The sequence below is a fragment of the Enterococcus aquimarinus genome (assembly GCF_001885765.1).
GTDB lineage: Bacteria > Bacillota > Bacilli > Lactobacillales > Enterococcaceae > Enterococcus_I > Enterococcus_I aquimarinus.
Window position 1 is genome coordinate 1 of record NZ_JXKD01000017.1, and the last position, 52,694, is coordinate 52,694.

Annotated in this window: 51 protein-coding genes; 35 read left to right on the forward strand and 16 right to left on the reverse strand. The window is 38.1% G+C overall.

What is annotated here, in order from left to right; translation table 11 throughout:
• The first annotated feature begins 22 nt into the window (after nt 1–22).
• The 8 genes from RU93_RS10115 (at nt 23) to groL (ending at nt 8,305) form a co-directional block, all read left to right on the forward strand.
• A complete protein-coding gene (locus tag RU93_RS10115; RefSeq protein WP_071875508.1) occupies nt 23–277 on the forward strand; it encodes a hypothetical protein in 255 nt (84 codons plus the stop codon).
• Between the two features lie 354 nt (nt 278–631).
• Complete coding sequence (locus RU93_RS10120) at nt 632–2,137, forward strand: glycoside hydrolase family 32 protein (protein ID WP_071875509.1); 1,506 nt, start codon at nt 632–634, stop codon at nt 2,135–2,137.
• A gap of 60 nt (nt 2,138–2,197) precedes the next feature.
• Nucleotides 2,198–3,175 (forward strand): LacI family DNA-binding transcriptional regulator, encoded by a 978-nt coding sequence (locus RU93_RS10125; RefSeq protein ID WP_071875510.1) that lies wholly within the window; start codon nt 2,198–2,200, stop codon nt 3,173–3,175.
• 315 nt (nt 3,176–3,490) lie between these two features.
• The gene (locus RU93_RS10130) at nt 3,491–4,492 is read left to right on the forward strand and encodes a hypothetical protein (protein WP_071875511.1); all 1,002 of its coding nucleotides are present in this window, start codon (nt 3,491–3,493) and stop codon (nt 4,490–4,492) included.
• 73 nt (nt 4,493–4,565) lie between these two features.
• Nucleotides 4,566–5,210 (forward strand): CPBP family intramembrane glutamic endopeptidase, encoded by a 645-nt coding sequence (locus RU93_RS10135; protein WP_071875512.1) that lies wholly within the window; start codon nt 4,566–4,568, stop codon nt 5,208–5,210.
• Nucleotides 5,211–5,365: 155 nt separating this feature from the next.
• Nucleotides 5,366–6,157 (forward strand): tryptophan-rich sensory protein, encoded by a 792-nt coding sequence (locus RU93_RS10140; RefSeq protein WP_071875513.1) that lies wholly within the window; start codon nt 5,366–5,368, stop codon nt 6,155–6,157.
• Between the two features lie 210 nt (nt 6,158–6,367).
• Entirely contained in the window at nt 6,368–6,652 is a 285-nt protein-coding gene (groES, locus tag RU93_RS10145; protein WP_071875514.1) for a co-chaperone GroES, read from the forward strand.
• A gap of 27 nt (nt 6,653–6,679) precedes the next feature.
• Nucleotides 6,680–8,305, forward strand: coding sequence for a chaperonin GroEL (gene groL / locus RU93_RS10150; RefSeq protein ID WP_071875515.1), 1,626 nt, complete (start codon nt 6,680–6,682; stop codon nt 8,303–8,305).
• Nucleotides 8,306–8,412: 107 nt separating this feature from the next.
• Here the strand turns inward: groL and RU93_RS10155 are convergent, their stop codons facing one another.
• Nucleotides 8,413–8,781: a hypothetical protein gene (locus RU93_RS10155; protein WP_071875516.1), complete on the reverse strand. Its 369-nt coding sequence runs from the start codon at nt 8,779–8,781 to the stop codon at nt 8,413–8,415.
• Nucleotides 8,782–8,939: 158 nt separating this feature from the next.
• The gene (locus tag RU93_RS10160; RefSeq protein WP_071875517.1) at nt 8,940–10,109 is read right to left on the reverse strand and encodes an IS256 family transposase; all 1,170 of its coding nucleotides are present in this window, start codon (nt 10,107–10,109) and stop codon (nt 8,940–8,942) included.
• A 223-nt stretch (nt 10,110–10,332) separates the two neighbouring features.
• Between RU93_RS10160 and RU93_RS10165 the strand changes: the two genes are divergently transcribed.
• The 5 genes from RU93_RS10165 (at nt 10,333) to RU93_RS10185 (ending at nt 15,159) form a co-directional block, all read left to right on the forward strand.
• Nucleotides 10,333–11,265: a HamA C-terminal domain-containing protein gene (locus RU93_RS10165; protein ID WP_071875518.1), complete on the forward strand. Its 933-nt coding sequence runs from the start codon at nt 10,333–10,335 to the stop codon at nt 11,263–11,265.
• The gene (locus tag RU93_RS10170) at nt 11,265–13,445 is read left to right on the forward strand and encodes a DEAD/DEAH box helicase (protein WP_071875519.1); all 2,181 of its coding nucleotides are present in this window, start codon (nt 11,265–11,267) and stop codon (nt 13,443–13,445) included. The genes RU93_RS10165 and RU93_RS10170 overlap by 1 nt, the downstream gene beginning before the upstream one ends.
• A 167-nt stretch (nt 13,446–13,612) precedes the next feature.
• On the forward strand, nt 13,613–14,287 hold the full coding sequence (locus tag RU93_RS10175) for a DNA-methyltransferase (RefSeq protein ID WP_281246338.1): 675 nt from the start codon (nt 13,613–13,615) through the stop codon (nt 14,285–14,287).
• A 164-nt stretch (nt 14,288–14,451) separates the two neighbouring features.
• Nucleotides 14,452–14,760 (forward strand): hypothetical protein, encoded by a 309-nt coding sequence (locus tag RU93_RS10180; protein WP_071875521.1) that lies wholly within the window; start codon nt 14,452–14,454, stop codon nt 14,758–14,760.
• Between the two features lie 33 nt (nt 14,761–14,793).
• Complete coding sequence (locus RU93_RS10185) at nt 14,794–15,159, forward strand: hypothetical protein (RefSeq protein ID WP_071875522.1); 366 nt, start codon at nt 14,794–14,796, stop codon at nt 15,157–15,159.
• A gap of 18 nt (nt 15,160–15,177) precedes the next feature.
• Here RU93_RS10185 and istB read toward each other — a convergent pair whose 3' ends face one another.
• The 4 genes from istB to RU93_RS10200 all read right to left on the reverse strand — a co-directional run bounded on the left by istB (nt 15,178) and on the right by RU93_RS10200 (nt 19,314).
• Nucleotides 15,178–15,912: an IS21-like element helper ATPase IstB gene (gene istB / locus RU93_RS10190; protein ID WP_071875523.1), complete on the reverse strand. Its 735-nt coding sequence runs from the start codon at nt 15,910–15,912 to the stop codon at nt 15,178–15,180.
• Nucleotides 15,909–16,679 (reverse strand): Mu transposase domain-containing protein, encoded by a 771-nt coding sequence (locus RU93_RS11925; protein ID WP_169818116.1) that lies wholly within the window; start codon nt 16,677–16,679, stop codon nt 15,909–15,911. Before RU93_RS11925 ends, istB begins: the two co-directional genes overlap by 4 nt.
• Nucleotides 16,624–17,466 (reverse strand): IS21 family transposase, encoded by an 843-nt coding sequence (gene istA / locus RU93_RS11930; protein ID WP_084131407.1) that lies wholly within the window; start codon nt 17,464–17,466, stop codon nt 16,624–16,626. Before istA ends, RU93_RS11925 begins: the two co-directional genes overlap by 56 nt.
• Nucleotides 17,467–18,105: 639 nt before the next feature.
• Complete coding sequence (locus RU93_RS10200) at nt 18,106–19,314, reverse strand: ROK family transcriptional regulator (protein ID WP_071875524.1); 1,209 nt, start codon at nt 19,312–19,314, stop codon at nt 18,106–18,108.
• 157 nt (nt 19,315–19,471) lie between these two features.
• Between RU93_RS10200 and RU93_RS10205 the strand changes: the two genes are divergently transcribed.
• The 5 genes from RU93_RS10205 to RU93_RS10225 are packed head-to-tail and all read left to right on the forward strand — an operon-like array spanning nt 19,472 to nt 25,826.
• The gene (locus RU93_RS10205; RefSeq protein WP_071875525.1) at nt 19,472–20,758 is read left to right on the forward strand and encodes a PTS sugar transporter subunit IIC; all 1,287 of its coding nucleotides are present in this window, start codon (nt 19,472–19,474) and stop codon (nt 20,756–20,758) included.
• Between the two features lie 2 nt (nt 20,759–20,760).
• On the forward strand, nt 20,761–22,650 hold the full coding sequence (locus tag RU93_RS10210; RefSeq protein ID WP_071875526.1) for a DUF4838 domain-containing protein: 1,890 nt from the start codon (nt 20,761–20,763) through the stop codon (nt 22,648–22,650).
• Between the two features lie 29 nt (nt 22,651–22,679).
• The gene (locus RU93_RS10215) at nt 22,680–23,576 is read left to right on the forward strand and encodes a carbohydrate ABC transporter permease (RefSeq protein ID WP_071875527.1); all 897 of its coding nucleotides are present in this window, start codon (nt 22,680–22,682) and stop codon (nt 23,574–23,576) included.
• Complete coding sequence (locus RU93_RS10220) at nt 23,573–24,373, forward strand: carbohydrate ABC transporter permease (protein WP_071875528.1); 801 nt, start codon at nt 23,573–23,575, stop codon at nt 24,371–24,373. The genes RU93_RS10215 and RU93_RS10220 overlap by 4 nt, the downstream gene beginning before the upstream one ends.
• 4 nt (nt 24,374–24,377) lie before the next feature.
• Complete coding sequence (locus RU93_RS10225) at nt 24,378–25,826, forward strand: ABC transporter substrate-binding protein (protein ID WP_071875529.1); 1,449 nt, start codon at nt 24,378–24,380, stop codon at nt 25,824–25,826.
• A gap of 93 nt (nt 25,827–25,919) precedes the next feature.
• Here RU93_RS10225 and RU93_RS10230 read toward each other — a convergent pair whose 3' ends face one another.
• A complete protein-coding gene (locus tag RU93_RS10230; protein ID WP_071875530.1) occupies nt 25,920–26,774 on the reverse strand; it encodes an acyltransferase in 855 nt (284 codons plus the stop codon).
• Nucleotides 26,775–26,988: 214 nt separating this feature from the next.
• Between RU93_RS10230 and RU93_RS10235 the strand changes: the two genes are divergently transcribed.
• From RU93_RS10235 to melA, 5 genes are all read left to right on the forward strand, one after another.
• Nucleotides 26,989–27,531 carry an HdeD family acid-resistance protein gene (locus tag RU93_RS10235; protein WP_071875531.1) on the forward strand — a complete coding sequence of 181 codons (543 nt, stop codon included), beginning with the start codon at nt 26,989–26,991 and terminating at the stop codon, nt 27,529–27,531.
• A 197-nt stretch (nt 27,532–27,728) separates the two neighbouring features.
• Nucleotides 27,729–29,195, forward strand: coding sequence for a nicotinate phosphoribosyltransferase (locus tag RU93_RS10240; RefSeq protein ID WP_071875532.1), 1,467 nt, complete (start codon nt 27,729–27,731; stop codon nt 29,193–29,195).
• An 11-nt stretch (nt 29,196–29,206) separates the two neighbouring features.
• Nucleotides 29,207–30,031, forward strand: a complete 825-nt coding sequence (nadE, locus tag RU93_RS10245) for an ammonia-dependent NAD(+) synthetase (RefSeq protein WP_071875533.1) — start codon at nt 29,207–29,209, stop codon at nt 30,029–30,031.
• A 501-nt stretch (nt 30,032–30,532) separates the two neighbouring features.
• Nucleotides 30,533–31,393 (forward strand): AraC family transcriptional regulator, encoded by an 861-nt coding sequence (locus tag RU93_RS10250; RefSeq protein ID WP_071875534.1) that lies wholly within the window; start codon nt 30,533–30,535, stop codon nt 31,391–31,393.
• A gap of 74 nt (nt 31,394–31,467) precedes the next feature.
• A complete protein-coding gene (gene melA / locus RU93_RS10255; protein WP_071875535.1) occupies nt 31,468–32,778 on the forward strand; it encodes an alpha-glucosidase/alpha-galactosidase in 1,311 nt (436 codons plus the stop codon).
• A gap of 66 nt (nt 32,779–32,844) precedes the next feature.
• Here the strand turns inward: melA and RU93_RS10260 are convergent, their stop codons facing one another.
• Together RU93_RS10260 and RU93_RS10265 are read right to left on the reverse strand one after the other, a co-directional pair.
• Nucleotides 32,845–33,060, reverse strand: a complete 216-nt coding sequence (locus RU93_RS10260; protein WP_379952632.1) for a 2-hydroxymuconate tautomerase — start codon at nt 33,058–33,060, stop codon at nt 32,845–32,847.
• Nucleotides 33,061–33,168: 108 nt separating this feature from the next.
• Nucleotides 33,169–33,903: an IclR family transcriptional regulator gene (locus tag RU93_RS10265; protein ID WP_071875537.1), complete on the reverse strand. Its 735-nt coding sequence runs from the start codon at nt 33,901–33,903 to the stop codon at nt 33,169–33,171.
• A 261-nt stretch (nt 33,904–34,164) separates the two neighbouring features.
• On the opposite strand from RU93_RS10265, the gene RU93_RS12320 reads away from it, so the two are divergent.
• Both RU93_RS12320 and RU93_RS10275 read left to right on the forward strand, forming a co-directional pair.
• Nucleotides 34,165–35,499, forward strand: coding sequence for a YjiH family protein (locus RU93_RS12320; RefSeq protein WP_071875538.1), 1,335 nt, complete (start codon nt 34,165–34,167; stop codon nt 35,497–35,499).
• Between the two features lie 49 nt (nt 35,500–35,548).
• A complete protein-coding gene (locus RU93_RS10275) occupies nt 35,549–36,535 on the forward strand; it encodes a C-terminal binding protein (RefSeq protein WP_071875539.1) in 987 nt (328 codons plus the stop codon).
• A gap of 88 nt (nt 36,536–36,623) precedes the next feature.
• Here the strand turns inward: RU93_RS10275 and RU93_RS10280 are convergent, their stop codons facing one another.
• Nucleotides 36,624–37,451, reverse strand: a complete 828-nt coding sequence (locus RU93_RS10280) for a LysR family transcriptional regulator (RefSeq protein WP_071875540.1) — start codon at nt 37,449–37,451, stop codon at nt 36,624–36,626.
• Nucleotides 37,452–37,462: 11 nt separating this feature from the next.
• Nucleotides 37,463–37,927: a class Ib ribonucleoside-diphosphate reductase assembly flavoprotein NrdI gene (gene nrdI, locus RU93_RS10285; RefSeq protein ID WP_071875555.1), complete on the reverse strand. Its 465-nt coding sequence runs from the start codon at nt 37,925–37,927 to the stop codon at nt 37,463–37,465.
• Between the two features lie 85 nt (nt 37,928–38,012).
• Here nrdI and RU93_RS10290 point away from each other — a divergent pair, with 85 nt between their 5' ends.
• Nucleotides 38,013–38,573, forward strand: coding sequence for a GNAT family N-acetyltransferase (locus RU93_RS10290; protein WP_071875541.1), 561 nt, complete (start codon nt 38,013–38,015; stop codon nt 38,571–38,573).
• A 68-nt stretch (nt 38,574–38,641) separates the two neighbouring features.
• On the opposite strand, the gene RU93_RS10295 is transcribed toward RU93_RS10290, so the two are convergent.
• Complete coding sequence (locus RU93_RS10295) at nt 38,642–39,157, reverse strand: LURP-one-related/scramblase family protein (RefSeq protein WP_071875542.1); 516 nt, start codon at nt 39,155–39,157, stop codon at nt 38,642–38,644.
• Nucleotides 39,158–39,190: 33 nt separating this feature from the next.
• Nucleotides 39,191–40,060 carry a Cof-type HAD-IIB family hydrolase gene (locus tag RU93_RS10300; protein WP_071875543.1) on the reverse strand — a complete coding sequence of 290 codons (870 nt, stop codon included), beginning with the start codon at nt 40,058–40,060 and terminating at the stop codon, nt 39,191–39,193.
• Between the two features lie 134 nt (nt 40,061–40,194).
• On the opposite strand from RU93_RS10300, the gene RU93_RS10305 reads away from it, so the two are divergent.
• The 4 genes from RU93_RS10305 to RU93_RS10320 all read left to right on the forward strand — a co-directional run bounded on the left by RU93_RS10305 (nt 40,195) and on the right by RU93_RS10320 (nt 43,250).
• Nucleotides 40,195–40,875 (forward strand): uracil-DNA glycosylase, encoded by a 681-nt coding sequence (locus tag RU93_RS10305; protein WP_071875544.1) that lies wholly within the window; start codon nt 40,195–40,197, stop codon nt 40,873–40,875.
• Between the two features lie 152 nt (nt 40,876–41,027).
• Nucleotides 41,028–42,008, forward strand: coding sequence for a phosphate acetyltransferase (gene pta / locus RU93_RS10310; RefSeq protein WP_071875545.1), 981 nt, complete (start codon nt 41,028–41,030; stop codon nt 42,006–42,008).
• 250 nt (nt 42,009–42,258) lie between these two features.
• Nucleotides 42,259–42,726, forward strand: a complete 468-nt coding sequence (tsaE, locus tag RU93_RS10315; RefSeq protein ID WP_143139447.1) for a tRNA (adenosine(37)-N6)-threonylcarbamoyltransferase complex ATPase subunit type 1 TsaE — start codon at nt 42,259–42,261, stop codon at nt 42,724–42,726.
• Nucleotides 42,723–43,250, forward strand: a complete 528-nt coding sequence (locus RU93_RS10320) for a GNAT family N-acetyltransferase (RefSeq protein ID WP_071875547.1) — start codon at nt 42,723–42,725, stop codon at nt 43,248–43,250. Before tsaE ends, RU93_RS10320 begins: the two co-directional genes overlap by 4 nt.
• A gap of 112 nt (nt 43,251–43,362) precedes the next feature.
• On the opposite strand, the gene RU93_RS10325 is transcribed toward RU93_RS10320, so the two are convergent.
• Nucleotides 43,363–44,241, reverse strand: a complete 879-nt coding sequence (locus RU93_RS10325) for a LysR family transcriptional regulator (RefSeq protein WP_071875548.1) — start codon at nt 44,239–44,241, stop codon at nt 43,363–43,365.
• A 232-nt stretch (nt 44,242–44,473) separates the two neighbouring features.
• On the opposite strand from RU93_RS10325, the gene RU93_RS10330 reads away from it, so the two are divergent.
• The 4 genes from RU93_RS10330 (at nt 44,474) to murB (ending at nt 48,715) form a co-directional block, all read left to right on the forward strand.
• Nucleotides 44,474–45,064, forward strand: coding sequence for an ankyrin repeat domain-containing protein (locus RU93_RS10330; protein WP_071875549.1), 591 nt, complete (start codon nt 44,474–44,476; stop codon nt 45,062–45,064).
• A 39-nt stretch (nt 45,065–45,103) separates the two neighbouring features.
• Nucleotides 45,104–46,339 (forward strand): amidohydrolase, encoded by a 1,236-nt coding sequence (locus tag RU93_RS10335; protein ID WP_245785411.1) that lies wholly within the window; start codon nt 45,104–45,106, stop codon nt 46,337–46,339.
• Nucleotides 46,336–47,577 (forward strand): amidohydrolase, encoded by a 1,242-nt coding sequence (locus RU93_RS10340; protein WP_071875551.1) that lies wholly within the window; start codon nt 46,336–46,338, stop codon nt 47,575–47,577. The genes RU93_RS10335 and RU93_RS10340 overlap by 4 nt, the downstream gene beginning before the upstream one ends.
• Before the next feature lie 274 nt (nt 47,578–47,851).
• Nucleotides 47,852–48,715: a UDP-N-acetylmuramate dehydrogenase gene (gene murB, locus RU93_RS10345; RefSeq protein ID WP_071875556.1), complete on the forward strand. Its 864-nt coding sequence runs from the start codon at nt 47,852–47,854 to the stop codon at nt 48,713–48,715.
• 96 nt (nt 48,716–48,811) lie between these two features.
• On the opposite strand, the gene RU93_RS10350 is transcribed toward murB, so the two are convergent.
• Both RU93_RS10350 and celB read right to left on the reverse strand, forming a co-directional pair.
• Nucleotides 48,812–49,522 (reverse strand): GntR family transcriptional regulator, encoded by a 711-nt coding sequence (locus RU93_RS10350; protein ID WP_211272589.1) that lies wholly within the window; start codon nt 49,520–49,522, stop codon nt 48,812–48,814.
• Between the two features lie 50 nt (nt 49,523–49,572).
• Nucleotides 49,573–50,844 carry a PTS cellobiose transporter subunit IIC gene (gene celB / locus RU93_RS10355; RefSeq protein WP_071875553.1) on the reverse strand — a complete coding sequence of 424 codons (1,272 nt, stop codon included), beginning with the start codon at nt 50,842–50,844 and terminating at the stop codon, nt 49,573–49,575.
• A gap of 274 nt (nt 50,845–51,118) precedes the next feature.
• Between celB and RU93_RS10360 the strand changes: the two genes are divergently transcribed.
• Entirely contained in the window at nt 51,119–52,516 is a 1,398-nt protein-coding gene (locus tag RU93_RS10360; protein WP_071875554.1) for a glycoside hydrolase family 1 protein, read from the forward strand.
• Nucleotides 52,517–52,694 lie beyond the last annotated feature (178 nt).

Genomic DNA, 52,694 nt, shown 5'->3' on the forward strand with positions numbered 1-52,694 from the left:
CCGACGACTTTAGTCGTGTGGAGTGTCAACAGTCGGTGATCAAAATCATGTCGTTCTCGATTTCAACCAACAGACGATGGCTTATTACTACGATCATTTTGATAATCTTGAGAACAGTGAAAGTAAAACAGCGATTCAATTTGAAGAAAGTGATTCTTATTCGTTACAGATTGTAAAAGAAAAAGATATTTTGGTCGTATATATAGGTGGTAAAGCCTTATCGAATCGCATCTATGCAGGCGCAAAAGAAGGAATCGCGATTCGAATCATCGATTGATCATGAATAGGAAAAATGAATAGGTAACAGGATTTAGGCAGTAGGAAATTTTTTAGTGAAGTCATGTTTCTCGTTTTAATAATAGAATTTAGCGAACAAATTATGGCCTATATAATCGATAACATGAATGAAATCAATTGTTTTGCACGTATTTAACCTTCAAGGGATGATGGTTTTTCTCAGCGATGATTGACACAAAATTAGGAACGTGCTATTCTCATTTTTAAACGGAAACGTTTCCGAAATAATTGGAAAGGTTACCAAGAGCGAAACTTTTTGTTTAAGTAGTATTAAAAGAGTAGCGAGAAATCAAAAATAAGGATGATGATTGTCTTTAACAAAGGAGTAAATAAGATGTATGTTGAAGGAAGAATGACCGTTGAACGAGCAAATGACTACATTCAAGAAAATCGGGAGAAGGTCAATCCACGTTATCGACCCGCTTTTCACGTGGCGCCACCAGTTGGTTGGATGAATGATCCAAATGGGTTTATTTATTATCAAGGAGAGTATCATTTGTTTTACCAATTTTATCCTTACAACAGTCAGTGGGGTCCGATGCATTGGGGCCATGCGAAATCCAAAGATTTAATTCATTGGGAAGAATTACCCGTCGCACTGGCACCAGATGAGTGGTATGACAAAGATGGTTGTTTCTCTGGTAGTGCGATTGAAAAAGATGGTCGCCTCTATTTAATGTATACCGGGCATGTGGTTGAAAATGATGTTGTCACGCAAACGCAATGTATTGCGGTTTCCGATGATGGAATTACCTTTGAAAAGTTAGCGAGTAATCCAGTGATTGGAGTGGAATTGTTAGGCGATGAAGGAAGCATTCATGATTGTCGTGATCCAAAAGTCATTCAACATGACGGTCGCTACTATAGTGTCTTAGCGACGAAAACACCGGATAATCGTGGCAAAATTTTATTGTTTGCTTCAGATGATTTAATCCAGTGGTCGTTCTTTTCGGTTCTTTTAGAAGGGACTGCGACACAAGGCGTGATGTGGGAATGTCCGGATTTATTTCATTTGGATGGGAAAGACGTGTTGATTATGTCACCGATTCAGATTCAGCGTGACGCGCATGAATACCATAATACAAGTTCAACAATGGCTTGGATTGGTGAAATGGATTGGGAAAGTGGGACGTTTCTTGTGGAGAATTCTCATGAGATGGACTACGGAATGGACTATTACGCGCCTCAAACGTTACTGGATGAACAGGGTCGCCGGATTTTAATTGCCTGGATGCAAATGTGGGAGCGGACGTATCCAACGCATGAATTAGGTCACAATTGGACCGGTGAAATGTGTTTGCCGCGTGAATTAAGCATCAATCATAATCGTTTAGTCCAACTTCCTGTTTCTGAAATCTATGACTATTTGACTGATCAACAAGTTGTAGAAAATATCGAAGTAATAAAGGAACCGGTTTCGTTTCCAGATGTGGTGACGGAGAACGTCTATCTAAAAATTGTTGCTGATTTATCTCAAGCACAGAAACTGACAATGGCGTTTGCTAAAAAAGAACATCAGTCATTATTCATGACGTACGACAAGGAAACAGCGCTCTTTTCATTTAGTCGTGAGAACTTTGGTTATGCGATTACTGGAATCGAAAAAGAACAAGTGCATACTCGAGAATTTCCGGTCGCACTCATTCACGACCAACTAACAATCGAGATTTTCCGTGATACAAACGCCATCGAAATTTTTGTCAATGGACAAGAGACAAGTACGTCGACCTTCTATGAAATTGAAGCAAGTAGCGAACTTGTTTTTGAATCACAAGGGAAAGCCTTGATTACTTCGTTTAAATCAGCACAAGTCAACACCGCTTGTGAAAGAAAGCGATAGCATTTTTAAGCCTTCTCGATTATACTAAATAGTAGATATTCTTTAGAAGGAGACGATTACATGAGTGCCACAATGAAAGATGTCGCCAAAATGGCAGGTGTAAGGATTGAAACTGTTTCTCGAATATTAAATAACGGTCCAGCTAAACCTTCCACTCGCAAAAAAGTAGAGGCTGCGATTGAAGCATTGAATTACAAACCCAATGATTACACTCGTGGTTTAAAACTCGATCGTACATTTTATGTCGCGTTAATCATTCCAAGTGTCTGGCAACCTTTTTTTGCTGAATTTGCTTTCCATGTTGAAAATGCACTCGAAAAAAATTTTTACAAAATGCATCTCTGTAATTCCAACGGGACCGTCGATAAAGAAAGAGAATATTTACAAATGGTCATGCAACATCGCGTAGATGGAATTATTGGGATTACCTATTCAGATATTGATGAATATATCTCAAGGAATTTCCCGTTTGTCAGTATTGACCGTTATTTTACCGAAGACGTGATTTATGTCACGGCTGATAATAGTAGTGGCGGACGGCTAGCTGCGCAAAAACTACATGAACTCGGCTGTCAACATGTGGCCTATATTGGTGGCTATCAAGATACGCCAAGTGAGATTACGAACCGTCGAAAATATTTTGAACTTGAATGCCAAGAATTGGGGAAAGAATGTCTGATCCTAGAGATGCTCGAACCGATTGAAGATTTAAAAAAAGAAGTTCGTCACTTTTTGACAGCACATCCCGAAATTGATGGGATTTTTGCTATCAGTGACACGGTAGCAATCGATGTCTGTGAAGTCTTAGACCAAATGGGACGCGCGGTGCCAGATGAAGTCCAAGTTATTGGTTTTGATGGCCAACGCATCCATAAAGATGCACCGTATCTCGTCTCAACGATTGTTCAACCGATTCAAGAAATGGCAGAAGTTGCCGTTGATCGTTTACTTCATGTCATGAAAGGCGAATCTGTTCCACAACGAACGATTCTTCCGGTCCACTATGGGCAAGGAAAAACGACGAAAAAACTGAAATGATGAAAAATCGTTCCCTGTATAGGGTGGCGATCCCTAAAAGTTAGATTTATTACTCTAACTTTCGGGGGTCGTCACCTTGATAGTGGACGGTTTTTTTAGTGTGCGAGGGAATGGGGAGAGAAAGAAGAATTAGTTTTTTTTTGTTATTTTTCAATTTGATTTGATTATTTTATGAAGTAATTAGAAAGAAATGGCATGAAAAAAACTTCCAAAATTTCACGCAACAGTTAGCATAAGGGAAGTTTTTTCTCCTTGTTTATGCTATGCTTTATACAAGAATAACTTTTCAGTTGATAAGGAAGAGGAGGATCAGTCATGAGAGATTTTAAGTTCATTAAGCGAGTGGAGCAGTTAGTCAAGCCCATCGACATTGCGACGCTACAAGTCTTAGCACCAACGACCAAGTTTATTCCTAGGAAAATCCAAAATAAATTAATGGCTAGTTCGGCACAAAAAAATCCTTATATGGGGTTTGTAGTCGAACCATATAGTGTCTTTTTATGTTATGAATTAAAAGACTTGGAATGGGCGAGAAGATTAATACCAGATGGTTTCGAACTGATCAAAACGAAGATTTTTGATGATGGCGAACCGAAATATTATGCCATTTTTGGTTCATTTAATGTGCATACTAGTGCTTTTTGGGGAACGCGGTTAGAAGTTAATATTATCGCGCGAAACAAACGTAATAACTTGTTAAGCTGGGTTATCGTGGATTATGATACGAACACGTTGAGTCATGACGTGTCAAAAGGCGTTGTTGGTTCGACGACGGAACAAGCGTTATTAACGACGGACTTTGATGGCAACTTAATTGTGGACATCCAAAATGAAGGCAAAAATCGTCATTTAGTCTTTGATGCAAAAACAGATCAAGCCCAAACGAAAATCATGGGTCATCAGTTGTGGTTAGAAGGGAATTTATCGGTCGGTTACGGACGTGAGCTTTCGCAAAATTCTGACGCGGTCTTTTCACTGACGTTTGATCCAAAAGAAGTGGAAAAAGGGCGACGCATTCCGCTAGAAGATGTTCATGTGACGAAAAATACGTGGTTTAGTGGTTTGTTCCATGACGAACCGGATGAAGTCGTCTATTTCCCGTATGCGCAACATTATTTATCCGATAGTCCGGGTCACTTTAGTCAAATTAAAGATGAGGCAGATTTAAGGAACAAATACGAGTCATTAGATTTAGCCAGTATCCCAGATTACTCGGCGGATTCACACCGTAAAATGATGAAAATCGGGATGATTTTTAACATTGTATTGGTGACGGTCTTATTGGTATTGTTGTTTACTTTGTTACAACAGCGGTAACGCAACAAGCACTTGGTGGCAGTCTGAGCCAGGTATTGCTTGAAGCGTTCCATTTGTTAGATAGGAGATTATGATGTCTGAAAAAAAATATACGACGCTCACGTTACTCACGTATTTCATTGCGTTTTTAGCACCAGCGTTTGGTCCAACGTTAGAAATTCGCATTATTTTGACGATCTTAACGTATTTGATCGGTTCAATCGTGATGATACGTCTCTACAAAAAAACGTCCCAACCGCTTTCTTTTGAAGCGAATCCTATGAGTAGGGGACGTATTATAACGCTCGGGATTATCGGGATTTTTCTCGCGATTTTATTACAAAATGTGATGATTACGATTGAACTTTATTTTGGTGGTCAAGTGGATTCCGCCAATACCCAAGGGATCTTGGAATTAATTTTCCAAAATCCGTTAATGATTTTAGCCGTGATGATTGGTGGTCCAATTATGGAAGAATTTGTCTTTCGCCGGGCGATTATGGGGATGGTGACGCGTCGTTCGAATCTTTGGCTAGGCGTTCTCGTGAGCGCGGTACTGTTTGCGCTGATGCATCAAGATGGTCACTGGTTACTTTATTCCGCATTAGGTGCCTTTTTTAGTTTGCAATACATCATTACCGGCAGTATTTGGACCTCGGTTATCACGCATGTCGGGATGAACACGTTGGTTATTTTAGCGAATGTGATTGTCGAAGTGTATAATTTACCCGTGCAATAAGTGTCAGTTATCGAATTTGGTGCATGAGCGATGAGTGTCAGCTAGCCCTTTTTATTATGGGGTTCCTAAGGCCTATGTTAAAATAAGATTAGAATATTTTGTTGCTGTCAAAAGAATAAAATGAAAAAATAGTATTTTTACAAGGAGGAATTGAGGTGGATTATGTTAAAAAAGCATGGTTAAATGGATTATTTTTTATTGTCGCCTTAGTCGTCAATGCGCTAGGTGCCTTTGGTCTCATCAATGGTAGTTCACAAAAGGAAGTATCCGATAAGTATTTAACGTTGATTACCCCGGATCCATCGACCTTTAGTATCTGGAGTGTTATCTATCTTTTCTTAACGCTTTCGATTGTCTTCATGATTTGGAAAAAAGAGGATGCCTATTACCAAGCTGCTATTAATAAAATATCGTATTTATTCATCTTTTCTTCTATTTTAAATATGGCTTGGATTATCGCCTTTTCTTTTGAACAATTAGTGTTATCCACGATCTTTATTTTAGTATTTGCCGTAACGTTGACCTTAATTTGTTTAGAGTTACTGAAAATTCAAACGGGTCAACATTTCTTATTACCACTCACGTTTGGGTTATATACAGGTTGGTTATTCATCGCTTCTGTGGTGAATGTCGCGGCGACGTTAGTCAAAAATGAGTGGAACGGTTTTGGGTTACCAACAGAAGTCTTAGCATCCGCGACGTTAATTGTGGCGATCGTTTTAGTCTTTGGTGTGCTATTACGGGTCAAAAATGCGGTTTTCCCGATTCCAATTGCGTGGGCCTTCTTTGGAATTTATCGTTTCTTAATTTCTCCAGAAGGATTTAATGATGCCTATCCAATGTTAAAAGTGGTCTCACTTGTTGGGATGGCCGTGCTTTTAATGATGAGTGGTTTACAACTATACAAAAACCATTATTGGGTAATTCCAAAAAATCACAAAGCGTAATCAAACACAAAAATCCCTCTGCCCTGTGTGGGTTAGAGGGATTTTCGTGTCTTAATCGGACAAAGTCTAACCAATTTTGACTTTTCTAAGAAGATTTGTTCAAAAGACTTGCAAAACGAAGCAAAAGTGAGTAATATAAAACATGTAAGTTAGCACTTGGCAATGTCGAGTGCTAATGAAAAAAACGAAAAAATATCGGAGGGATTTATTGTGTTAAAACCATTAGGTGATCGTGTACTCGTTGAAGTAACACAAGCAGAAGAACAAACAGTTAGCGGATTCGTTTTAGCTTCAGCCGCAAAAGAAAAACCTCAAACTGGTACAGTTGTAGCAGTTGGTGAAGGTCGCCTACTCGATAGTGGCGATTTGGCACCCGTTCCTGTAAAAGTTGGCGAAACAGTTTTATTTGAAAAATATGCTGGTTCAGAAGTGAAATACGAAGGCCAAGAATACATGATTTTCGCAGTAAAAGATATTATTGCAGTTGTAGAATAAAAAAATAATTAATGAGGTGAAGGAATAATGGCAAAAGAAATTAAATTTGCAGAAGACGCACGTAGCGCAATGTTACGTGGAGTAGATAAATTAGCAGATACTGTAAAAGTAACTTTAGGTCCAAAAGGTCGTAACGTTGTTTTAGAAAAATCATTTGGTTCACCACTCATTACAAACGATGGCGTAACCATTGCAAAAGAAATTGAATTAGAAGATCACTTTGAAAATATGGGTGCGAAACTTGTTTCAGAAGTTGCTTCTAAAACAAATGATATTGCTGGAGATGGAACAACTACTGCAACCGTCTTAACACAAGCAATCGTTCGTGAAGGGATGAAGAACGTGACTGCTGGGGCAAATCCATTAGGCGTTCGTCGCGGAATTGAACTTGCAACTCAAGTAGCTGTTGAAGAATTACATGCAATTTCTGTCAAAGTGGATTCAAAAGATGCGATTGCACAAGTTGGTTCTGTCTCTTCAGGTAGCGAACAAGTCGGCCAATACATTGCAGATGCAATGGAAAAAGTGGGCAACGACGGCGTGATCACCATTGAAGAATCAAAAGGAATCGAAACAGAATTAGACGTGGTTGAAGGAATGCAATTTGACCGTGGTTACTTATCACAATACATGGTCACAAACAACGATAAAATGGAAGCTGAACTTGAAGCACCATACATCTTAATTACGGATAAGAAAATCTCAAACATCCAAGATATCTTGCCGTTATTAGAACAAATTTTACAAGCTTCTAAACCATTATTAATCATTGCAGATGATGTTGATGGTGAAGCATTACCAACCTTAGTATTAAACAAAATCCGTGGAACATTCAACGTGGTTGCAGTTAAAGCACCAGGATTCGGTGATCGTCGTAAAGCGATGTTAGAAGATATCGCGATTTTAACAGGAGCGACAGTCATTACAGAAGACCTTGGTTTAGAATTAAAAGACGCAACGATTGATATGTTAGGACAAGCAAGCAAAGTGGTTGTCGATAAAGACAATACTACAATCGTTGAAGGTGCAGGTTCATCTGACGCTATCGCTGCTCGCGTACACTTAATCAAAAATCAAATCGTAGATACAACGTCTGAATTTGATCGTGAAAAATTACAAGAACGCCTAGCGAAACTTTCTGGCGGAGTTGCAGTCATCAAAGTCGGCGCACCAACTGAAACAGAATTAAAAGAATTAAAATTACGTATTGAAGATGCGTTAAACGCAACACGTGCAGCCGTTGAAGAAGGCATGGTTTCCGGTGGGGGAACTGCTTTAGTCAACGTAATCGAAAAAGTTGCAGCCATTGAAGCAACTGGCGATGTGGCAACAGGTGTGAAAATTGTCTTACGTGCTTTAGAAGAACCAGTACGCCAAATCGCAGAAAATGCTGGCTACGAAGGCTCTGTAATCGTGGATCAATTAAAACGTGCAGAACTAGGCACAGGATTCAACGCAGCAACTGGTGAGTGGGTAAACATGCTTGAAGCAGGAATCGTTGACCCAACGAAAGTAACCCGTTCTGCTTTACAAAACGCAGCATCCATCTCTGCTTTACTCTTAACAACAGAAGCAGTTGTGGCATCAAAACCAGAATCAGCTGGACCAGCAATGCCTCCAATGGACCCATCAATGATGGGCGGCATGATGTAGATTTGAGTCACGACTCAAATTAGATAGGTATTGATATAAGTAAACCCCTTTGAGACTAACGTTTCAAAGGGTTTTTTACGATGTGGAATGTGATGTTGAGCTAAAGGTTATTTTAAACGTTCCAGCACCTCTATTAACTGAGTTAATTTGAAGTTATCAATTTTATCGATTTTACTTTTATCAAAGTTTTTCAATTCTGTTAAAACTCTGTTAATATCACTTGAAAGATTCGAATAATGAGAGCGTTTTCCTTTGACATGCGACATTAAATATTCAGCTTTATTTTTATTAGTGAGAAGATATTTATAAATTATTATGTTATCTAGGAATCTAAAGAGAAAATTTGAGTCACTTAAATCTTCATATAAAATAATGTTTTCATAATTATTTTCTAGAATAGCTATTAACAGATTTTTACAGTTCGAGGCTTCGAGTTCTAACTTTAATCGTTTTAGATTAATCTCTATCTTTTCCATGTCTTTGAAACCAGAATCTCTAGCAATTGTAAAGTAACTTGGTATTATATTGTCTTTTGAAGAAATAAAACTATTATAAATTTCTTTTTCTACTATTGAAATTGCATCGGTTGCGTCAAGAATTATGTGTAAATGGAAAATCCATTCTATAAATTAAATTAAAACATTGATTCTAATGTATCCTGTATTTCTTTAAAACCTTTATGAACTCTGCATAAAAATTTTTGATTATAGTTGTTAAATTGACTGACTAGGAATCTCTCTAGTGATTCTTCGTTAGGAAATTGCTCTTTTCTTTTTGTATATTTCTTTAATTGCTTGTTAAAGCCTTCAATCAGATTAGTTGAATAAATAGTTCTTCTAATTGATGGAGGAAAATTATAGAAAGTTAATATAGCAGGATTCATGAGTAATTTAATCACTCGTGGATACTGTTTCTTCCATTTCTCCATCATAAAGCTGATTTGATCCATTGCTTCTTCTTTTGATCTTGATTGATATACTGATTTGAAATCATTACAAATCTCTCGTCGATCACTAACACGAACCTTGTGAGCAATATTTCTGGAAACATGAACACAGCATTGCTGAAATTGAGCATTTGGATAAACATTATAAATACTATCGTTAATGCCACTTAAACCATCAGTTACGACTAATAAAACCTTTTCTAAACCACGTTTTTTTAGGTCTTGAAGTATCTCTTTCCAAACATATGCAGATTCGGTTGGAGCAATACTAAATCCAAGAACCTCTTTGGTTCCGTCTAATCTAATGCCAATCACAATATAAACAGCTTCTTTTGAGACAGTTTGTCTTTTCAATGGAATATGAGTAGCATCCATGAAAATAACTGAATATTTTGACTCTAGAGTTCTTTCTTTAAAAGCATTAACCTCTTCAGATACAATTTGAGTGATATTAGAAATAGTTTGTGGTGTATAGTGATGTCCATACATTTTTTCAATCAATTCAGAGATTTCAGACATAGTAATCCCTTTTTGAAATAACTGAATAATAGTGGTCTCTAAAGAGTCGTCGGTTCTTTTATTGGCAGGTAAAGTTTGTTGAGAAAACTCACCATTTCTATCTCTAGGAATCACTAAATTTAATTCTCCATACTCTGTTTTGAATGAACAGGAATAATTCCCATTGCGGGAATTACCTGAATTAAATCCAATACGATCATATTTTTCATAATCAAGAAAAGCAGTTAATTCTGCTTGTAATAATGTATTAATAGGCAATTCTAGATGACGACGAAATAAATCATCTAAGTCACCTTTATTGATTAGTGTTTCCATAATTTCTGTAGTAAAATTAGTTATGAGAAAGTCCTCCTATAAAATTTCGGTGTCGTAACTTTAATTTTACAGAATGGACTTTCTTTTTTTCTACTTAAATTTCTATTTACACAAAATATTTTACGCTATCGATTTATTATTCTTGACATTTTTCACAATCCCTACTTAAACATAAAATTAGCGTTATTGTAATAAGACTATATGTTGATATAATAAAAGTATATAGTCTTATTTTGGGAGGGTAATAATGCATAAAATTGTTAAAGAACAAATCAGAGAGGTGGATGTTGTTGCATATTCTGTAGGGTATGACTTCAATGATGCCGGTCAATTAGAATATCGCTTACAGGATTTTGTTAAACTATTAGTTAATTTAATTCCAGAATTTGCATTTGGTGCTCATGAGGGAGAGACAACTGCAAATAAAGATGTTGTTTCTAAAGTAAGTAGAGCTGCTAAAGCAATATATAAGATAAAAGAATTTCAAGAAGTCAAAGAAATCTACGCTATGGGCAATGAAATAGCGGATGATTCTGTTGAAAAAAAGTATCTTAAAAGGGGAGAGTTTGGAGAATTAATATTGTTTTATTTATTAAAAGAGTTTCATAATACAGTACCTTTAGTATCGAAAATATATTTCAAAGATTCTGCAGGTGTAGCTGTCCATGGCTTTGATGCAGTTCATGTTAATGAAGATACCAAATCATTATGGCTTGGTGAATCTAAAATGTATGTTGATGGGAAAAGTGGATTGAAGGAATTAATTAAAGATTTATATGACCATTTTAATACAAGTTATATGGAAGATGAATTTGCAGTTATATCTAAATGGGTAGACCTAGGCGTAAAACGAGATGAAAAATCACAATATTGGTTAGACTTATTGAATGAGACTACATCTTTAAGAGACCAGTTAGATTCAATAGTAGTTCCGTTGATTTGTACATATACTTGTGATATATATAGCAAAGAAAATATCGATGATACCAGTGAAAGTTTTTTGGGAGAATTTGAAAAAGAAATAAAAAGTATGAAAGAATATTTTGATGCAAGAAACACTCATCCGTTAAAAGATAAGTTGAAAATTTTGGTTATATTGTTTCCAGTAAAATCCAAAAATGAACTAGTAAAAAAACTTCATAACAATCTAAATATGATGCAAATGATAGGAGAGCTGTAATGGAACCTAAAAATATATATGGATATGATGTCACTGATTTTAATAGTTCTTTTTTATTGTTAAAAGAGTTTGGCCGAATTAGAGAAACGGATGAATTAAAAGCAAATGAAATTGTTATTGAAGTGTTAGATGCATGGGAAGTAGTTTCTGAAAGCACAAAAGAAATCTGGCTTGATGCTATAGATTCAGTTGGTTTTTATCCCTACTTGTACCGTGAAGATACAGAAAAGTTAGACACATCAACAATGATTAGAATGAATTATCATTCTTCAGACTATTTAACAAATATTATGCTTCATAGGGAGCAGAAAGCTTTGTCTGAATTACTACTTACTGGAAAAAACTTAGTGGTGAGTGCCCCAACAAGTTTTGGAAAAAGCTTATTGATTGAAGAAATAATTGCTAGTGTTCGATATAAAAATATTGTAATAATACAGCCTACGTTGGCTTTACTAAATGAAACAAGAAAAAAATTACAAAAATATGCAGTTGTATATAATATAATAATAAAAACGACACAAAAAGTATCGCCTGATGAGAATAACTTATTCCTGCTTACTGCAGAAAGAGTGATGGAATATTATAAATTACCTAAGATAGATTTTGTTGTTTTGGATGAGTTTTATAAAATTAGTGCTAAAAGAGATGATGAACGAGCCGATGTTTTAAATAATGCTATTAATCTTTTGCTTAATACACATAAAAGTTCGTTTTATTTCTTAGGCCCCAATATTAGTGGCATATCTGATGGTTTTGCAGAAGAGTATAATGCCATTTTTTATAAAACAGACTATTCGTTAGTCAAAAATGAATCTATAGATTTATACGAGCAGCATGAGATTGGATTAACTAAGAGTGGTAAAACAAAATATAAGAATGAGTTATTATTTCGTACCTTGATTGAGAATATTAATCAGCAAAATATTGTATATTGTTCCTCTCCGGATAGAGCAACGAAGTTGGCATATGAGTTTTATGAGTATGGTATACAATCAGGAGTGAAATTTAATAACACCGATTTGCCAGTTATTGAGTGGATAAATGAAAATATTAGTAGGAAATGGTTTTTTACGAAATTGATAAATGCAGGGATAGGAGTACACAATGGTATACTCCCAAAACATGTTAATAATAGTGTAATAGATTATTTTAATAGTGGAGAAATATCAATTCTATTCTGCACTTCTACGATAATAGAAGGTGTCAATACTACTGCAAAAAATGTTCTTTGGTTTGACTCAACTAAAGGAAGTCAACATCAAATTGACTATTTTGATTTCTCCAACATCAAAGGGAGAGCAGGCCGGTTAATGCAGCATTATAAAGGGAATTTTTACATGTTTAATAAACAGCCACCAAAAAATGAAGTGATGATAGATATACCATTCTATGACCAAGAAAATATGAATGATGAAATACTTATAAATATACCAACAGATAAGGTAAAGCAGAAACATGTTGAAAGGTATTTGGAACTTCAAAATATTCCGGAAGCATATTATGAAACAGTTAGGAAAAATGGTGTTTCTATAAAGAATCAATTGGAGATAATATCACTGTTTGAAAAATTATTAATAAAAAATCCTGAAAATAAATGTTTAATTTGGAACGGATACCCTACATATGACCAACTCAAAGTTGTTATTAACTTGGGATGGGAATATTTTATTAAGGAAGGAGAAACCACAAAGCCAATGAATCCAAATTGGCTCACATATTTAACTTTTAATTCTAATAAGCCGTTAAATAAATTAATAAATGAGAGATACCAAAAGTTATTAGAAGATAAATCAAAGAATACAAAAAAAACAGATGAGGATTTCTTGAATGAGGCTATATTAATGATTTATAAAGTACAACGTCACTGGATTCAATATAAAGTTCCAAAATGGCTAGACACAATCAACAGTCTTCAGATAGCAGTAACACAAAAGTTAAATATAGCTTCTGGCGATTATTCATTTTATTCTTCAATGTTGGAAAATGATTTTATTAAGAATGAATATTCCATTTTGGTGGAGATGGGAGTTCCCTCAACAGCAATAGAAAAAATCCAAAATAATATACCTAAAAATATCGGTGAAGATGATGTAATCAGATTCATAAGGGATAATAGTCTTTATGCCAATGATAACTTGTTAGAGTATGAAAAACAAAAATTATTAGAATTGCTAAATTAATTTAGCCATATTGAAATTATATAATATAGTTTCGTACTTAAAGAATAACAAATAAATTAATTTAAATAATTATGATGGGTATAAATAAAGGAGAAGATAATTGTTATATATTGGGGTAGAACTTAATAAAATCGAACAAATGGATTGCTACAAGCATCGATACAGTTATTAGCGATGTACCTTATAACATTAGTGGCGATGATGAAACAAAGGACGGAAAGATTGTTAAAAAGGGCAATCCATACATGAAGGGAAAAGTCGGATTAGACTTTGGTGATTGGGATAAAGGCAATTTTATTGTAGATGATTGGATAAGAGCAGTTACACCAAAAGTAAAAGATAATGGGCAAATAATAATTTTTAATTCTTTTAAAAATATAAGTAAAATGGCCATAACATTGTTTGAAGAAGGTTGGATGGTAAAAGGAACGTACTATTGGCACAAACCTAATCCAATGCCACATATGCCCGAAATATTTCCTTTAAGTGCGACAGAACAGTACATTTTGGTAGTAAAAGACCTTGATAATTATACGGTTAATACTAGAAAAGGTAATGAGAAGATGGTTGAAACTGGGAGGTTGGATGCCAGTTCCCACGAAGACCAGAAAAAAAGATTCCATACAACACAAAAACCATTAAGCATGTGGAAATCATTAGTAGAAATACATAGCAACGAGGGAGATATTGTCTTAGATAGTTTTAGTGGAAGTGCTGTTAATGCCGTAGCATGTATTGAGTTGGGAAGGAACTTTATTGGAACAGAGCTAGATGATGATTACTTTCAAAAAGGCAATGACCGGATCGAAAAGGCTCTTAAATTAACGCCACCGCTATTTTAAAGGAGAAATTATGGTGTATTCTATTACAATCCAGCAAAGCTTGTGACAGGCCTTGAATTTAGCAGAAAAAAATTAATTTAACTAGCAATAAACCAATTTATAAGTTTGAGAAGAATCCTTATATAAAAAATCATCAAATATATGGAAAGATATTAGCTGATTTAATGTTTTTAGAAAATGTTTTTAGAGATTCATACGTTAAAGAGGTCTTTTTTATTAACAATGAAGAAGGCCTAGATAGTAGGCAAGAAAAAAGAAACCAAAATATTTTAACTAAAATAGAGTCTCTATATTATTACTACTTTATTTACCAGTTATATGCTGATTATCGCTATTGGCTAGATGATAAAGATGCTTACAGTAACGAGCTTAAACGCTTTAACGCTAGCACATCAGATAATCATTACGGTTATTTCAGTATGTTAAAAAGGTGTTTTATCCAAGCCTTTGGTAGTATAAAACAATTTAATTAAACAAATTATAATGCTTTTTTAGATATTGAAAAAATGGAAAAAGGAATAGGTATCACTAAGGAGCATGCTATTCAGAGTGTGGAAGGTGAAGATAGGTATATGCTTTATTATCTACAGCCGAGTGGTTTTACAGGGAAATCACGTTCAGTTCGTGTCACCAGAAGGGACGGAGAAAACTCTGGAGATGTGGTTGATAAAAAAGGATATAAACTGAAAAGAAGAAACAGCTCAAAGAAGCAGGCCAGAATAATTATTAATAAGTATAAGGAGCAATTAGAGATAGCGAATAAAGTGAATGTGACAAAGTTTGCAAAAGAAAATGATATTTCCAGAACGATGTTTTACAATTATTTGAAAAAGTGTATTTGTCAATTCAAAAGTGAGCCACTTATCAATTGAAAACTGAGCCACCTCGCATTACATTTTTGTTAGTTCTAACGTTTCTTTCAGCCGATATGAATCACCCACCATATTCAATAAATAGGCTCTGTGTGTTAACCGATCGGTTAAGGCTGCCGTTAATACGGGATCATGAAAGACCTCATTCCAACGATCGAATGACAGATTCGTCGTGATAATGGTGGACAGGCCGTTTGAACGTAGGGATAAGTGCGAGAATAAAAGTTCAGCCCCCTCCTTATCGAACGAAATATAACCAAGTTCATCTAAAATGACTAAATCATATTTTTGGAATTTCAATTCAAAGCTTCTCAACGTCCGTTCGGAACGAAATTCCTTTAACTGGTTGATCAGAGAGGGAACGCTGGTAAACCAGACCTTGTAACCTGCCATACAAGCCTCTATACCCAGGCCGATGGCACAATGCGTTTTGCCGGTTCCTGGGCTGCCGGAAAAAATGACATTTCTACCCTCTTTAATAAAAGAGAGGGTAGAAAGCTCGCGGATGTGTTTTTGGCCATCCGGTGGGAGATAGGCGACCGTTAAGTCTTCCAGTGTCTTTTGATAAGGAAATTGGGCGGTTTTTATGCTCCGGTGTTCGGAACGCCGTTCGCGTTCTTCGACCTCTACCATGAATAGTTCATATAACAGAGTGTGCATCTCTCCAGTCATCGTTTCTTCCTTCAGTTTCCTGTGGATGCCCGGCAGCCGTAATCCCAGGAGGAGCTTGTCTAATTCCGTTCGTTGGCTCATGAGATTTGTTTCTCCTTTTCCTTATTGAGTAAATTCGCGTAATCACTGAGGTTTTCAAGTGATTTGTCAATTATCGCTTGATTGCCCGCCGGACGGGTGGGAGCCTCCGGTTTTTGTTGGGATAGGAAAATTAGCTTTTCGGTTGAAAAATCAAAGAAAGGCTTCTTTTCTAACGCTTTGATAAGGGTAATGATTTCGCTTAGGTTGTTTTTTTCCTTGATAAAATGTAATAGCGCTATAAAATCCTTTTGATTATTGGTATAATAATTTTCGTAGATAAATTTAATTTGTTTTGGCGCTTGCTTGAATCCTTGGCTGTTTTCAAGTGCGCCTTTTTTATACCCTAAAGTAGTCAGATAGTGATAAAGATCAATCCGCCATTCATGGACGCCCCACGTCCGTGTGTGTTCCGCCAGTAATGCGTGGTTGTCAAAAATACGAATGCTGTTTGCTCCATTTTTTACCCTGACCGTCTTGCCGACGTAGGCATCCGGAACTGAGTAGTGGTTCTGTTTCACCGTGACGGTACTGTACTTATCAACCTTCAGATTCATGATTTCGCTGGCGTCAAAATCACCCATGGGTGTCGTCATGACTGCCTGTTCTTCCAGTATAAGGATGCTCGGCGTTTTGTTGCTTCTGGTTCTTTGATTTAGTTTGTTGAGTTTAGTTTGTAGATGCTCATTCGCTTGCTCAATGGAATCAAAGGAATCATGCAGACTGAATGCCTTTCGCCGGACCACCTCCACTGATCGTTCGTTCCACATGACCTTTTTCGTTTCCCTTGCGTGGGTTGCAAAGCCGCACTTGAAAGCCATAAAAGGCCGCTATACTCATGGTGATTGGGGACAATTCCCGCTCCGTCCCAATGAATTTCTTCACGACCGTCCGCATGTTGTCGTACACCACTTGAACCGGCACCCGGGCCAAATGCTTAAAGAATTCGACATGGGAATCTTGGAAACAAACGGCTTGCTGCGAATGATACAGCTTGGCGAAGCGGTAATTACTGTAGGCCATTGTAAAGACCGCCAGTTGGTAAGTTTTCAGCCTTCCTCCGATTTCCAACTTTACCTCTCCCCAGTCGAATTCACAGACGACCCCGGGTTCATAGATGGCCCGTATGAAGGCTTCTTTTCTAGTTTTTTCCTTTTCCCGAACGTAGTTCTGCACTGTTGTATAACCGATGTCAAACCCTTGCTCCAACAGGGCTTCATGCATGTCGATGATTTTCATCTGCTGCTTTCTCCGACCATCAGTTCTCTTTTGGACGTTTTGTTTGATATAGAAGTCCAGGCGATCCATCATACCCTCGGTCAGCTTTCGTTTTGCACGCTTCTCAGTGTTGTAAGAAGGCTTCTCCAAGATGGCTTCCGTAAGTGCGAAATTTTCTACTGAAAGGTCGGTAAATTTCTCCCGCGCATTGCGATATTCTTGGATATATTTTTTAACCGTGTTTCTTGAAATTCCCAGTTTTGTTGCCACCGATCGCTGGGACAACCCTTCCACTTCAACTTTTAAAATAACATCTTGCTTCGTCACCAAATCAATCAAAACCTTTCCTCCCTACATTACTAAATATAGGGTTTATTATAGCGTAGGTGGCTCACTTTTGAATTAACAGGGTGGCTCACTTTTAAGTTAACAGAAACAAAAAAGTTTAATTTTGATAAACCGTAGCATTCGAACAACTGTAAAATAGCTCAAACATAGAAAGTTAGTTAAATACTATGTTGGTGTGGAATGTTTATTACATTGAAAAGAAACACTTAAAAACGAACTAATAAGTGTTTTTTAATGATAAATAACCTCTTTTTGTTAACTATCTATTGTTTAATATATAGATATATGGTGAAAGACGGACAATTCCGCCAATGATGGGCGGCATGATGTAAACTCGCTTTTAAAACAAAGCTTGATACGAAAGAACCACATGAGACGTTTGTGCTCATGTGGTTTTTTTGTTTGTTATGATGAAAGAACGGTTCGTCATGGGTATTTAGGTGTCGGATTGGTTCATCTTTAGTGGAGAACTCTAAAAAATTATGACGAATAAATGTATCCGAGAGTGCGATTAATGCGTGTTAAGATCTAACAATATATAGGAGTAAGCTCTTTTTTATAAAGTGTTTTTTTCGCTGCTAGGGCAATGACTTAGGAGAAATCGATTGTGAAACAATAGGGATTAGCTTCTTAATTTTCAATTGAAAAATTTGGATGTTTAATGAAAAAAGAAAGTGCTGCTAATGCGGCGGCACCCCTAGCTCCGCGATAGAAATTATAAGGGATAATCTCGATTTCCAAATCCGTTTTCGTTGGAATAAAACTTAATTGATCACGAATAAACGTAATGAATGTTTGTTGGAATTGGGGCACGTTTAATAGTTCGCTATTAATATATATTTTTTTTGCATCATGCAAAATTAATGTATTCGCAACCGAAGTTCCTAAAAAAATCAATCCTAAGTCAATTTGGTTGGTTAAAAAAGAATCTCCTAAAATATAGCCATCAATAATCGTTGATAGTTGGATTTCATCTGGATTCGTGACGAGACTTTTTAGTGTCGTATTATTTGAGTGGTCAAATAAAAAGCGTGCATTTTTAAGTAGCCAACTATCAGAAATATACGTTTGTAAACATCCTTTTTTTCCGCATTCACACACGGGTCCTTCAATATTTACGACAGTATGCCCAATTTCACCGATATAATAATTTTTTTTGATTTCTAAACGTTTCGCATCGAAAAAAGAACAAAATAGACCATGTCCAATGTGAAAAAATAAAAAATTATCAGGTGAACTAGAAGCTTCAAATAAATATTCACTTAAAGCCATGCATTCAATATTATTTTCTACTTTAAACGGGATCGAAATATTTTTTTCAATTTCTTTTAAATTAAAGTATTCCCATTTTTTGTTGTTCGTGATAATCGTCTTTTCTTCAGAATCATAATGACCAGGAACGGCAATCCCAATTCCTATAATATTTTTTTCAGATAAAGAATGAATTATTTTTTTGATTTCGTCTGTAATTACTTGATTGATGTCTCTCGTTGAAAATTCCGTGATGAGAATGGAAGATGTGACTAAACTCTCGCCAACTAAATTAGTTAGCATAAAAAATAAACCTTTCATATTGATTTCAATGCCAAGGAAATAGGCGAATTCTTCATTTAATTTGAGTAGTTTTCGATTTCTACCTGATCCTTTTCCGCCTCTTACTTCATCGCCTGTTTCGACTAATAAATTATTTTCAATCATTTCGCTCACAATATGGGTAATTGTTGCCGGTGTTAAGCCGGTGTCATTTGCAATTTCAATCCGGGAGGTTTCTTTATTTCGATAAATAAATTCGAGGACATTCGAATAATTTAATTTATAAGCTTCTGAATTTTTTTTCATCGGATGAATCCTTTCAAAAATAGTAATAATGGTTAATGCTATTGTACCTCACAATGAACAAAAAAACATTTGTTTATTTAAATAAAATAAAACTTTACAATAAAACGCTTTTATAGTATTCTTTGTTTATTAAAAATAAATAAAGGTGGAGAAAAAAATGAAGAGATTTTTAGATTTTCTTGAGAACACGCTGGCACCCTTAGGTGAAAAAATTGGAAAGCAGCGACATTTAAAAGCGTTACGAGAAGGAATTATGATGGCGATGCCGCTTGTTTTAATTGGTTCATTTTTCGTGTTGATTAAAGATTTTCCGATTGTCGCTTGGACGGATTGGTTACGGGAAACGGGAGATTTGTACGGATTGCTTAATACGATGGCGAATAATTCCTTTGGTTTAATGGCGTTAGTGACTTCTTTTGGTATCGCGTATCGATTAGCAGAATCATACGGGACAGATGGCCCTTCAGGTGGGGTTTTAGCAATGGGCGCGTTTTTATTAATGACCCCGTCAATTGTTACAGCTGAAGGAGCAGTTGGGATTCCATATGGTGCACTCGGCGGAAAAGGGATTTTCTCAGCAATCTTAGTTGCAATGGTTGCGGCAGAAATTTATCGTTTTTGTATTCAAAAAAACATTACAATCAAAATGCCTGATAGTGTACCGGATGTGGTAAGTAAATCTTTTTCTGCTTTAATTCCTGGTATTATTATCTTAATTTTATTCGCAGGTATTTTAAAAACACTTCAAATTTTAGGTTTAGGTAGCTTAAATGATTTACTTGCCATTATTATTGGGAAGCCATTAGGTCTAATTGCTGGAACATTGCCTGGAACATTTGTTGCGGTTTTACTCAATTCGTTATTCTGGTTCTGCGGCGTTAATGGTGGTCAAGTTGTTGGTTCCGTGATGAATCCATTATGGATCCAATATGCCGACAATAACCGCATTGCGTTAGCAGCTGGAGAAGCATTACCTCACATTGTCACTGCACCGTTCATGGATTTATTTGTCTATATTGGTGGTGGTGGTGCCACAATTGGGTTAGCGCTTTGCTTAATGTTCTTTAGTAAGAGTAAAGAGTATCGTACACTTGGAAAAGTCTCTGGTATTCCAGCGCTGTTTAATATTAATACGGCGATTTTGTTCACTTTCCCAACCGTGCTGAATCCGATTATGTTAATTCCTTTTGTCATTGCTCCTGTTGTAAATGCCGTGATTACGTATGTTTCAATGGCAATTAATCTTGTACCTTATACAACCGGTGTGACATTGCCTTGGACGACACCACCAATTATCGGAGGATTTTTAGCGACAGGTAGTTGGCAAGGAGCAGTCTTACAAGTCGTGTTAGTAGCTGTTTCATTCCTGATTTATTATCCATTCTTTAAGGCAGCGGACCGCAATAATGTATTAGAAGAAATGACAGAAAGTAAAGGTGAATAAGCATGAGCATCAAATTTTATTTCGAAGGTACTATCCACAATACTTCGTTCTTAATGGAAGAATTGAGCTATTACTTTGGGAAAATGTATCAAATCAAGATAGAAGAAGCGACTCAGATTGAGGAAGCCGCAATTGTATTACAAGTAACACCTAATCAACAAGAGTTAGATCAAATTCATATTGAATTGGTAGATGGCAAAGGAATAATCGAATCAAATACGCCAGTCGGATTATTGATTGCACTTTATCGATTATTTAAAGAAATGGGTGTTAGATACTTACGTCCCGGTAAGGAAAATGAATGGATACCAACACTGTCAAAAGATGCATTCACACAATTTGAGATGCATCTTACGGAAGAAGCAAGCTACAAACATCGAGGTGTTTGTATCGAAGGTGCCGATTCATTTGAGAATACCCAAAACTTTATCGATTGGCTTCCTAAAATCGGGATGAATAGTTTCTTTATTCAATTTGAAAATCCATATTCTTTTTTCAAACGTTGGTATGAACATGAATTTAATCCGTATTTAGAAAAAGAGTCATTCTCAAACGAAATCGCTCAAGAAATGAGTGATTTAATTGATGAAGAAATGTTAAAACGTGGCCTCGTGCATCATCGTGTCGGGCATGGTTGGACGAGTGAAGTGTTAGGTTATTCCTCAAAATATGGCTGGGAATCAAATCTCATTTTACCGGAAGAAAAAAAACCACTTGTTGCGGAATTAAATGGGGAGCGAGAACTTTATGCAACAGCGCCAATTTTAACAAGTTTAGACTTTGCTAATCCTGAAGTTGCAGAAAAAATGATCCGATTAATTGTTGATTACGCGAAAAATCGTCAGGATGTGGACTATTTACATGTCTGGTTGTCTGATGCACGAAATAATATTTGTGAATGTGCAGACTGCCAAAAAGAAATTCCATCCGATCAATATGTAAAAATTCTCAATCAATTAGATGAAGCATTGACGCAAGAAGGCTTAGCGACTAAAATTTGTTTCTTATTGTATCATGAGCTATTGTTTGCGCCTGAAACGCAGAAGCTCATCAATCCTGAGCGTTTTACTCTGATGTTTGCGCCGATCACACGAACATTTGAAATGAGTTATGCAGATGTCGATTATGAAAATAATATTCCAGCAGCTAAAAAGTATGTACGAAATAAAATTGATTTACCAAATTCTTTAGAAGAAAACTTGTCATATTTATTTGAATGGCAAAAAGATTTTAAAGGGGATAGTTTCGTCTATGATTATCCACTTGGACGTGCCCACTATGGTGACTTAGGTTATATGAAAATTAGTAAAGTGATTTATCGCGATATAAAATATCTAGACCAATTACATTTGAATGGGTATATTAGTTGTCAGGAGTTACGTGCTGGCTTCCCGCATAACTTCCCTAACTATGTGATGGGGCAAATGCTTTGGGATAATACACTCGATTATGCTGTATTAGAAGAAGAGTATTTTGCTAGTCTTTATGGAAAAGAATGGCAACAAGTTGTTCAGTATTTGACAGCATTATCGAATTATTCTTCTTGTGATTACTTTAATGCGATTGGCGAGCGCTTAAATCCCGTCTTATCTGCTCGCTACGCAACAGCTGTTCATCTTGCAAATGAGCGCTTAACGCTGATTGCTGAAAATACAGCTCAAGCTGCAGCTTTCCACAAACAGCAGTGGTTACAATTAGGCTACCATCGTGAATTTGTCATGAAATTAGGAAAAGCGTTAGAATTACTTAGTCAAGGACAAGAAGAACGGGCTCAAAACCAGTGGAAAGATTTTTTAGATTATATTCGTCGTCATGAATTGCAGATTCAAGAAAATCTAGACGTTTATCGTATCATTGAAGTCGCAAAAAATTATGCTGGATTCAAACTCTAGAATATTTAGGGTAGTTAGGAGTAAACGGAATGGTAAAAAAGGAAAAAAGAGTGATTATTTGGTGGTTTTTAATCCCAATGTTAGTCATGTATAGCATATTTTTTATCTATCCTTTATTATTGAATATTTTGTATTCATTCTTGAATTGGAATGGTTTTACGAAAAGTGCGAATTGGATAGGGTTCGAAAATTATCGAGAATTATTGTTTGATGGCTTATTTTGGAATGCTGTAAAAAATAGTAGCTTATTTGCTTTGTTGGGAACGATTTCCCAGGTGGTTGTCTCTTTTTTTCTTGCTTATCTCGTTGAGTTCCATTTTCATCGTCGTAAAAAATGGTATCGAACGATTTTTATTTTACCAATCGTAGCGACAACTGCTACGATTGGGATGTTAATGAAGAGTCTTTTTAGTTATGAAGGTTTAGTCAATTATGTTGTTACCATACTAGGCGGAGATCCAGTTCCTTGGCTGAGTGATCCGAGATGGGCATTTTTTACCGTTATTCTCGTCTCAACTTGGAAAGAAACAGGAACGTTATTCATTTATTGGATTGCAGGTTTTCAGATGATTTCTCCAGCAGTTTTGGAAGCAGCGGAGATTGATGGTGCAACGGGTAGAACCTTGCTGACCCGAATTATTCTTCCTATGATTCAACCAGTAGTTGTGGTCGTGTCAACGGTCACGTTCTTAAATGCTTTAAAAGTTTTTGATTTAATCCAAACATTGACAGCAGGAGGTCCATACTTCTCGACAGATATGGTTGGAACATTTATTTATCGAACAGCATTTTCAAGCTCCTTTGGTTCCCCGAGACTAAGTTATGCTAGTTCTGTGGCTGTTTTATGTGTTTTTTTCTTAGTCTTTTGTTCTTTGATCGTAAAGGTTATCAAGAAAATAATTGCTAGAAAGGACGTTTTCGAATGAAACGAATGATTCTGTTTTTTAGTTTGTTAATTTGGTTACTACCGTTTGCGATTATGATTTTGATTGCTTTTAGTAGTCAGAATACGAATTCTTTTTTTGAACTTTTCGATGTGACTCGTTTTACGTTTAATCACTTTAAGACAGCTTGGGTGACAGCTGATTTTGGCAGGTACTTTTTTAACACCGTCATTGTAACCGTTACCTCTGTTATTTTAATTTTAGGCATTACCTCGCTCGCTGGTTATATTATGGGTAGATTTGATTTTAGGGCTAAAAAATATCTCTATTTCCTACTGATTTTGTCCATGGGGATTCCGACAATCTTTTTTTCGATTCCCATTTATCAAATCCTTAAAATGTTACAAGTCGACCAATCGTTAATCGGATTGATTTTAGCTGAAGTTGGCGGCGGGCATTTTATTTTTATTCTTTTATTTGCTCAATTTTTTAAAACACTTCCGAATGAGTTAGAAGAAGCAGCTGTAATCGATGGTGCAAATGATTTTGATATTTTTTTCCGAGTGATGTTTCCCTTATCAAAACCCATGATTGGAACAGTCGTCATTACTCAAACCATTTGGACTTGGAACTCATTTTTGTATCCATTGATTTTATCCCTAAATAATCCAGCCATTCGAACGTTGTCGGTAGGCTTGTATTCATTCCAAGGAGAAAATATCGTGGAATGGGGGAATATTGCAGCGGGTGCTTGTATTACTATTTTTCCAATGGCGCTCCTTTTTTTCCTGTTTCAGCGTTATTTTATTCAAGGAATTTCTGGCGCGATTAAGGAGTGAAGAAATGAAAAAAAAGAGTAACATCCTATTTTGGGGAATCCTATTTCTTAGTTTATTGAGTGGTTGTGGTGTCACGATTCTTTCGCAAGATGAATTTGCTATCAACAATGAGAGTCAAGTCGAAATCATTCAAACAAGTCCTAATGAAAAGGTGACATTGAATATTGTCGATTGGAGCGATAGTACGAAAAAACAGCGTGAAGTATTGAATCAGGAGTTTATGAAAGATTATCCGAATGTAACCATTAATTACACAACCTTAACGCAAGCGCAATTTAATGAGACGGTTGTATCAGGTATTCGTACGGGAAATGCACCTGATTTATTTCCTTTACCAAATACAATGAACTTCTCAACAGCCATCGATGAAGGTTGGTATCTGCCTCTAAATGATTATCTAAATGAAGCGTATTTTCAAAATTTTCAATCTGAATTATTCCAACAAAATGTAACAAACAAAGGAAAAGATATCTATTTACTACCGGAAGCGCAAGAAATACCAACGACTTTATTTTTCTATAATAAAGATCTGCTAAAAGAGTCAGGAATTATCCTCTCTGAAAAAGAAACATTATCTTGGGATCAATTTATCGAAATCTGTCAAAAGATTACAGAAAAAGGACAAGGGAATTATTTTGGTCTTGTTGCAAGTGGGGCACAGAAAAATCGGATTGATCTAGAATTACGGGCTTTCTCAGAGTTAGCTGGAACGAACTTAGGTCAGGGAGATCAAATTTACTTACAGGATTTAAAAACGCAATATGACTCGCCAGGAGTCCTATCTGCTTTTGACTTTTATCGACAGTTATTTAAGCAGGGGAGTTTTCATCCAGATTCAGCTTCTCTAACAGCGCCAGAAGCGCGAAAACTATTTGGTGAAGGAAAAGCTGCGTTCATTATCCAAGGTGCTTGGTCTATTCCCACATGGAATGAACAAAATCCTGACTTAGACTATGGAATTATGAAAATGCCCATGCCAAGTCACAACATGAAAGGTAAGATTAGTCGGCCTTTTACCAAAGGTTGGATGGGGATTTCTTCTTCGAGTAAATATCCTGATATTGCAGCGAAATACTTAGAATATCTTTATTCTTACGATTATCAAAAAGAACTAGTTGATGCGGGCGGTTTTGTTTCGATTAGGAAAGATTTAACAAAAGAGGCGATTGATGAATCCCATATGAAATCTTATTATCAACTAGCGATGGCGCAAAGTAATGAAGTAGAAAATCCTTTAGTAAAAAAACCGAATAATCAGCTCGTTTATCGTATTATCCAACCGATTCAACCCGATTTTGGTGATATCGCGACAAGTGTTTTTTCAGGTGAGCATAATTATCAAAAAAAATTAACGACTTACTCGATTCAACAACAAAAAAATCTGAATCAAGCGATAAATGTCTTAAAAAAACAAAGGGATATTCAACTGAATGATTTTGAGTTTTCTAAATAAGGTTGAAAAATATTTCTCGATAAAAATTATTATGATAGCAAAAAAAGAAGTACAGTAGCGATTGCTCACTTGTACTTCTTTTTTTTTGGCCGATTATTTGAGTAATGAATAGAATTTATCCCGCCAAGTTCTTTTGGGCACGGCAATGATTAAAGGGTTTTGCTGAAACCATTGTAGGTGTTCTTCTTTATCCGCTATATTTACCTGTCTTAAACGTTCACTTTGTACTTGATAATCGCTTAAATTGTCTTCACTACTATACCAAAAGGCATCTGCTTTTTCGAAAGAATCAATCGAGTTTTCTGTTTGCTCTGGCGTATAGCTATGACTACTCGTACGATCCCAAGTAATTTCTTTATTCCCAGTGATTGCGGGACTGCCTGAGAGAACGCGATTGGAGGGATACGCTTTTGTCGCTAATGCGCCAAAACCTACTACAGAACCAGAACCGATGGCTGCTCCTTTTAAAAGTGAGGATCCCTGCGAAAGCCAAACGTGGTCGCCGATAAAAACATCTTGTGGCAAGTTGATTCTTTTGTGACTTGTATGATCATAGATCAAATGAACATCACACGTTCGAATCCAAATACCAAACGAAAACATGACATCATTTCCGATAATTAAATGACGAGATTCTGAAACAATCGCGTTAAGGACGCCATTACAGCTACAGTTTTCTCCCATATAAAAGAGCGATTGTCGATGGATACCTAAATTCAATGATATTTTTTTGTGTTTAGTCGCTTGAATATAGGCATAACCTTTGTCGCCATGAAATATAATTTTTGAATGCTGAAACATGTCAGGTGTTGGAATGAAGAGGTGGTTGTCTTTCCCATGAAAAATAACGTTAAGTTGTTTCTCATTGATTTCACTTACAACTGGAGAGGCGGTAAAATAGATTTTGTTATTATTTCCAAAGTCGATGACTGGATAATTGGTTGGCATAGAGAACTCCTTTTATTTGCTATAAGTTTTAGTATATTTTATGAATGAAGTCATTTCAAGTTTCGATTTTTTAAGGGAAGATTGAGAAATTCCTACTTAAAAAGAGGGAGCATTTAGCCATATTATCATCGATTATCCTAAAAATCGCAATAGCTATTTATCTGGAAATATGCTAAATTAAAGGCGTAATATAAAAAAATAGGAGGTTGGTAAAATGGTTGAAGCAATTAAAAAAGTAACAAGTCATATTATTGTTAATGGATTATTAAATATTGCATTAGGGTTAGCAGTATTGATTGATCCACAAGGAGTATTTCGAGTAAGCGTTGGGATTCTTTCTATTTACTTAGTCATTATTGGATTCATTAACATCTTTGAAGGATTACGTGAGAAAAAACGCAGTGGCGGATTTGGAATGTTTTTAGCATATGGACTGTTTTATATCATAAGTGCTGCCATTATTTACTACTTCGCCGCAGATATTTTACGTGCCTTTCCATTCATTCTCGGTCTAGTCATCCTATTCTCAGGATTCTCACAACTATTCCGTGCCATTAATTTCCGGAATGTGCCAAACATTAACACGATTCCAATGTTTATCTACAGTGCCGTTTTAATCGGATTATCTTTATTCTTTATTTTCAATACTTCAACTAGTTTGGTATTATTCTTCCAAACATACGGTGTGATTTTAATTATTATGGGAGTACTCGATTTATTCTTTGTCTTCTACTTAAATAAAAAAGCAAAACAATAACATGATCAAAGACCTTGAGGAATCAGGGTCTTTTTTTTATGGGAGGATTGATGCAACGAGCGAAGGAATTCGATGTGTTAAAAGCGATTCTTTTGTGTGTTTATTGGTTTTTTCGACTATTTTGACTCCTTTTCACGTTTATTTTTCGATTATTTGTTATAATAGAAAGGTAGATTGAGAAGAGGAGTTATTTTATCATGGATAAATTATATGCAGATGACAGTTTAACTTTACATACCGACTTATATCAAATTAATATGATGTACACTTACTGGGCGTTAGATCGAGCGGATACGCATGCGGTTTTTGAATGTTATTTTCGTGAAATGCCGTTTAAAAATGGCTATGCTATTTTTGCGGGGTTAGAGCGTTTAGTCAAGTATTTAGAAGCGTTAGCGTTTAGCGAAAGCGATTTGGATTATTTGCGCGATTTAGGCGAATATCCGGAAGAGTTTTTAACGTATTTACGTGAGTTTAAATTTGCTTGTACGATTCGTTCGGCTAAAGAAGGGGAGTTGGTCTTTGCCAATGAACCGATTATTCAAGTGGAAGGACCGCTAGCGCAAGCACAGTTAATCGAAACGGCGCTTTTAAATATCGTGAACTTCCAAACGTTGATTGCAACGAAAGCAGCCCGCATTAAATCCGTTATCGGCACAGATCCGCTCTTAGAATTTGGTTCGCGACGGGCGCAAGAGATGGACGCGGCGATTTGGGGAACACGAGCAGCCTTCATTGGGGGTGCTGGGGCGACAAGTAATGTCCGTGCCGGGAAAATTTTTGGGATTCCGGTCAGTGGTACGCATGCGCATTCCCTCGTCCAATCGTATGGGAATGATTATGATGCGTTCAAAGCTTACGCGATGACGCATAAAGATTGTGTCTTCTTAGTCGATACGTATGATACGTTAAAACTCGGTGTGCCCACTGCGATTCGTGTGGCGAAAGAGTTAGGCGATCAAATTAATTTCTTAGGTGTACGGATTGATAGTGGCGATATGGCTTATATTTCTAAAAAAGTTCGTGAACAACTCGATGAAGCGGGATTCACGGAAGCAAAAGTCTATGCGTCAAATGACTTAGATGAAAGTACGATTTTAAGTTTGAAAATGCAAAAAGCCAAAATTGATGTTTGGGGCGTCGGCACAAAACTGATTACGGCCTATGATCAACCCGCGTTAGGGGCTGTTTATAAACTGGTATCGATTGAAGACGAAAATGGGGATATGATTGACACCATCAAGCTTTCGAGTAATGCTGAAAAAGTCTCAACGCCCGGTAAAAAACAAGTGTGGCGCATTACGCGTAAAAAAGATGGCAAATCAGAAGGCGATTATGTCACTCTTTGGAATGAAGATCCGCGCGAAGAAGAAAGTATTTTTATGTTCCATCCGGTGCATACGTATATTAGTAAGACGGTTACAGAGTTTGATGCGCGTCCCGTGTTGCAAGATATTTATCTTGAAGGAAAACAAGTCTACGAATTGCCTTCTTTAGGCGAGATTAAAGCCTATTGTCACGACTGTTTAGATGCGTTATGGGATGAATACAAACGCGATTTAAATCCGCAACCATACCCAGTCGATTTGTCAAAAGAGTGTTGGGATCATAAAATGAAGACTTTTGATGCTGTTCGTCAGCAAGTCAAAGAAATGCAAGAATAGGAGTGAAATCCATGAGTTTGCAACAAGAAATTATTCAAACATTAGCAGTTAAACCGACGATCGATCCAGAAGTTGAGATTCGTCGCAGTATTGAATTCTTGAAAGACTATTTACGGGCACATCCGTTTATCAAAACGTTTGTTCTCGGAATTAGTGGGGGACAAGATTCGACCTTAGTGGGACGACTAGCACAACTCGCGATGGAAGAAATGCGTCATGAAACGAACGATTCGGACTACTATTTTATCGGTGTGCGTTTACCTTATGGGCAACAAAACGATGAAGCTGACGCGCAATTGGCGATGGATTTTGTCAATAGTGATAGTCAAATCATGGTCGATATCAAACCGGCCGTGGATGCTCAAGTCGCTGAATTAAACAAAATCGGCGTCGATATATCCGATTACAACAAGGGCAATATCAAAGCGCGTCAACGAATGGTGACCCAGTACGCGTTAGCTGGCGCCTTCCAAGGAGCTGTTCTTGGAACGGATCATGCGGCGGAAAATCTAACCGGCTTTTTCACAAAATTTGGTGATGGAGCAGCCGATTTAATCCCCATTGCTTCGTTGAATAAACGTCAAGGCCGCGCGTTATTAAAAGCCTTGGGCGCACCTGAAGCCTTGTATTTAAAAACACCCGTAGCGGACCTTGAAGAAAATCGTCCAATGCTACCAGACGAAACCGCACTTGGTGTCACGTATGAAGAAATTGATGATTATCTTGAAGGAAAAACCGTTTCGCACCAAGCGCAAACGACCATTGAAAATTGGTGGAAAAAAGGCCAACATAAACGCCACTTACCCATTTCGATGAAAGACGATTTTTGGAAGTAGGGAATGAAACATCTAAAACAGAGGGAACGATTCTGTTTTAGATGTTTTTGGCTCTTCATCAAATAATGTTGATGACATCTCGCGCTACCCTACGAAAAATCTCCTTGTGTGAGAGGCTGCGAGACCGCTTCGAGCCTAGGTTTCTGAAGCCGTTCGAGCAAAGCGAGTTACGGATACAGTATCAGGCCTCCGCGTGACTCTCAGCTCGAAAGCTTCAAACTCTAGGTAAGTGCTAAAGCACAAACCTAGAGTAATTCACATCTCGTCTTTTGACGCAGCTGACGCAAGGCGTTTTTCTTTGGTCCGCTAGTATTGAATATCTCTTTGATGTATATTTCGTCAAACAATGAAAGAAATGATAAAAGAAAATGTTTAAGCGATGAGTCTATCATCACAAAAAATAATCTATCCGAAAAAAATGTTAAGGAATAATACGAATTTCAGTCATCAACACTAAAAGTTATACAGTCATGTTTTTTTATCGAAAGATTGGAGGAGACTATGCAAGAATATTTCTTTGAAAATCCTTTTTTTGCCGATTTTTATTTATTAACGATAGGGCATCAAAAATGCCCGCCTTCGCATCGCTTTGGCCCGAGTGTTCGGGGGAATTATATTTTACATTTTATTGTTAAAGGCCATGGTTCTTTTTATGTGGATGGTATCAAACATGATTTACAGCAAGGGGATTTCTTTTTGTTACGTCCTTCTGTTGAAACTTATTATGAAGCGAGTGCGACCGATCCTTGGGAATATTATTGGTTGGGATTCGATGGTGAAAAAACAAACGATATTTTGAACTACCTAAAAATTACACCCGAAAATCATGTTGGAAAAGCCGAGAATGCTACCTTAATTACGCAACGATTTGAGTCGATTTTACGGCCGGCTATCTTAGCAGACTCGAATCAGTTGTTGATTCAACAATATCTATATGAAATTTTAGGAGCTTTTCATACGCAAACAACTTCTCGTGAGTTGTTGGAAGAAGAAAAACGGCGCTATAGCTATTCTTTTATTCAGTATGTACACCATTATTATCAAAATCCTGCGTTAACCATTGCGGATATTGCGAAAAATTTTGGGTTGAATCATTCTTATTTCAGTCAAGTCATCAAAAGTGAAATGGGCATGACACCGAATGACTATTTAAGTTTTTTTCGAATGAAAGAAAGCTTTCGTTTACTCGTACGAACAGATAAAAGTGTAAAAGAAATTGCGGTACTTGTGGGGTATGAAAATCCGTTAACCTTTTCACGAGCATTTAAAAATATTCATGGCGTCAGTCCGTTAGCTTATCGTGTCAAAAACCAAACGGCAGTAAAGACTAAAGACCTAAAAAATAGCGATATCAAACAATAAAAGAGTTATCGTTTGTTGCGAATCTTTCCTATATGATGACAGTAGTTCAATTAAAACATTTAGGAGGAACACAGATGGTAAAAATTACGTTTATTGGAGCAGGTAGTACAGTCTTTGCAAAAAATGTTTTGGGTGATGTGCTGTTAACGCCGAGTTTGCACGAGGCACAGATTGCGCTTTATGATATTAATAAAGAACGGCTGAAAGAATCAGAAATGATGTTACGCACCATTAATCAAAACTGTAATCAAAATCGCGCGACGATTCGCTCTTATACTGATCGAAAGGAAGCCTTACGCGACGCAACTTTTGTAGTGAATGCGATTCAAGTTGGGGGATACGCTCCTTCGACCGTTATTGACTTTGAAATCCCTAAAAAGTATGGGTTGCAACAAACAATTGGCGATACAATGGGGATTGGTGGAATCTTCCGTGCATTACGAACGATTCCCGTGATGCTTGAATTTGCTCGTGAAATGGAAGAGGTTTGTCCGGATGCGTGGTTACTAAATTATACGAATCCCATGGCGATGCTGACGATGGCTGTACTGAAAGCGACAAAGATTAAGACAGTGGGACTTTGTCATAGTGTTCAAGTTTGTGTGCCGGATTTATTTAAAGGGTTAGGGATTCAGGATGACTATGATTTGAATGATTTTCAGTGGAAAATCGCGGGAATTAATCATATGGCTTGGTTACTTGAAATCAATTATCAAGGCCAGGATTTTTACCCAGTGATTCGCCAGAAAGCGTTAGAAATGACATTGCCGCATGCCGATGCCGTGCGTTATGAATTGATGCGCAACTTTGGCTATTATGTCACAGAATCGAGTGAACATAATGCGGAATACCATCCATATTTTATTAAATCAAAATATCCTGAATTAATTGAGCGCTTTGCTATTCCGATTGATGAATACTTAAGAAGATGCGTGGCTCAAATTGCTGGCTGGGAAGAGCAACGGGATGCCATTGTCCATAACGGCGAATTGACGCACGTTCGTAGTCTAGAATATGCTTCTTATATTATGGATGCGATTGTGACGGGCAAGCCGACAATGATTGCTGGGAATGTCATGAACAATGGCCTCATTACCAATCTCCCAACAGATAGTTGTGTTGAAGTGCCTTGTCTTGTTGATAAAAATGGTATCCAACCAACTTTTGTAGGCGACTTGCCAACGCAACTCGCTGCGCTGAACCGGACTAATATCAACGTTCAACAATTGACCGTCGAAGCTGCCTTAACGCTCGAACGGGATAAAATCTATCAAGCGGCTTTACTCGATCCTCATACGAATTCAGAATTATCAATTGACGATATTCGTCACTTAGTGGATGATTTGATTGAAGCGCACGGCGATTACTTGCCGGAATATCATTAAGTCAATAAAACAGGACCGCCAATATTTCGTGGCGATCCTGTTTTTTAATGTGCTCGTATGGCACTCTTACTTGATTACTTCGCCGCCATGGCCGTAATCTTCTTTTTTCATATCACTAATAATGATGGTAACTGCTTCTTTTTTCGCTCCGGTAGTGCGAACGACCGCATCCGTTACTTCTTTGATTAAGTTTTCTTTTTGTTCAGGGGTACGGCCTTCAAGCATTTGAATGTTGACAACTGGCATGCAATTTTCGCCTCTTTCTATGATGGTTGTTTCTATTTTATCATAGAGAAACGTATTCGCCTATGGGAGATAAGTTAATAACATACCATTTATGTCTACTAAAAGAAATAAAAAATACTTCTCAAAAAACGCTGAATTTGAGTATTAGGAATTAATTTGCGCAACTTCATTGATTAGTAACTGTTCAATTTCGGCAAAATTTTTGTATTGTAAACGTGTTGTGGGACCAGAAATACCGATTGTCGCAATTGGTTGACCTTGTTGTAAGACAGCAACGGATAAGCAGGTTAAGCCGTATTCGTATTCTTCTCGATCATAAGCGATTCCTTTTGAAAGGATCGTTTCTTTTTCTGGAATAAAGACTTCATATTCCGTAATTGTATGAATCGTTCGAGCGAGAAGAGGGTGGTTAAAATAGTTTTTGAGTTGCTCATCATTCATATAACTAAGGAAAATTTTTCCTGAACTCGAACAGTATAGTTCGGATTCAGGTGCAAGATTAGATTGTAAGGCATAGTATTCTCCGACTTCTGAGTGAATGTTGTACATTTTTCCTAAACGATTCACCGTTAGATTGACCGTTTCACCAGTTTGTTCGGATATTTTCTGAATTGTCGGTAAGCACTTATGAATTAAATTTTGATCCTCATTCACGCCAACTTGATACGTTAAAAATTTATAGCCTAAGTAATACGTTTCCTCATTAGTTTGAATCAATAGACCCGCAACTTCTAATGTTTTTAAGAGTCGAAAGGTACTTGTTTTTGGTAACTGTAATTCTTTTGCGATATCGGAAATACCTAATCCTTCTCTTTGACTAATTAAGTCAATGATACGAGTGGCATTTAACACTGATTTGTTTATTTCTTCACTAATCATCGATTATCCCCTCACTGTTTTTATGTTAAATGCTATTATACCTCTTTTTTAAACAAAGAGAAACAGCGATAAAATGCTGATTTATCCAGCTTTCTTAGTTTAAAATCCCTCTAATTTTTTTATTTTAATCATTTTTATCTAAAAAAATTTGAAATTAATGTGATTTTATTCACATTAGCTATTGTAAAACTATTCTTTTCGTCATATAATAATTCCGGAACGGCATTCCGTTTTTGGTAAAATTAGAAAGGAAGCGAAAAAATGACTACAAGTAACAAAAAATTAATGAACACACTGAAATTTATTTTAGGTACTACTTTTGGAATTTTATTTGTTTTAATCCCATTTAATTTCAGTGGCACAGTTGACACCATTTTATTTTATTATTTAAAGGTGTTCATCCATTCTTTTGATTGGCTATTACAACCAATCTTAGTTCTGTTAATTATTCTAAGTGCACTTTTATCTTTAATCGATCAATTAAAACCTGGTACGTTTATTGGGAAACAACGATTAATGGCGAAATTATTTTCAACTACGCCTTTTTATGTCGTGAATCGTATCTTAGGAGCGATTATCGCAGTGATGGTCTATTTTAAGATGGGACCAGAATTTTTAATCTCTGCGGATACGGGGGGAGCGATGTTATCACTTGCTACCCAATTATCCATTATTGTCCCAATGATGCTTTTATTCCAAACCTTTATTTTAGAATTTGGGGCAATGGAATTTTTAGGAGAGTTCATTGGTGTGATCGTTCGACCGTTATTCAAGACATCTGAAATCTGTGCGACAAGTATTTTAAGTGCTTGGGTAGGCCCGGGTAATGCAGCAATTATGGGTACAAAAGAACTGTTTGAACAAGGCTATTTCACAATGAAAGAAATGGCGATCATCGGGACACAATTTGCCACAGGAAGTATTGGCTGGATTGTCGTTGTTTCGTCGGTCTTAGGAGTTGTCGATCAATTAGGCTGGATTATTTTAGGTCTGGCGATTGTTTCGGTGATTGTGGCTTTCATTGGTGTCCGGATTCCACCGATTTCTAAGTATCCTGATACTTATGTGGAAGGCAAAAAAGTGACACAAGAAGTTGTTAAAGAAGGAAGTGCTTGGAATCGAGCTGTAACCAATGCTTCAAATCGGGCAGGGGAATTAACATTCAAAAACTTCCTCAATAAGATTGATAATATGTCCTTTTATGTTCTTTGGTTAACACCAATTATTGTAAGCTGGGGAACGATTGCTTTAATTGTAGCGTTATTTACGCCAATTTTAGGCTGGATTTCACTACCAGTTCAATGGATTTTACAGTTATTCAATGTTCCAGAAGCATCGCAAGCGGCAAGTGCTATTTTATCTGGATTTGCTGATAACTATTTACCTGTAATTTTAGCTTCAAATATTGCATCAGTTGAAACAAGAATGATTGTCGCAATTATGAGTATTATGCCTATTATTTACTTATCAGAGACAGCGACTTTATTAACATCAACAAAAGCCGTTCCGAAATTCCTGGATGTCCTCATTATTTTCATTCAACGAACAATCATTTCATTGCCATTTGTGATTATTTTCGTGAAATTAGTTCTTTGAAAAAGATAAAAAATGGATAATCTTAAATGAAACATGGAGGAAGATAAGAATGTTAAAAGTGGTACGTTTATTTGAAGATGATACGTTTCAACATGAAGAAAAAATGATTAAGGAATTAGATTTAGCAATTGATTTACAAGTGAGACCGAGTGTGACTGAAGCAGAAGTTATTGAGAATGCGAAGGATGCGGATGTCATTATCACTGTTTATGAACCATTAACGGAAAATGTACTAAAACAATTACCGAATTTAAAAATAGTTCTTTTTCGTTCGATTGGCTTTAATACGATTGATTTAGAATATGCGAACCAAATCAATCTACCAGTTTCTCATATTAGCCGTTATTGTACCGATGAAGTCGCTAATTATGTGATTGCCGCAATTTTAATGCATAATCGTCGTTTGCATGACTTTAACCAAGCAGTGAAACAAGATCATGTGTGGGATTACGAAATGTTTCCTGATATGAGACGTTTATCCTCGTTAACCGTTAGCTTGATTGGATTTGGCAATATCCCACGATTAATTGTGGAACGTTTGAAGTCATTTGGGCCAAAAGTGATTGCCTATGATCCATTCGTGACACAAGAAGCGATGGCTGCCTATGGCGTTGAGAAGGTCAGTCTAGAAGAAGCCTTCCAAAAAGGCGATTATATTTCTTCTCACTTACCATTGAACGCGAAGACTGAAAAGTTATTAGATGAAAAATTATTTAACTTAACAACGAAAGCACCGATCTTTATTAATTCTTCTCGTGGTGGTGTTGTGAGCGAAGATGCCCTATACCATGCTTTAACGAACGGTCAATTAAGCTACGCGATTTTGGATGTGTTAACTTCGGAAGATCCGGATTTAAAAAACGAGAAATTACTCACACTAAGTAACACGATTTTAACACCTCACATTGCCTTTTATTCGCAAGAAGCCTTTATCCAAGGCGCGGAAGACAACTTCAAAAATTTAGCTAACTTCTTAAACGGAAAATATAAAGAAGCAGAAATTGTGAATGCATCGGCGATTGAAAAAAAGATATAATAATAACTAACAGTTAAAAAGAAACAAACCTCTTCCTGGACGACTCGCTTTTCTGTCGTTAAGGAAGAGGTTTCTTCATTTCAGTTCATTACAGATGGACCTCATTTTTTAGCTCGGTTTGAATAAACAACGCGACTTCACCTAGCAACTTCGAAATCACTTCTTCGCGTGTTAAAAAGTAAAAATTACGTAGATTATCGACGTCTAGTGTTTCGTAAGGGACGTGCTTGGCTAGCGCTAGTTTGGAAATAATCGCTCGTCCAACACCTTGGTTGAGTAAGTTTTTAATCATTTCAAAACTGTTGGTTCGAATAAAAATGGGCAGTAAATTATTGTCACGTAAATACTGATCGTTGATTTCTCTGAGTGGATTCAGGGAATCGTTCAGTAGCCAATAAGGTGACAACGGGTCTCCGGCAAGCACCAGTTCATCGCGTGCGACGATATAGCGTTTTAATTGTTCGCTGCGCTCTGCCCATTCAATCAGTCCAAAATCAAATTTAGCTTGCTCCACCCCATGGACAATGTCTTGGTAGCCCATAATCGGGAATTCAAAATCAATCATGGGGAATTTCTCGATTAACTTTGGAACGAAAGTGGGTAGTAGGTACATGCCACAACTTTGAGTACAAGCGAGCACACACGATTCTCGGATGATCTCTTCGGAATGAATGTGCACGGTTAAGTCTGTCCATTCTTCCATAATTTTAATGATGCGTGGATATAAAAAATCTGCTTCCTTAGTGGGAATAATTTCTTGTTTTCCATTGCGAATGAAGAGGGAAACTTGTAGTTGTTCTTCTAATTTTTTGATTTGGGAAGAAACAGTCGGCTGTGATAAATACAATTTGTCTGCCGTACGAGTGAAATTATGTGTTTCGTAAACAGAAACAAAGGTTTTAAATATCTGGAACATGGACGCACCTCTTAGTTTATTTTATGAGTTTCTTGCCAAAGGTCAGCAATCATCAGATAGATTGTTTCAATTTCTTTCGCATTGCCGCGCAATTCAAAATCAGCAAGAAATGGGAGATTAAACCTTTTGGCGTACTGTTTAGCGGTTAAACAATACTGGTGGGCGAAGTTTTTATTCCCGCTTCCAATAATTCCCAAGCACAAGGTTCGATCGGTTTGATCATCGAGGTAGTCCCCCAAACTTTCCGTTAGAATTTCTTGATCGCCACTGTCAATGCCATTGCCACCTTCTAGATACGTCGGAACAACTACGACATAGGGTTCGGTTTCTTGAACAACACTGGAATTGTCATGGATTTCTTTTCCCTGTATAATAGGAAAAGAAGGATTCTCTTGGTGTTTACTTTCTGACAATTGTTGGATCCGTTTAGCGAAGGACCGGACATTACCGGAAATCGAGATATATAGTAAATTGATCGTCATTTTTCGACCTCCTTTTACGCTAGTATAACAAATATCAGGAAGAGATGGGAGTCCATTTTAAGATGAAAGGAACGATGAGATGATTCGTCCAGCAAAAACAAAAGATGCGAAGGAAATTGCCTCGCTTGTACTTGTGGTATTAAAAGATATGGAGCTGCCTTTTGTCAAAGAAGTCGGTGAAGAAAAGACGATAGAGATATTAACGAGAGCGGTTGAATATCCAACGTATCGTTATGGCTACTTGCGAGGAATTGTGAAAGAAATCGACGGTGAAGTTGCCGGGGTTGCTTTTGGGTATAAAGATAGCGAAGAACCGTTGATTGATCAACCGCTAGAAGAAGTACTGGCCTCTTTTGGTCTACCTAATCAATCGTTGTTTCTTGAGTTAGAGACGTATCCAGATGAATGGTATCTGGATACGATCGTCGTAAAAGAGACGTTTCGTGGCCGAGGAGTCGGGGCAGAATTGATTGAAGCCGCGAGTCAACGAGCCAAAGCTGAAGGGGCACCGGCAATTGGGTTATGTGTCGATTTAGCCAATCCTCGTGCGCGCAGTTTGTATGAACGCTCTGGTTTTGAAGTGGTTGGTACGCAAGTATTAAGTGGCCATGATTATTACCATATGCAACGTAAGCTGTAATCGCACGCCTGATTTAGCACTAAAAAAGCAGCAAGTACGCGTTTAAAAAACGGTACGTGCTGCTTTTTTTAATTGAAGGTTAAGACTTCTTTGTAATAAGGTAAAGGGGTTCTTTCACGGTTATACAGCCAATAATCTAAGACGCTCGCAATACAAATGCACTTGGGCGCATCCGCATCATCGTGAACTTGTAAAAGATAATACATCCCATGATGTAGTAGCGTTTTATCCATCGTCATGATTTCTTTATTGAAATGATGAATCTTATATTGATGTTGTTGGATATTGCCATAAACGGTCCAATGGAGTTGTTGCACATAATAAAAATCACTGGGCCAGTTTAAAAAGCGCTGCATCGTTCCGACTTTTTCGCCTGCTTCGTAGATTTCAAAACGGCGAACAAAAGGAAAACTGACTTGTTTGACGGAAGCAGCGACACGCCCATTCATGTGGTAAAGAATCAGTGAGTCACCTTTACTTCCCCAATTCCCTAGAAGCGTGTACAAAGGATGACCATCGGCGTCTTTAACCACGGTTTGTGTTGAATGACCAAACGGCTTTTCTTGGATCAAAAAATCTGACATCCTTCTTCGTCCTTTCCCTGCAAACTTCGGTTCTTACAATTGTTCCTCAATCGCGCGAATGATGGCTTTTCCAACGCCCGCATTCACGTTCTCATCTGTTAAATATTTCGCTTCTTCTTTGAGTTCATTTAACGCATTACCCATTGCAAAACTGACACCCGCAACTTGAATCATGCTTAGATCGTTTAAGTTGTCACCAATCGTCATGACGTGTTCTAAATCAACGCCGCGTTCTTTCGCTACATGGCTGACCGCAATTCCTTTTTGGGCGTATTTGTGGTTGATTTCAATGTTGTTATTCCCAGAGGACGTCACAACACAATCTTCAAATTCGGCAATTTTTTTGCCAGCTGCACCAAGGTGTTTGTTGCCGCGTTTGTCAAAACAAATCACTTTAAGCACTTCGATGTCTTCTTGTGCTGCGAGTTCACGTAAACTCGGAACGACTTTTACTGGGAAAAATTCTAAGCGTGCGACTGTCATCGCAATCGCCATACGGTGCGTTAAATGGGGCAAGGCGTCGGTGACATGTGCCGCGAATTGTTCGATTCTGGCTTCTTTACTAATCGTAAAATTGCCTTCTTGTGTCGCAATTTCGTAGTAAATCCCATGTTGATCTAAAATATCAAACATTTGTAATAATTCATTTTTGTCGATTGGGGTTGTAAATAATGAATTTCCTTCTTTATCAAAGACGTGTGCGCCGTTTAACGTAATCATCGCACATTCGATACCCGCTTCTTTTAAAGGCGGTAAGGCTTCAAAGACATTGCGACCAGTGGCGATTACAAATTCAACTCCTTGCTCTTGGGCGTAACGAATCGCGTCAATATTTTCTTGTGAAATTCGCATTTCAGCATCGAGTAATGTTCCATCCATATCTGAGGCAATTAATTTAATCATGTAGGCAGTCCCTTCCAATCCTTTTTTTTCTATCTTTAGTGTACCATAAAAGATAAGAATTTTCTTATTTTCAAAAAGGATTGGTTGAGGAAAATGGTCACTTGGATTAAGCTAAGGAGGGAGGTGATTGCAACGTGCAAACGATGATAACGAATAGTTGGCAATCCTTATTCACCACTGAATTTGAGCAACCTTATTTTAAAGCGTTAGCGAAATGGGTGGATGAAGAGTATGAACAAGCCACGGTTTTTCCAGCTAAAGAAAATCTTTTTAAGGCGTTTGAACAAACACCTTATGAAAAAGTTAAAGTCGTCATTTTAGGACAAGACCCTTATCATGGCGCGCATCAATCGCATGGCTTGGCTTTTTCAGTTCAAAAAGGCGTCAAGATTCCACCGTCTTTGCGTAATATTTATAAAGAACTTGAAAGTGACTTAGGCATTGCCCCAGCTGCGCATGGTGATTTAAGTTCGTGGGCGCAACAAGGCGTGCTGTTATTAAATACGGTTTTGACCGTCAGAGAAGGCGAAGCAAACTCGCATCGTAAAAAAGGGTGGGAGACGTTTACCGATCATGTGATTGCCTATTTAAATGCACGCTCGACACCGATTGTCTTTATTTTGTGGGGGAAACCAGCCCAAGCAAAAGGTGCGATGATTGATACGAATAAGCATGTGATTATTCAATCATTTCATCCAAGTCCCTTGGCCGCTAGTCGTGGATTTTTTGGGTCGCGACCTTTTTCAAAGGCGAATCAAGCACTCATACAGTTGGGAGAACAGCCGATTGATTGGCAAATCCCACCTCAGCTATAACAAGAGAATTAAGAAATAATACAGTTGTCGGATAATCTATTGAATTGAAAGGTTTAAGAAGGATTTTTTCGATTAATACAGTGAAAAAAACTGTTCTTTTTTTGGTGAATGGTGTATGATGAATAGGAATAAACAAACTGGAGGGTTTTACTGTGGAATTATTTGATCATTTGAAATTTAAAATTGTTCGTCGTGGGATTCGAATTGCGTTTCCAGAAGCAACCGATACACGTATTTTAAGTGCGGTTGCGCGTTTAAAAGGGGAAGAATTAGTCGATCCTGTTTTAATTGGGAAACGTGCAGATATCGAGCAAGCAGCGACAGTACGTGGAATCAATATTGCAAGCTTTACGATTTATGATCCTTATGATTGTGAGCGTTGGGATGAAGTGGTTGATGCTTTTGTAGAAGTTCGTAAAGGCAAGATCACTCGTGAGCAAGCTGAAGTATTATTAAAAGATGAAAACTATTTTGGTACAATGTTAACACACATGGGTATTACAGATGGATTAGTTTCTGGTGCGATTCACTCAACTGGTGATACTGTTCGTCCAGCTTTACAAATCATCAAAACAAAACCAGGAATCTCTCGTACAAGTGGCGCGTTCTTAATGATGCGCGGAAATGAGCAAGAGAAATACTTGTTCGCTGACTGTGCAATCAACGTGAGCCCATCACCACAAGAGTTAGCTGAAATTGCGATTGCTTCTGCTGAAACAGCGAAAATGTTTGGTATCGATCCAAAAGTTGCGATGTTAAGCTTCTCAACTAAAGGTTCTGCGAAAGCACCACAAGCTGACGCAACAATTGAAGCAACTCGTATCGCGCAAGAATTAGCACCTGATTTAGTCATTGATGGCGAATTACAGTTTGATGCAGCTTACAACCAATCTGTTGCACAATTAAAAGCCCCTGAATCAGACGTTGCGGGTAAAGCTAATGTCTATGTCTTCCCAGATTTACAATCAGGAAACATTGGCTACAAATTAGCACAACGTTTAGGAAACTTTGAAGCGATTGGCCCAATCTTACAAGGATTAAATAAACCAATTTCAGATTTATCACGCGGTTGTAATGAAGAAGATGTTTACAAATTATCCATCATTACGGCAGCACAAACATTAAACGACTAAGCATTACACAAAGAGAGCACCTTATATAGTGATTCCAAAAAGTTAGACTTTTTGGGGTCACTATATTTTTTACTTTCTTTTTTTGTTCCACCAAGTCAAAGAAATAGTCCGCGCACTTCGCAACATTTGTGATATGATGTAGGAAGAAAAAATGCCATTCCTTCTTTATAAAAGAGATGGAAGTAGGTAAGGGAATGAATCCTTTGATTTTTATCAATGTTTCAAAAAACGAAAGGAGGTCCATTGATTGATGATGTTAGAAAGTCCAGAAGCAACGATTCTGTTTGCACAAGTGATTGGAACGGTTGCGCAAGCGGGCGACAATCTTGTATTAACAGGTGATCTAGGTGCCGGCAAAACAACGCTGACAAAAGGGATTGCCCAAGGTCTCGGGATTGATCAAATGATTAAAAGTCCGACTTATACAATTATTCGGGAGTACACCCAAGGTCGTCTTCCTTTATACCATATGGATGTTTATCGCACGGGTGAAAGTGCGGGGGATTTAGGCTTAGATGAGTATTTTGAAGGTGAAGGTCTTTGTGTCATTGAGTGGGGCAATTTGCTTGAAACGTATTTGCCGGAAAGCTACTTGGAAATCATTTTAACCAAAGATGCAGATCATGCGGACCGTCGAAGTGTCACTTTCCAGGCTTTTGGTCCAAAGGCACAAGCATTTGAAGAACGGATTAAAACGACATGGGAGGCAGGAAAATGAGCGAGGAATTAAATATCACCATTCGTGAAGCCATCCCAGACGATGCAGCGCAATTGTTAACGGTGATGCGCCAAATTGGACAAGAAACCGAATTTTTAGTGATGGATGAAGCCGGTATCGAGTTGCCGGAAGAATTACTGGCACTCCAGTTGGCCGATCTTTACGAAAGTCCTTCTAACGTGTTGTTTTTGGCCTTAGTCGACGACCGCATTGTCGGGACGGCTTCGATTAAGTCACAACCGGAAAGACGAATTAAACATATTGGCGAGTTAGGCGTTTCGATTTTAAAAGAATACTGGGGGCTTGGACTCGGCAGTATCTTAATCGAAGAACTGTTAGAATGGGCACAGACCAGCCAAGAAATATTCCGAATTGAACTAACGGTTCAAGAACAAAATCCACGAGCCGTCGCCCTCTATGAAAAATTTGGATTTAAAAAAGAAGCCTTAATGGAACGCGGAGCCAGAGCAGATGACGGGCATTTTTTAAAGGTTTGGCTGATGAGTTATATGGTGAATGATTAAAGCCAACGATTGACGAGTATCACAGACGCTTCTGTTCATCATTTTAAAGGATTTTCCCATCATATAAAAAACGATCATACCTACGAGGTATGATCGTTTTTTGGTGTGTTCGTCATAGACGTGCTTGTAAGAAGGAAATGAAATTCTGGGCAGCTTTTGATAAATGGTGATTTTTTAACCAAATGAGACCGACCGATCCCGTTAATTCACTGGTGTTCGCAATCCGGTAAGTATGGACGGCTCGCTTCGTGAAGCGTGGAATGAGTGTTTCGGGAACAATCGTTGCAGCAAAATGATTTGCGACTAACGTCATCAGTAATTCAATATCGGAACATTCGCCGACGATATTGGGCGTGAACGGATAACGAGAGAAGGCTTCGAGAAGTAAATAATGGACTCCTAAGCCTTCGGTGCTCGGGAAAATCAGACGGGACTGTTGCAAATCACGTAGTTCAATCTCTGTTTTTTCGATAGGTAACTTTTGGGCAGTCACAAAATAAAACGGTTCTGTCCGTAAATGCAGCACGTGAAAGTCCTCTAAAGGTAAGGGGAGTCGAATAATAGCGAGTTCCAGGACGCGTTCACGGACTAATTGACAAAGGTGGACCGATTCGTTTTGTTGGATTTTATAGGTTACTTCCGGAAATGCTGCTTGAAAGTCTTCTAAGATCGCGGGCAAAAGATTCTCTGAGAACGTATTGACCCCTAATGATAGATTTCCATTCATGCCTTGGCCGACTGCGGTCACGGCTGTTTGGGCTTCTTCCATCAATTGAACAATTTCTAAGGCATGTTGATAGAGGGTTTTTCCGGCTTCCGTCACGGCTAAGGATTTTCCATTTCGTTCGATTAATGTCGTTCCAAGGGCTTCTTCCATCGCTTTTAATTGTTGGCTTAAAGGTGGTTGAGACAAATGCAGTCGTTTAGCGGCGGCTGAAATGGTTTTTTCTTCGACGATTGCAATAAAGTAGCGTAATTGGCGGATATCCAACGCGCTCATCCTTTCTTCATAGGTATAGGTAAAACATTGCTAAAAAGAATATTGTTAATATTTTTCATATAGATAACCTCATGATACCATAGAGGATAAGGAGGTGCAGGATGATTTGAAGCGAAAAATGATCTTTATTAGTATTGTTTGCGTCAGCGTCTTGACCGCTTGTCAAAATTTCGCGACCTCTGACGAATCGACCATGACGACAGAAATAAGGGAGGAAACTCAGATGGAACAAGCACTGATTACGGCTGCGGCGAAGGGTGATACGGCAAGTGTCTTAGAATTATTAGCCAGTGGCGCTAAGATTGATGCAACGAATCAACAAGGAGATACGGCCATTATGGCTGCGACAAAAGGGGCGCATGTGGCAACCGTGGAAGCCTTGATTGCCCAAGGAGCAGACTTGAATCGTCGAAATCACAATCAAGATAATGTGTTGTTATATGCGAGTGCAGCAGGCGATTTGGCGATTGTCCAGTTAGCCATTGAAGCAGGTGCCGATACGACCATTACCAATCGATTTGGTGGCACGGGCTTGATTCCCGCGGCTGATCGAGGACACGTTAATATTGTGGAATATTTGTTAACGAAATCGGACGTTGATGTGAATCATCTGAACAATTTGCATTGGACAGCGTTATTGGAAGCGGTTATTTTAGGTGATGGTAGTGAAACGTATCAAACAATCGTGCAATTATTAGTCGATCACGGAGCAGATGTGAATCAAGGTGACCGTGAAGGTGTTACGCCCTTGCAACATGCAATCGATCGAGGCTTTACTGAGATTGAACGCATTTTACAAGCAGCAGGGGCCTAAAAAACGAGAAAAAGGAGCGTGAAGCTTTTGAGGTTATTATTGAAAAATGTACGGTTAGAAACAGGTTATGTCTATGATGAAGCGTTCGTTACGGCAACCCAAACGGGTATTTTTGATGTCTTGATGGAAGCGGGGGAATTTGTTGGAATTGCCGAATCAATCGAGGTGAATGATGCGGTCATCATTGATGCCAAGGAGCAACTACTTTTTCCATCGTTTAAAGAAATGCATACGCATCTTGATAAAACGTATTTTGGTGGTCCGTGGAAAGCACCGGTTCCCGCAACGGATGGGATTTTTACCCGTTTTAAAGAAGAAGCGACCTTGCTGCCTCAGCAACTGAGCGTGGCAGAAGAACGTGCACATCACATGGTGCAACATTATCTAAAAAATGGCCACACCTTTATTCGGACCCATGTGAATGTCGATCCGCATATTGGTTCACAACATGTCGCCATTGCCAAACGAGTATTAGCGCATTACGACGATCAGTTAGACTATGAAATTGTTGCTTTCCCGCAACATGGCTTACTGCGCAATGGACCTGAATTTCTTGCGGTACTAGAAGAGGCATTGCAAATGGGTGTCACCCATATTGGGGGTGTCGATCCGGCAGTGATTGATCGTCAAAGTCAAGCGGTCATTCAATTGACGTTTGATTTGGCACGTAAGTATAACATTGGGGTGGATATGCACTTACATGAGCGCAATACGTTAGGTGCTTTTGAGATTCATCGCTTATTAGATGAGATGGAACGTCAGCCTTTTGAGCAGAATGTGACCGTGAGTCATGCGTTTGCTTTGGCAGACTTACCACCTGCCGAACTCGAGTCTTTAGTGAAACGAATGGCCAAATTAAAAGTCGGTGTTACCACAACGGTTGCGATGGGTGCTGGACCAATCACGCTGCCAGTCAAGTATTTATTTGACAACGGGGTGGACGTGGCTTTTGGGCATGACAGTTTGATTGACCATTGGTCTCCTTTTGGGAGTGGGGATACCATTCAAAAACTGAATCACTTTGTCCAACGTTTTGGCTATATTGATGAATGGCATCTTGGTCAATCGTTGAAATACGCGACAGGTGGTCTGACTCCGTTAACGGAAGAAGGCTGCATGCAGTGGCCGAAAGTTGGCGATCGTGCGAATGCGATTCTTGTCGATGCGGTGAGTTCGGCGCATTTCATTGCGAGAAAATGTCCGATTTCGACCGTGATTTCCAAAGGAGCCATCGTTCATCAAGTTGAAATGGTACAAAAGGGGGCATTGCGATGAGTACATGGTTAACAAATGTCCGATTAGAAGTCGGCGAGCAAGTATCTGAGGACGGGCACGTTCAAACACTAACGGCATTATTTCATTTAGAAGTTAGTGAAGAGGGGATTGTCCAAATCCTTCCGGTAAGTGAGGTGCTGCCAGAAGTTTCCGCTATTGATATGGCAGGCAAACTGGCTTTACCGGCTTTTAAAGAGCGTCACAATCATTTGGATAAAACGTATTTGTCTTTAGGATGGAAAGCATGTCGCCCAGTGAGCAAACTTTCAGAGCGTTTGGCGTTAGAAGCAGCCGAGTTAGAAGTACTAGCAGAAAGTGTCGAACAACGAGCTTCGGCTATGATCGAACGTCACTTATCTTATGGTGTCAATCATATTCGGACGCACGTCAATATTGATCCGTTTATTGGGTTGCGAAATTTAGAAGGCGTCAAAAAAGCACTGAAAAAATATGAACCGTATTTAACGTATGAGATTGTCGCCTTTCCTCAACATGGTTTACTAGAACACGCGGAAGTGCCTGATTTATTACGCCAAGCGTTAGCCTCAGGTGCGACGATTTTAGGGGCGCTTGATCCTGCGGGAGTTGATCAAGCGGTGGAAGAATCCTTGGCCTTGACCATGGCGCTTGCTCAGGAGTTTGATGTCGATGTCGATATGCATCTCCATGATCGTGGCGAAGTTGGGTTTTACACGATGGATCGCTGGTTAGAGATGGTTGAAGCTTGTGGGTATACCGGACGAACAGCTTTTAGTCATGCATTTGGTTTAGCACATTTAAGTCCAGCGATGCAAACGAACTTTGCTCAAAAATTGCGCGCGCAGCAAGTTGAAATCATGACGACCATTCCGATATCCATTCATAACCAGTTGATTCCAATTGATACGTTACGGCAACAAGGGGTGCGCGTATCGGTCGGATGTGATGGCTTTTATGACTCATGGAATCCCAATTTTTCTGGTGATATTTTAGAAAAAGTTCAACAGTTTTGTGAATATACTGGAAAATCAAGCGAACGGGCGTTACGAGAAAGTTTAGGACTGATCACTCAAGGAATCACGCCACTCGATGCAAACGGCCAACAAGTTTGGCCAGTAGTTGGCGATGAAGCGAGCTTTGTCTTTGTGGAGGCTAGTTGTAGTGCCGAAGTAGTGGCTCGTGTCCCACAAAATCGTCAGTTGATGCATCAAGGGAAATTGTACCAAGCCTCATCAAATCTTCACGTCCCTTCAAAATAAAATCGGCGGAGAATCGATTATGCGTTAACAGGAAAACTTCAGGAGTGTGTTGACTTCTGAAGCTTTCCTTTTTTTTTTTTTTGCGAAATAAGGATGACAAGGGCTTGTCAAAAGCTTAAGACTTTCTCAAAGTGCCAGGACAAAAAAAGGTGATTTTCTCTAAGATTGTGGTCAGGCTGTAGGAAAAATGCTAGAATGATAGAGATGAAAAAAAGGGAGTAGAAAAATCGTGAATGTTAATTTTAAAGAAGCCTTAATCCATGCCTTTCCTGAAATGATTTTATATAAAGATGAACCATTAAAAAAATATACTTACACTGAAACAGGGGGCCCAGCGGATATTCTAGCCTTTCCGAACACGAGCGCCCAAGTAAAAGCGTTAGTCGATTATTGTCGAAATGAAGATATTCCTTGGATTGTGTTAGGCAATGCGAGTAACCTCATTGTTCGTGATCGTGGCATCCGTGGTGTGGTCATCATGTTGCTGGAAATGAAACAAATTAAGCTTGAAGGTGAGACGATAATTGTTGAATCGGGCGCCCGTCTGATTGAAGTCAGTCAAGTCGCACGTGACGCGTCCTTAACAGGCTTCGAGTTTGCTTGTGGCATTCCCGGTAGTGTCGGCGGTGCTGTCTTTATGAATGCAGGAGCCTATGGTGGCGAGATCAAAGATATTTTTGTCTCAGCAGAAGTCTTATTGCCAAGTGGTGAAATCATTACAATGGACCAAGATTCGATGGCGTTTCGTTATCGACATAGTCAGATTCAAGAACTTGGTGGCATTGTGTTGAGTAGCCGTTTTGCTTTGAAAAAAGGCAATCCACTTGAAATCAAAGCGAAAATGCGCGAATTGACCGAGTTACGTGAAGCGAAACAACCGTTAGAATACCCGTCATGTGGTAGCGTCTTTAAACGTCCGGAAGGTCACTTTACGGGCAAACTCGTCCAAGATGCCGGTTTACAAGGCTATACACTCGGTGGCGCGCAAATTTCGATGAAACATGCTGGCTTTATTGTCAACATCAATCAAGCAACGGCCACTGACTACATTCAATTAATCGCGCATATTCAAGCCGTTATCAAAGAAAAATTCGCCGTCACGTTAGAACCAGAAGTACGCATTATCGGCGAAGAATAAAGCAAAACAAAAAGCGTTGCGACAGTCTGAGTTTCATCAGAGTGTCGCAACGCTTTTTGGCTGTATAACTTTTAGTGTTGATGACTAAAATTCGTATTATTCCATCACATCTAAGATTGAATAGCTCCGTTGATCGAAACGATTGCGACTGCGAGAGTATTCGATGGGTTGCCCATTTTTTAGATAAATCACTTGTTCCACTTCTAAAATCGGATCGGTGACTTGGCAATTGAGATAATCCGTGTCATAGTGATCGGCTTTATCAGCTTTCAAATTACGATAGGCACCCGCAAAATAAATGCCTAATTCTCGATGGATGTAGTCGTAAATCGACTGTTCCAAGATAGTGGGAGTCAAATTGGGAACGAGTTCCGTCGGCATGTAAGTATGTTCTAAGACATAGGGATTGCCATCTAACAGTCGCAGACGAATAATTTTGTACACAGGTTGATGACTTTCTAAAAGTAATTTTTTCTTAATCGTTTCATCTGGAAATTCCACTTCAAAGACAATCACTTGACTCGTGAGATTCCGATTTTTCATTTGTTTACTTAGACCGTCATATTCAGTCGCCGAATAGTTTTCAGCTCCCCAAATACTGCTTTTCAGTACCCGCGTTCCAGAACCGCGCTGACTATAGATCAGCCCTTCCATTGCTAAAATGTTAATGGCTTTTTTGATCGTCGCTCGACTGACATTAAATTCATCTACCAGCTCTAGTTGGTTTGGTAACAGTGAGTCTGTCGGATAAATCCCATTTTGAATTCTTTCGCGCAATACATTGGCGATTGTCTCGTACTTTGTCACTTCCATTGGCCACCTTTCATCATGACCTTATTATATAGAAAGTCCGATACTTAAACAATCGGTGTTTGTTGTTGTTTGTCTAACATTTTTAAGAATGGATACCAAATGATACCGACAATGAAGAAATCCACGATTTGTAACAAGCCGCCAAGCAGTGAGTTCGTAGCTAAAATTCCATTTAACACAATTGGTACGGTCCATGGTACCGCAACCCCTGTTGGAGCAGGGACGAGGCCAATCGCCATCACAAAATAGTTGAAAGTTGTCACGACAAGGGGTGCGATGATCCACGGGATGAAAATTGTCGGATTCATGACGATAGGTAAACCGAAAATAGCAGGTTCATTCACGTTAAAGATTCCTGGTGCTAACGCTAAACGACCAACTTCTTTTGATTGTTGGCTATTCACGAAGAAAGCCATTAAGATGACAACGGCTAATGTCATACCGGAACCACCTAGCCCAACGGTAAACACTTCCATAAATGGTTTCGTGACGATATGGGGTAAAGCTTCACCCGCTTTGTAGGCTTCTAAATTTTCTAGCATTAACGTATTCCAAATCGGATCCATGACCGAATTGATAATAATTTGACCATGCAAGCCAAAGAACCATAAGAATTGTACGAGGAATAAGGCAATCAGCGTTGCGGGTAAGCCACTACCAAGACCGACTAATGGTTTTTGAATCACTTCATACACTAAATCGTGTAAGTTCGCTTCGAAAACACCTGTCATCATCGCATTGGCTGCTAAAAAGATGGATAACGTAATAATAGCTGGAATTAAGGCAGCGAAAGATTTTGCCACAGCAGGCGGAACCCCAATCGGCATTTTAATTTGCCACCCTTTTTTTGTCACACGAACGAATATTTCGGTAGCTAAAAAGGCGGAAATCATCCCGATAAACATCCCTTTTGCGCCTAAACGGTCGAGCGATAAGACACCTTGAATCACTTCGCCACCCTCAATCGTCATGAAAAAAGGCGTAATCATTAAGAAAGAAGCAAACGCCACGGCGCCACCAAAAATACCTTCTTCATCATACGATTTACTTAAATAATACCCAATCCCGAAAGTGACAAAAATCGTCATAATACTCATTGTCGCATTTTGTCCATTTCCAAACAGATTGTTCAAGGTTGATTTCGTTTGATCATTAAAAAATGGTAGGTTATTTACTACAACAATAATTGAGCCAAACATTGTTAAAGGAAACGACAACATAAAGGCGTCACGTAAAACGGTTAAATAACGATTACTTCCTAATTTGTTCGCAAACGGTAAAATCTTTTCTGCTAACTTATCCATAAAAGAATTCATAATAGCTGGTTCTCTCCTTTGATTAAAATAGTCTAAACAGTGTGAACAGCCATTTCTATTCGTAAAAAAGGCTATCCGACACGGCTTTGCAGAATGATTAATTAGTTCTTCCTGCAAAAAAAACAGTAATGAAATCGATTTCTAACAAATTGTATCATCTTTATTTTAAAAAGACTAGTCTTTTATTCAAAAAAGGATTGTCATTATTTTTTATCAATGTATAATGAGACGTGTAAAGAGATAAAAAATGCTTATTCACGAAGGAGTTTAGCCAATGACAACTTATACATTTCCAAAAGGATTTTGGTGGGGGTCTGCTGCAAGTGGCCCGCAAACAGAAGGCGTACTGACAAATGACGGAAAAGGAGACAGCATCTGGGATCACTGGTATAAAGAAGCACCCGAACGATTTTTTGATCAAGTCGGACCGGAGAAAACCTCGCAATTTTTAACCAAATACCAAGAAGATATTCAATTAATGAAACAAACAGGACACACGTCATTTCGGACAAGTATTCAGTGGAGTCGTCTAATTCCAGAAGGAACGGGGGCAGTTAATCCGGAAGCGGTCGCATTTTATAACGCGGTCATTGACGAATTAATCGCCAATGATATTGAACCGTTTATCAACTTGTTTCACTTTGATATGCCAATGGCCATGCAAGCAAAAGGTGGCTGGTTAAACCGCGAAACCGTTGAAGCGTACGTAGCGTATGCGAAAACATGTTTTGAATTATTCGGCGATCGCGTCACAAAATGGTTTACGCATAATGAACCAATTGTGCCCGTTGAAGGTGGCTACTTATACGATTTTCATTATCCAAATCACATTAATTTAAAAGAAGCGATTCAAGTGGCGTACCACGAAAATCTAGCGAGTGCGATGGCGATTCAAGCGTATCACGCGATGGATTTAGCGGGTGAAATTGGGATTATTTTAAATTTAACCCCAAGTTATCCTCGTGATCCTGAAAATCCAGCCGACGTCAAAGCGGCGAACATTGCGGATTTATTCTTTAATCGTTCATTCCTAGATCCAGCCATTAAAGGAGAATTTCCAGCTGAACTGATTGCCATTGTTCAAGAACTTGAGATGGTACCAGCCATTTTAGAAGGTGATTTAGCCATCATTCAAAACAATACGATTGATTTACTAGGGATTAATTACTATCAACCACGCCGCATCAAAGCCAAAGAATCCGCCGTTGATCATTCCCATGGTCCATTACCAGATGACTTTTTTGACAATTATGACATGCCAAACCGCAAAATGAATGTTTATCGCGGATGGGAAATTTACGAAAAAGGCATCTATGACATTTTAACGAATGTCCGTGAAAATTATGGCAATCTTCCGTGCTATATTTCTGAGAACGGGATGGGTGTTGAAGGTGAAGAACGCTTTGCCGATGAAAATGGCGCAATCCAAGATGATTATCGCATTAGATTTGTGAAAGATCATTTGAAATATGTGCATCAAGCCATTCAAGAAGGTAGCAGTGTACGTGGCTATCATATGTGGACGTGTATGGATAACTGGTCATGGACCAATGCCTATAAAAATCGTTATGGTTTCATCGCAGTCGATTTAAATCAAGACGCGAAACGTACGATTAAGAAAAGTGGACACTGGTTTAAAACCGTCTCTGACCAAAACGGTTTTACCGATTAACGCGAAACAGTAAAAAACCGGCCTCTTCCCAGCAGTGATGATTCACTGGGAAGAGGCCGGTTTTTTTGGTTGAATAACTGTACAATATCATTCATTCTTGTTCTCAATTTTTCTTTTTAGTCCTGTGATAAATAGTTTTTAATAAATTTATTTGTCAAATTAAGCGAGACAACTGCTC

Coding starts and splice junctions, on each gene's coding strand:
- tsaE (WP_143139447.1), top strand. CDS start 42,259: ATGATGTTAGAAAGTCCAGAAGCAACGATTCTGTTTGCACAAGTGATT.
- RU93_RS10210 (WP_071875526.1), top strand. CDS start 20,761: ATGAGCATCAAATTTTATTTCGAAGGTACTATCCACAATACTTCGTTC.
- RU93_RS10155 (WP_071875516.1), bottom strand. CDS start 8,781: ATGGAAAAGATAGAGATTAATCTAAAACGATTAAAGTTAGAACTCGAA.
- RU93_RS10265 (WP_071875537.1), bottom strand. CDS start 33,903: ATGATTAGTGAAGAAATAAACAAATCAGTGTTAAATGCCACTCGTATC.
- RU93_RS10130 (WP_071875511.1), top strand. CDS start 3,491: ATGAGAGATTTTAAGTTCATTAAGCGAGTGGAGCAGTTAGTCAAGCCC.
- celB (WP_071875553.1), bottom strand. CDS start 50,844: ATGAATTCTTTTATGGATAAGTTAGCAGAAAAGATTTTACCGTTTGCG.
- RU93_RS10340 (WP_071875551.1), top strand. CDS start 46,336: ATGAGTACATGGTTAACAAATGTCCGATTAGAAGTCGGCGAGCAAGTA.
- RU93_RS10290 (WP_071875541.1), top strand. CDS start 38,013: ATGATTCGTCCAGCAAAAACAAAAGATGCGAAGGAAATTGCCTCGCTT.
- RU93_RS10225 (WP_071875529.1), top strand. CDS start 24,378: ATGAAAAAAAAGAGTAACATCCTATTTTGGGGAATCCTATTTCTTAGT.
- RU93_RS10300 (WP_071875543.1), bottom strand. CDS start 40,060: ATGATTAAATTAATTGCCTCAGATATGGATGGAACATTACTCGATGCT.
- istB (WP_071875523.1), bottom strand. CDS start 15,912: ATGAGCCAACGAACGGAATTAGACAAGCTCCTCCTGGGATTACGGCTG.
- RU93_RS10215 (WP_071875527.1), top strand. CDS start 22,680: ATGGTAAAAAAGGAAAAAAGAGTGATTATTTGGTGGTTTTTAATCCCA.
- RU93_RS11925 (WP_169818116.1), bottom strand. CDS start 16,679: ATGTGGAACGAACGATCAGTGGAGGTGGTCCGGCGAAAGGCATTCAGT.
- RU93_RS10235 (WP_071875531.1), top strand. CDS start 26,989: ATGGTTGAAGCAATTAAAAAAGTAACAAGTCATATTATTGTTAATGGA.
- RU93_RS10220 (WP_071875528.1), top strand. CDS start 23,573: ATGAAACGAATGATTCTGTTTTTTAGTTTGTTAATTTGGTTACTACCG.
- RU93_RS10125 (WP_071875510.1), top strand. CDS start 2,198: ATGAGTGCCACAATGAAAGATGTCGCCAAAATGGCAGGTGTAAGGATT.
- RU93_RS10165 (WP_071875518.1), top strand. CDS start 10,333: ATGCATAAAATTGTTAAAGAACAAATCAGAGAGGTGGATGTTGTTGCA.
- RU93_RS10250 (WP_071875534.1), top strand. CDS start 30,533: ATGCAAGAATATTTCTTTGAAAATCCTTTTTTTGCCGATTTTTATTTA.
- RU93_RS10280 (WP_071875540.1), bottom strand. CDS start 37,451: ATGTTCCAGATATTTAAAACCTTTGTTTCTGTTTACGAAACACATAAT.
- RU93_RS10275 (WP_071875539.1), top strand. CDS start 35,549: ATGTTAAAAGTGGTACGTTTATTTGAAGATGATACGTTTCAACATGAA.
- RU93_RS10180 (WP_071875521.1), top strand. CDS start 14,452: ATGTTTTTAGAAAATGTTTTTAGAGATTCATACGTTAAAGAGGTCTTT.
- RU93_RS10320 (WP_071875547.1), top strand. CDS start 42,723: ATGAGCGAGGAATTAAATATCACCATTCGTGAAGCCATCCCAGACGAT.
- RU93_RS10295 (WP_071875542.1), bottom strand. CDS start 39,157: ATGTCAGATTTTTTGATCCAAGAAAAGCCGTTTGGTCATTCAACACAA.
- RU93_RS10185 (WP_071875522.1), top strand. CDS start 14,794: ATGGAAAAAGGAATAGGTATCACTAAGGAGCATGCTATTCAGAGTGTG.
- RU93_RS10230 (WP_071875530.1), bottom strand. CDS start 26,774: ATGCCAACCAATTATCCAGTCATCGACTTTGGAAATAATAACAAAATC.
- melA (WP_071875535.1), top strand. CDS start 31,468: ATGGTAAAAATTACGTTTATTGGAGCAGGTAGTACAGTCTTTGCAAAA.
- RU93_RS10205 (WP_071875525.1), top strand. CDS start 19,472: ATGAAGAGATTTTTAGATTTTCTTGAGAACACGCTGGCACCCTTAGGT.
- RU93_RS10360 (WP_071875554.1), top strand. CDS start 51,119: ATGACAACTTATACATTTCCAAAAGGATTTTGGTGGGGGTCTGCTGCA.
- RU93_RS10120 (WP_071875509.1), top strand. CDS start 632: ATGTATGTTGAAGGAAGAATGACCGTTGAACGAGCAAATGACTACATT.
- RU93_RS10330 (WP_071875549.1), top strand. CDS start 44,474: ATGGAACAAGCACTGATTACGGCTGCGGCGAAGGGTGATACGGCAAGT.
- RU93_RS12320 (WP_071875538.1), top strand. CDS start 34,165: ATGACTACAAGTAACAAAAAATTAATGAACACACTGAAATTTATTTTA.
- RU93_RS10200 (WP_071875524.1), bottom strand. CDS start 19,314: ATGAAAAAAAATTCAGAAGCTTATAAATTAAATTATTCGAATGTCCTC.
- RU93_RS10240 (WP_071875532.1), top strand. CDS start 27,729: ATGGATAAATTATATGCAGATGACAGTTTAACTTTACATACCGACTTA.
- RU93_RS10170 (WP_071875519.1), top strand. CDS start 11,265: ATGGAACCTAAAAATATATATGGATATGATGTCACTGATTTTAATAGT.
- groL (WP_071875515.1), top strand. CDS start 6,680: ATGGCAAAAGAAATTAAATTTGCAGAAGACGCACGTAGCGCAATGTTA.
- murB (WP_071875556.1), top strand. CDS start 47,852: ATGATTTTATATAAAGATGAACCATTAAAAAAATATACTTACACTGAA.
- RU93_RS10135 (WP_071875512.1), top strand. CDS start 4,566: ATGTCTGAAAAAAAATATACGACGCTCACGTTACTCACGTATTTCATT.
- nadE (WP_071875533.1), top strand. CDS start 29,207: ATGAGTTTGCAACAAGAAATTATTCAAACATTAGCAGTTAAACCGACG.